Genomic DNA, 57,129 nt, shown 5'->3' with positions numbered 1-57,129 from the left:
CGCTGCTGGTCGTGGATTGCAGCCAGGCGCCGGTCTTCGAAGGGCGGCCACCGGCGGTCTACGACTCGTCCGAGTGGGCCCAGCGTGGTTTTTGCAGCGGTTGCGGCACGCACCTGTATTACCGCCTCAAGGACAAGGACCATTATGCGGTCCCGGTAGGCCTGCTCGATGGCGACGAGGCCTGGGATTTCGACTTGCAGATTTTCGTCGAGCAGAAGCCCGCCTGGTATTGCTTCGCCAACCAGACCAAGGAGCTGACCGGCGAGCAAGCGTTCGAGCAGCTTGGCTGAGCCATTGCTCATGCGAACTTGCCAAACACGTGCATTCCTGAGAAAAGGGCGCCCTTGAATTTCAGCGTTGGAGCATGCCCATGAGCAGTGAACTGCAGATCATCGACCTCGTCGAAGGCGACGGCAAGGCCGCCGTCAAAGGCGCCCTGATCACCACCCAGTACACCGGCTGGCTGGCCGACGGCAGCGAGTTCGACTCGTCGTGGTCGCGCGGCAAACCCTTCCAGTGCGTGATTGGTACCGGGCGTGTCATCAAAGGCTGGGACCAGGGCCTGATGGGCATGCGCGTGGGTGGCAAGCGCAAGCTTCAGGTGCCAGCGCATCTAGGGTATGGCGAGCGCAGCGTGGGGGCGATACCGCCGAATTCGGATCTGACCTTCGAGATCGAGTTGCTGGAAGTGCTGACGCGGGATGATTGATTGCGGTGGGGCTGGGAGGTGCAAAACCCAAGGTGTACATATTTCCGCAACACGCCTGCTCTAACGTAATCCTTGCCTAGGGAACGGCATCCACACTCAGGGAGGAACCAAACGGGTTGAGGACACTCTGAGTCCTGCTCGTTGCCAGGGATGGCAATCACCAACACGGATGCCCTGCGGCATGGGCCGCGGGGCAATGTGGCGGGTACCCAGATACCTTTTGCCACAAGAGCCTGCCCTCATGAAGTTGCCATCTTTCATTCGACGTCGCCGCCGCCTGATGCTCAGCCTGGCCCTCGTCGCCGCGGCTGTGCCGCTGGCACTGGAAGTGGTCGAAAGCCGCGCGCAACCGGTCGATGGCACCCAGACGCTGGTATTCCTGCGCCATGCCGAGAAGCCAGGTGAAGGCCTGGGGCAATTGAACTGCCAGGGGCTCAACCGCGCGCTGGACCTGGCCACCTTGTTGCCAGAGCGTTTCGGCAAGGCGGATTACGTGTTTGCGGCCAACCCCTCGCGGCATGTCGAGGAAGGCAGCCAGGACCAGAGCTACAGCTACATTCGCCCGCTGATGACCATCACCCCGAGCGCCATCCGCCTGGGTTTGCCAGTCAACATCGACTTTGCTGCCAACGACACCGACGAACTTGCCGATGAACTGCTCAGCGACAAGTACCGCAATGCCACGGTTTATACCGCCTGGTCCCACGGCTATCTGCCGGAGTTGATCAACACCGTGGCCGGCAAGGCGTTGGGCGATGAGCGGGTGATCACCGAAGACTGGAATGGCGACGATTTCGACACCCTCTACGTCCTGACTCTGACCTGGCACGACGGCAAGGCCAGCCTGCTCAGCCGTAACGTTCGTCAGGGCCTGGATGGCGGTGCCCATAGCTGCCCGACCTGATCCGCTGTTACTGTCGTGGCAGGGCAGTCAGACAGGGATGAACAATGACCCAGCGGGTGACGGTGATTGGCGGTGGCGTGGTCGGCCTGGCGACGGCTTATGCGCTGGTGCGCGAAGGCTTGTCGGTGGTGCTGGTCGAGGCGCGAGACCAGTTGGCCTCGGCGACCAGCTTCGCCAATGGCGGGCAGCTTTCCTATCGGTATGTAGCGCCGTTGGCCGATGCCGGTGTCCCGTGGCAGGCACTTGGCTGGCTCTTGCGCGGCGACTCGCCGCTGCGCCTGCGCTTGCGCCTGGACCCTGCCCAATGGCGCTGGTTGCTGCAGTTCGTGATGGCTTGCCGCAGCAGTGTCAATCGGCGTAACGCGGCGCAGCTGCTGGACTTGGCCTTGCACAGCCAGGCCACCCTGGAACGCTGGCGTGAAGACGACGGGCTGAGTGACTTCGCCTGGCGGCAGAACGGCAAGCTGGTGGCATTTCGCAGTGAGCGGGCGTTCGCCCATGGCCGGGCCCATCTGCTCGACCCCGATCGTCAACGGGTGCTCGGTGCCAGCGAGGTCAGGGCGCTGGAGCCGGCGTTGGCCGACGCGCCCTTTGTTGGCGCCGTGCTGACTGCGGATGAAGAAGTCGCCGACTGTCATCGCTTCTGCGAGCGGCTGGCAGAGCGTCTGCGCGCATCCGGGCAGTGCCGGTTCCTGCTCGGCAGCCCAGTCACCCGCCTGATCAGCCGTGATGACCAGGTGGTGGCAATGCAACTGGGGCGTAAGCAGGTGGACGTCGAGCGCCTGGTACTGTGCGCCGGCCATCGAAGTGCCGGGTTGGCGCTACCTGGGTTGCGGCTGCCGGTCTACCCGCTCAAGGGCTACAGCCTGACGGCACCGATCGCCACGGTGCACCGGGCGCCGGAGATCAGCATCACGGATTACGAGCGCAAGATCGTCTATGCACGGCTTGATCAGAGGCTGCGGGTGGCGGCGATGGTAGATATCGTTGGCTATGACGAAACAGTGGATGCGCGCCGGCTCGACAGCATGCGGCGCCAGGCGCTGGAGACCTTGCCACAGGCAGCGGACTACACTAAGGCGGTGGAGTGGGCGGGAATGCGGCCGGCGACGCCGACCGGGGTGCCCATCGTCGGGGCTTCAGCCTATCGCAACCTGTGGCTGAACCTCGGGCATGGGGCCTTGGGCTTTACTTTGGCGTGTGGCAGCGGGGAGCGACTGGCTCGGATGCTGTGTTGACTGGTCCGGCCTCTTCGCGGGTAAACCCACAGGTATCGCACAGGTCTTGAGGGCTGTGCAGTCCCTGTGGGAGCGGGCGTGCCCGCGAAGAGGCCGGTACAGTCTAGCGTCCGAACTTCATCGGCCAGCCCACTACTTTCTTCGTCCTTGGTGTGGCATAGGTTCGCACCTTGGACGTGCTGAGCCCCATCCGCACCAGCGACTCGGCAATGGTCACCGCCGCGCTCACCCCATCGACCACTGGCACCCCGGTGCGCTGGCGGATCTGTTCATCCAGCCCGGCCATGCCGCCACAGCCCAGGCAGATCACCTCGGCCTTGTCGTCACGCACGGCACGTTCGGCCTGCTCGACGATCGCCGCAACGGCACGTTGCGGGTCTGCTTCCAGCTCCAGCACGGCCAGGCCACTGGCGCGCACCGAGGCACACCGGTCATACAGCCCGGACAGCTTCAGGCGGTCTTCGATCAGCGGCACGGTGCGGTCCAGGGTGGTCACTACCGAATAGGCGTGGCCCAGGTACATGGCGGTACTGGCGGCGGCATCGGTGATATCGATTACCGGCACGTCGAGCAGCTCCTGCAGGCCTTCGCGGCCATGTTCGCCGTAGCCGGCCTGTATCACCGCATCGTACGGGCCGTCATAGGCCAGCACGCGGTCCATCACGGCGATGGCGGCCAGGTAGCTCTCGAAATTGCCCTCCACCGACTCGGCGCCGAACCAAGGGGTCAGGCCGATGATTTGCGTGCCCGGCGCGGCGACGCTGCGCGCCTGTTCGGCAATGGCCTCGGTGATGGCTTCGGTGGTATTGACGTTGGCAATCAGAATACGCATGGGCAATCCTCCTTGATCAATGGCTGCTGTGGTCGACGGCGATGCACTCGCCGCTGATATCGTGGTATTGGCGGTTACGCGGGGCGATCAGCAGGTATACCGCGGCCGCGATGCCGGCGCCGATCAGCCAGGAAAACGGCGCAATGCCGTGGAAGTTCGGCACCAAGGCCAGGATGATGGCCAGCAGTGCTGCCGGTACGAAGGCGGCCACGGCACGCAGGTTGATGCCTTTGCTGTAGTGGTAGGCGCCGGCCGGGTTCTCGGTGTACAGCTCCGGCACGTTGATCCGGCCTTTGCGCAGCAACCAGTAGTCGGCCATGATCACCCCGTACAGCGGGCCGAGCAGGGCACCCAGGCCAGACAGGAAGTACACGATCACCAGCGGGCTGTTGTAGAGGTTCCACGGCAGGATCAGCACCGCCAGCGTCGCGCTGATCAGGCCGGCGCGGCGGAAGTTGAGGTGGCGTGGCGCCAGGTTGCTGAGCACGAAGGCGGGCGCGACGAAATTGGCCATGATGTTCACTGCCACGGTGACGATCAGGAACGCCAGGCAGCCGAGCACCAGGAATGGCTTGCTGGGGATGCTGGCGACGATCTGGGTCGGGCTGTCGATGATCTGGCCGTTGATCTGGAACTGCGCACCGCACAGCACCACGGTGATCATGGCGAACACCAGGATGTTCACCGGCAGGCCCCAGAAGTTGCCGACGCGGATGGTCTTGCGGCACGGCGAGGAGCGGGCGAAGTCGCAAAAGTTCAGCACCAGGGTGCCGTAGATCGCCAGCCACAGGGCGCCACCGGCGAAGATGTTGCGCCACATCTCATAGCCGGACAGCGGCTCGGTCACCGACCAGGCGATGCGTGCGTCGGCCTGGACGAACATGAACACTGCCAGGCTGGCCACGGTCAGCAGGATCACCGGGCCGGCGAAGGCCTCGTAGCGGCGCACCATCTCCATGCCGTAGGCGAGGATCACCAACTGCACCAGCCAGATCGCCACGAAGCACACCCAGCCCAGGCTCGACAGGCCGAGGATGCTGTCGTGGTCGTAGCCGGCCACTTGCGGCCACACGGCGGTGAGCAGCACGCGCAGTACCACCGATGCCAGGTAGGTCTGGATACCGAACCAGGCGATGGCGATCACCGCGCGGATCAACGCCGGAATCTGTGCACCATGGATGCCGAAGGCGATGCGGCTGATGACCGGGAATGGCACGCCGGTCTTCTGCCCCATGTAGCCGGACAGGTTCATGAAGAAGTACACCAGTGCCGCGCCGATCGCCAGCGACAGCAGGATCTGCCAGCCACCCAGGCCAAGGGCGAACAAGCCCATGGCGAAGGAGTAGTTGGCAATGTTGTGCACATCGTTGGTCCACAGCGCAAAGATGCTGTAGCGGCCCCAGCGGCGGCCTTCGATACGGGTGGGTGCGAGGTCGCGATTGTGCAGGCGTGGGCTGAGGCCCAGTGGCGGCATATCGCCTGCAAGGCTGGAAGACGGGCTGGTGCTGGCGACGGATAGTTCAGGGGCAAGGTCGAGGCTGGTACTCATTCCGGCAGGCTCCTGATGCACGTGGACTGCGATGAGCGGGCATGCGCACGGGCTCGCCATCTCGTCGGTGCAGCTTGGCATCACTGGGTTCTGGGCGCGGTGGCCGGCGTTGGGCCGGCTTCGCGAGTTCTTGTGTATTTATGTTTCGTATAATTTGTATACAAAACACGAACACACAAAAGCGAGTTCCATGCCAGAGAAAAACCAAATTCCGGGAGCCACTAATTTGAATCTAAGCAGTTGAAACTTAAGTTTATGAAATGAAGGGAATATAAGTTGACCAATTGAACAGGTTTAATTTTTTAGTTGAATGATTAGTTGATCATATGGTCAGAATTAGTGGCGCGAGATGTGTAACGTATTGGGGCATTATCTTGAAAAGTGCACACAAAAATGGCACCTAAGGTGACATTCTTGTGTACAAAAAATAGCCAATTAGCCGTGTGAGTGGATACATTCAGTCCATCGGCGGCAACCGCCGCTTCACCGGACTTTTCTTGATGATTGCGGTGTTGGTTTCGGCCAGCACATTGATCCGGTCGAGCAAAGTGTCGAGTTGCTCCATCGAGCGCACATGCAGCCGCGCGATGAAACAGTCCTCGCCCGTGACCTTGTCGCATTCGGTGAACTCAGGGATGGCGATGATCTGTCGCTCCACTTCCTGCAACTGCCCTGGCAGCGGGCGAATGCGCACGATCGCCTGCAGCTGGTAGCCGAAGCTGCGCGGATCGATCTCCACCGTGTAGCCGCGCAACACACCGCGTTCCTCCAGGCGCCGAAGGCGTTCGCTGACGCTGGGGGCTGAAAGGCCGCTGATCTGCGCCAGCGCCTTGAGCGAGCGGCGGGAGTCTTCCATCAAGGCGTTGATCAGCAGCTGGTCGATGGCGTCGGTCATGCGTACCTCGTCAGGCAAATCTTGAAAGTTGCCTTGATAGTAAAGGTGAAAAGGCTGATCCGCCTTGGATATCCGCTGGAAGGTGCACGGTGACCCTCCGCATACTATGGCCATCATCAAAGGGAGGTGTGAGATGGACAGTTCATTACGCCGCGGCTCGCTGGAAATGGTCGCTGCCATGCTGATTTCCGGGACCATCGGCTGGTTCGTGCTGGTGTCAGGGCAGCCGGTGCTGGAAGTGGTGTTCTGGCGCTGCGTGTTCGGGACCGGCACCTTGCTGGCGATCTGCGCGGCATTCGGCTTTCTCAAGCCTGGCGTGATCACCCGGACGGCATTCCTGCTGGCCATCGCCAGTGGCGTGGCCATCGTCGGCAACTGGGTGCTGCTGTTCGCCTCCTACTCGCGGGCTTCGATTGCCATCGGCACGGCGGTGTACAACGTCCAGCCGTTCATGCTGGTGGGGCTGGCGGCGCTGTTTCTGGGCGAGAAGATCACTGCCGCCAAGGTCACCTGGCTGAGCGTGGCATTCCTGGGCATGCTGGCGATCGTCAGCGCCCATGGCGCGGGGCAGGCCAGTGGCGAGGACTACCTGTTGGGCATTGCCCTGGCGCTGGGTGCGGCGTTGCTGTACGCGATCGCCGCGCTGATCATCAAACGGCTCAAAGGTACGCCGCCGCACCTAATCGCTTTGATCCAGGTCGCCACCGGGGTGCTGCTGCTGGCGCCTTGGGTGAACCTGGGCGGGCTGCCTGGCCAGCCCTCGGCGCTGGCCAGCCTGGTCACGCTGGGCATGGTCCACACCGGGTTGATGTATGTGCTGCTGTACAGCGCCATCCAGCGCCTGCCGACGGCATTGACCGGTGCGTTGTCGTTCATCTACCCGATTGCCGCGATCCTGGTTGACTGGGTGGCCTTCGGGCACCGCCTGGCGCCGTTGCAGTGGCTGGGGGTAGTGTTGATCCTGCTGGCGGCAGCAGGCATGCAGCAAGGCTGGTGGTTCCGATCTGCACAAGTACCGGCCAAGGGGTAGAATGGCGGCCTTTTCACTTGCTTGCGACCCGCCATGACCTCGCCGATGCACACCCTCGAACAGCACCTGCTCGCTGCCCTTGACCCTGCTCCTGCCGAAACCCGCCGCTTGTTCCACGGCCGCGGCCGCTGCTGGGAGGGCCTGGAGCAGGTCACGGTGGACTGGCTGCAGGGTGTGCTGTCGGTGGCGCTGTTCCGCGAACCGCCAGAGGGTCAGCTGGCGGAACTGGAAGCCATGCTGCGCAACCTGGCCGAACGCCCGCAATGGACTGGCCAGGCGATCCTCATCCAGCACCGTTACCTGCCTGTCAGCAGCGCGAGGTGGTCGAGGATGGCCTGACCTACCTGCTCGACCTGGGTGTACGGCAGAACAACGGCCTGTTCCTCGACATGCGCTACGGTCGTCGCTGGGTGCGCGAGCAGGCGGCGGGCAAGCGGGTACTCAACCTGTTCGCCTACACCTGTGGTTTCTCGGTGGCGGCGATCGCTGGCGGTGCCGAGCAGGTGGTGAACCTCGACATGGCCAAGGCAGCGCTGTCGCGGGGACGCGATAACCATCGCCTGAACGGGCACGATGCGTCGCGGGTCGCCTACCTGGGGCATGAACTGTTCAAGTCCTGGGGCAAGGTGCGCAAGTACGGGCCTTACGACCTGATCATCATCGACCCACCGACCTTCCAGCGTGGCAGCTTCGTGCTGACCCAGGATTACGCCAAGATCCTGCGGCGCTTGCCGGAACTGCTGAGTGAGGGTGGAACGGTGCTGGCCTGCGTCAACGACCCGGGCATCGGGCCGGAGTTTCTGATCGAGGGGATGGCGGAGCAGGCGCCTTCGCTGGCCTTCGTCGAGCGGCTGGAGAATCCGCCGGAGTTTCCGGACGTAGACCCGGCGGGGGGGCTGAAGGCCCTGGTATTCCGCCAGGTTTGATGTTGCCCGTACCGGCCTCTTCGCGGCTAAAGCCGCTCCCACAGGTACAGTGCAGGACCCTGTGGGAGCGGCTTTAGCCGCGAAGAGGCCGGTCCTGCCTACATCAATTACTGCTGATTGGTATAGATCTGGTCAAACACGCCACCGTCATTGAAGTGGGTCTTCTGCACGGTGCGCCAGTCACCAAAGGTCTTCTCCACCGACAGGAAGTCGACTTTCGGGAAGCGGTCGTTGTATTTGGCCAGTACCGTCGCATCACGCGGGCGCAGGTAGTTTTGCGCCGCGATTTCCTGGGCCGCTGGCGACCACAGGTACTTCAGGTATTCCTCGGCCACGGCCTGGGTGCCTTTCTTGGCCACCACCTTGTCGACCACGCTCACCGGCGGCTCGGCCTCGGCCGACACGCTCGGGTAGACCACTTCGAACTGATCGCGGCCAAACTCGCGGGCGATCATCTCGGCTTCGTTCTCGAAGGTGACCAGTACGTCGCCGATCTGGTTGGTCATGAAGGTGGTGGTGGCGGCACGGCCACCGGTGTCGAGCACTGGAGCCTGCTTGAACAGCTTGCCGACGAATTCGCGGGCCTTGGTTTCATCGCCACCTTGCTTGAGCACATAGCCCCAGGCCGACAGGTAGGTGTAGCGGCCGTTACCGGAAGTCTTGGGGTTGGGCACGATCACCTGCACGCCGTCCTTGAGCAGGTCGGGCCAGTCCTTCAAGGCCTTCGGGTTGCCCTTGCGCACGATGAACACCGTGGCCGAAGTGAACGGCGCGCTGTTGTTCGGCAGGCGGGTCACCCAGTTGTCTGGCACCAGCTTGCCGTTGTCGGCCAGGGCGTTGATGTCGGTGGCCATGTTCATGGTGATGACATCGGCCGGCAGGCCATCGATCACCGCACGCGCCTGCTTGCTCGAGCCGCCGAAGGACATCTGCACATTGACCTTCTCGTTGTGCTCGGCTTCCCAGTGCTTCTGGAAGGCCGGGTTGTAGTCCTTGTAGAAATCGCGCATCACGTCGTAGGAAACGTTCAGTAGGGTCGGGGCAGCCTGGGCCAGGTTGCCGAGGGCCAGGCCGGCGGCGAGCAGTGAGGCGGTGAAGAGCTTTTTCACGTTGCGTCCTTGTTATCGATGGCAGATTGCCTGCGACTATAGCGGGTGGGTTAATGCGGGCTAAAGAACAAAAAACACTTTGGTTATGCCTCTGTCTGTACTGGCCTCTTCGCGGGCACGCCCGCTCCCACATAATCACCACAGGCCTGAATTATGCGCGGTCCCTGTGGGAGCGGGCGTGCCCGCGAAGAGGCCGGTTCAGGCAGCATCATTGCTTGGGAAACAGCACGTTACCGCAGCGCGAGCAGAAAGCGGCGCCATGTTCGTGGGTCTTCTTGCTGCAAGTCGGGCAGTCATGCTGCAACTGCTCCCCGCGCATGGCATTGGCCAATTCTGCAGTAAAGATTCCCGTCGGCACGGCAATGATCGAATAACCGGTGATCATCACCAAAGACGACAGCACCTGGCCCAGCGGCGTCTTCGGCACGATATCGCCAAAGCCCACCGTCGTCAGCGTGACGATGGCCCAATAGATGCCTTTCGGGATGCTGGTAAAGCCATGCTCCGGCCCTTCGATCACATACATCAGCGTGCCGAACACCGTCACCAGGGTGGATACCGTCACCAGAAACACGATGATCTTCTGCTTGCTGCCACGCAGCGCCTCCATCAGGTAGTGCGCCTGCTTGAGGTAGGGGCTGAGCTTGAGCACGCGGAAGATCCGCAACATCCGGATCACCCGGATGATCAGCAGGTACTGGGCGTCGCTGTAGTACAGGGCGATGATCCCCGGCACGATCGCCAGCAGGTCGACCAGGCCGTAGAAGCTGAAGGCATAGCGCAAGGGCTTGGGCGAGCAGTACAGGCGGGTGAGGTACTCGGCCAGGAAGATCGCGGTGAAGCCCCACTCGATGGCGGCCAGCAGGCCGGCGTAGCCCTGGTGGACTTCGTCGATGCTGTCGAGGATCACCGTGACCAGGCTGACCAGGATGATCAGCAGGAGGATCTTGTCGAAGCGTCGGCCGGCTACGGTGTCGGTCTGGAAGACCATGATGTAGAGGCGTTCGCGCACGGAAGGTGGAAAAGGCATTGAATTTGATTCCAAAAGCATGAGGACGAGCAGTCTTGCCTTGAAAACTACAGCGAGAGTGAGTAACCGCCCTGATAAAACTACCAGTTTTAACCTGCTCGTGGATTTGTCAATGTAATACTCTATTTGACGGATCTAGGACAGCTGCAATGCTTAACCTTGATGGAGCTCGTAAAAATCACCTGCAGAATGAATTAATGGCTGGAGCCTTTGGTGTACAAGGCCAACGCGGTCATTTCTGCTATGGGCCTTATGGTTACCAGACGGCAAATCAGGCGCAGACCCTGCTGACATTCAATGGCCAGTACCATGAACCGATGAGTCAGGGATATCTTTTAGGCAACGGGCATCGACTCTACCGACCTCGACTATTTCGTTTCCATAGTCCAGATGCCCTCAGCCCGTTCGGAGACGGCGGGTTCAATTGCTATGCGTATTGCTCGGGCGACCCGATAAACAAAATTGACCCTTCAGGACGCAAAGGTACTGGGCTGTCGGCATTGATTGCTAAGCACGGTCTAAACAAAAAATACGCCAAGAAAGCGCTGAAACCCATGGCAATCCCTGACAGCGAAACGCACGTTCAGACGCAAAGCTTCATCAATTCGGATCACAGAGTTTTTATGGTATTTAGGGACAATAAGGGGCGGTTCTCTGCCATTGCACAACCCGATCCACAGAATGTGAAAATGAAGTTGCTGATTGAACAGCAATTGAAGAGCTTGAACATCACAACTGAGATGTATCGTTTCAAAGCGGTTCACCCTCTCGTACACCGCAATCTTCTTTCAGGCGGTGAGGTCATGGGGGGTGACATGTTTTCGCTAGCTCCGGATTTTGGTCCTCCACCTCCGCTTCCACCAAGAACTGATCGTGTGGTACGTATTCAAACTAACGTACGGCAGCCGCCGGTGTACGCATCGAACAGTCAGCTCCGGAATTGATGGGAGCTGATTTTCTGTTTCCTGCGGCCTAAATGACTCGCCACATGAATCAGCCAGCAGGCAGCGACGAAAGGTGCTGTCAGGCCGGGCACTGGCAGCTGCTTGAACAGCGATTGCAACAGTAGCGCAAGGGTGATGGCCAGCAATGTCACCCAAGGTTTTTCGCCTTGCCTACTGAAGGCCAGCGCTGCCAGCGCGGCATTGAAGCCGAACAAGCCCAGCCACGCAGCTTGCGCCTGGTCGGCGAGCAACGCCACGCCGCCGCCAATGGCCGAACCGAGCACGGCCCACATGGCCGCATAGGGGTTGGCAATGAACATCCCGACGATGATCAGCAACCCGGCCAGCGGCTGGTCGAGCAGAAAGATCTGCCCCACGCCACGCGCCAGGGCATACGCCGGTTCTGCCTCGACGAAACCGCTGGGTGCGGGGCTTGCGAACAGCAAGGCGACCCAGCCCAGGAGCACGAACGGCGCGGTGTAGGCGACCAGCAGCTTGCCGCCGCGCTTGCGCCACTGGTGGGTGATGATGCTGGACAGGCCGCCGGCGGCAATGATCAGCGGCGGCAGGATCGCCGACCAGGGCAGCACGGCGCTGGTCAGGATGCCGATCAGCACGCCGTTGTAGCAGTACAGCCCGGCCTGGCGGTCGGCGCGGTCGTAGCCGCGGCGTTGGGCGGTGAGCAGGCCGGCGAGGGCGCCCAGCAGGGCGCCGCCGACCAGGTCGGGGGCGGTCAGCAGGATGGCCAGCAGGCAGCACAGGCCGCACAGGGGGTTGCGCAGCAGCAGCACCTGGCTGAAGCCGTTGAGCAGCGCCGTGGCCCAGTCGGGGCACGGGTTGACGAAATTCTTGGTGTACATGGGCAGTCAGCAAGGTTGATGGGGAAGCGGTGGGCCTCTTTGGGCCTCGGTTTTCCGCAGGTCTGGTGTCTCGGTGTTCGGGGAGGGCTTTGCCCTCCAATCGCGACGCAAGGCCGCTCCCACAGGGACCGCGCCGAGGCATGGATACATGGTCCCTGTGGGAGCTGCCTTGTGTCGCGAAAGGGGCGCAAAGCGTCCCCGGCGATCTCAGACCAGAGTCTCGATCCGCAAGGTATTAGTCGAACCCGGCTTGCCGAAAGGCACGCCGGCGGTGATCAGCAGCGTGTCGCCACGGCTGGCCATGCCTTGCGCCTGGGCGATCTCCAGGGCGGTGGAGACCACCTCGTCGACCTGGCGCAGGCGGTCGTTGACCACCGAGTGCACGCCCCAGGCCACGCTCAGGCGGCGGGCAGTGGCCAGGTTCGGCGTCAGGTTGAGGATCGGCGCCCGTGGCCGCTCGCGGGCGGCACGCAGGGTCGAAGCACCCGACTCGCTGTAGTTGACCAGCACCGCCACCGGCAGGATGCCGCTGATACGGCGGATCGCGCAGCTGATGGCGTCCGACACGGTGGCCTCGGCCTTTGGCCGGCCGACGTCGAGTTGGGCCTGGTAATCCGGGCCGTTCTCCACCTGGCGGATGATCTTGCTCATCATCTGCACGGCTTCCAGCGGGTAGTCACCGGAGGCGGTCTCGGCCGACAGCATCACCGCGTCGGCGCCTTCGGCCACGGCGTTGGCTACGTCAGTCACTTCGGCACGGGTCGGTGCTGGCGAGAAACGCATCGATTCGAGCATCTGGGTGGCCACCACCACGGGTTTGCCCAACTGGCGGCAGGTGCCGATGATGCGCTTCTGGATCTGCGGCACGCTTTCGGCCGGCACTTCCACGCCCAGGTCGCCACGGGCCACCATGATCGCATCGGCCAGTTCCGCAATGGCTTGCAGTTGTTCGACTGCCGATGGTTTTTCGATCTTGGCCATCAGGTAGGCGCGGTCACCGATCAGCTGGCGCGCTTCGACGATGTCTTCCGGGCGCTGCACGAACGACAGGGCTACCCAGTCAACACCCAGCTCCAGGCCGAAAGCCAGGTCGCGGCGGTCTTTCTCGGTGAGCGGGGAGAGGTCGAGCACCGCTTGCGGCACGTTGACGCCCTTGCGGTCGGACAGCTCGCCACCGTTCAGCACTTCGGTGTCGATGGCGTCATTGTGCTTGGCGGTCACCCGCAGGCGCAGCTTGCCGTCGTCGAGCAGCAGGTCCATGCCTGGCTCCAGTGCCGCGATGATCTCGGGGTGCGGCAGGTTGACCCGACGGCTGTCGCCCGGGGTCTTGTCCAGGTCCAGGCGCAGGGCCTGGCCGCGTTGCAGCTGGACCTTGCCCTCGGCGAAGCGGCCGACGCGCAGCTTTGGCCCTTGCAGGTCCATGAGGATGCCCAGCGGGTAGTTCAGCTGCTGCTCGACTTCGCGGATCCACTGGTAGCGCAGGGCGTGGTCGGCGTGCTCACCGTGGCTGAAGTTGAGGCGGAAGATGTTCACCCCGGCTTCGACCAGCTGGCGGATGTCGTCGATGCCTTTGATCGCAGGGCCGAGGGTGGCGAGGATCTTTACTTTTTTATCAGGCGTCATGATTGGGCAGTCTCGAGGATCAGGATGGCGCGGAAGTCGTTGACGTTGGTACGGGTCGGCTCGGTGACGATCAGGGCATCGAGCGCGGCGAAGTAGCCATAGCCGTTGTTGTTGTCCAGCTCGTCGCTGGCCGACAGGCCCAGGGCTTCGGCGCGGGCGTAGCTGCTCGGGGTCATGAAGGCGCCGGCATTTTCTTCCGAACCGTCGATGCCGTCGGTGTCACCGGCCAGGGCATACACTCCGGGCAGGCCTTTGAGGCTTTCGGTGAGGCTGAGCAGGAACTCGGCATTACGCCCGCCACGGCCATTGCCGCGCACGGTGACGGTGGTTTCACCGCCCGAGAGGATCACGCAGGGCGCCTTCAGCGGCTGGCCGTGCAGCACGATCTGCCGGGCAATGCCGGCGTGCACCTTGGCCACTTCGCGCGATTCACCTTCCAGGTCACCGAGGATCAGCGGGCTGAAGCCGGCCTGGCGGGCTTTGACCGCCGCGGCTTCGAGCGATTGCTGCGGTTTGGCGATCAGCTGGAAGTGGCTGCGGGCCAGGGCCGGGTCATCGGCCTTGACGGTTTCCGAGGCCGGGTTGTTGAGCCAGTCGATGACGGCTTTCGGCGCGTCGATGTTGTAGCGCTTGAGGATTGCCAGGGCATCGGCCGAGGTGCTCGGGTCGGCCACGGTCGGGCCCGAGGCGATGACGGTGGCCAGGTCGCCAGGCACGTCGGAAATGGCATAGGTGTAGACGGTGGCTGGCCAGCAGGCCTTGGCCAGGCGGCCGCCCTTGATCGCCGAGAGGTGCTTGCGCACGCAGTTCATCTCGCCGATGGTGGCGCCGGATTTGAGCAGCGCCTTGTTGATCTGTTGCTTGTCCGCCAGGGTCAGGCCTGCGGCTGGCAGCGCCAGCAGGGCGGACCCACCGCCGGACAGCAGGAAGATGACGCGGTCTTCTTCGTTGAGGTTGCTGACCAGCTCCAGCACGCGTTTGGCCACGGCCAGGCCGGCGGCGTCGGGGACCGGGTGAGCGGCTTCGACCACCTCGATCTTCTGGCAGTTGGCGCCGTGACCGTAGCGGGTCACGACCAGCCCGGAGACGTCGCCCTGCCAGCTTTTTTCGACCACTTCGGCCATGGCGGCTGCGGCCTTGCCGGCGCCGATGACGATGACCCGGCCGCTACGGTCGGCGGGCAGGTAGGGTTCGAGCACCTGGCGTGGGTGGGCGGCGGCGATGGCTGTGTCGAACAGGTCGCGGAGAAGTTTTTGCGGATCGACCGACATGGCAGGCTCCCATTTATTGTTGTTCTGCAGAATCGAAAACGCCCCTGGAACTGCCTCCGTGCAGGCCGAACCAGGGGCGGGTGTTGCTCGGGGTCACCTATGGACCTGTGGTCGCAGGTTCATAGGTGTTGGCTTCTTCGCGGGCTTGCCCGCTCCCACAGGAATATCGTGGCCCTCAGGCTTGCGCAGTACCTGTGGGAGCGGGCGAGCCCGCGAAGAGGCCAGAAAGGTCTTATTTATCGTCGCGGATCGAGAAGTTGGCCATGTGCTCCAGGCCTTTGATCAGCGCCGAGTGGTCCCAGTTGCCGCCGCCCAGGGCCTGGCAGGTGTTGAACACTTGCTGGGCATTGGAGGTGTTGGGCAGGTTGATGCCCAGTTCCTTGGCACCTTGCAGGGCCAGGTTAAGGTCCTTCTGGTGCAGGTTGATGCGGAAGCCTGGGTCGAAGGTGCCTTTGATCATGCGCTCGGCGTGCACTTCAAGGATCTTCGACGACGCGAAGCCGCCCATCAGCGCTTCACGCACCTTGGCTGGGTCAGCGCCGTTCTTGGCGGCGAACAGCAGGGCTTCGGCAACGGCCTGGATGTTCAGGGCGACGATGATCTGGTTGGCAACCTTGGCGGTCTGGCCGTCACCGTTGCCACCGACGCGGGTGATGTTCTTGCCCATGGCTTCAAACAGCGGCTGGGCGCGCTCGAAGGCTTTCGGGCAGCCACCGACCATGATGCTCAGGGTCGCGGCCTTGGCCCCGACTTCACCGCCGGACACCGGGGCGTCCAGGTAGGCAGCGCCAGTGGCCTTGATCTTCTCGGCGAAGGCTTTGGTGGCGGTAGGGGAGATCGAGCTCATGTCGATCACCACCTTGTTCGGGCCCACGCCTTCGGCGACGCCGTTTTCACCGAACAGGACGCTTTCGACCTGTGGGGTATCCGGCACCATGATGATGATGAACTCGGCTTCCTGGGCCACTTCCTTCGGGTTGGCCAGAGCCACGGCGCCAGCGGCGATCAGGTCGGCCGGTGCCGCATCGTGGTGGGTGGAAACGAAGATGCTGTGGCCTGCTTTCTGCAGGTTCTGCGCCATGGGCTTGCCCATGATGCCAGTGCCGAGGAAACCGATTTTAGCCATGAGAAATTACCTCTTTGTAATTGTGATATCTCAAGCAAGCATTGGCCCCCTGTGGGAGCGGGCTTGCCCGCGAAGCAGAAACCCGGTGGATGGCACCGGCTTCGCCGGTGTTCGCGGGCAAGCCCGCTCCCACAGAGATCTGTGTTCAGCCGTTAAATGACGTTGTGCGTTTTCAGCCAGCCCAGGCCCGCTTCGGTGGTGGTCAGCGGCTTGTATTCCGCGCCCACCCAGCCCTGGTAGCCGATGCGGTCCAGGTGTTCGAACAGGAAGCGATAGTTGATCTCGCCAGTGCCTGGTTCGTTGCGGCCCGGGTTGTCGGCCAGCTGGATGTGGTTGATCAGTTTCAGGTTGGCTTCCATGGTGCGAGCCAGGTCACCTTCCATGATCTGCATGTGGTAGATGTCGTACTGCAGGAACAGGTTGTCACTGCCGACTTCGGCCTGGATTTCCAGCGCCTGTTTGGTGGTATTCAGGTAGAAGCCAGGGATGTCGCGGGTGTTGATCATTTCCATGACCAGACGGATCCCCGCAGCCTTGAGCTTGTCGGCAGCGTAGCGCAGGTTTTCCACGAAGGTCTTGCGCACGTCGGCGCACTGCAGGCCTTGTGGACGGATGCCGGCCAGGGCGTTGACCTGGGTGTTGCCCAGGACCTTGGCGTATTCGATGGCCTTGTCTACGCCGGCGCGGAACTCTTCGACGCGGTCTGGGTGGCAGGTGATACCGCGCTCACCTTTCGACCAATCGCCGGCAGGAAGGTTGAACAGCACCTGAGTCAGGCCATTGGCGTCCAGTTGCTGCTTGATTTCGGCAGCACTGAAATCGTATGGGAAGAGGTATTCGACACCGCTGAAACCAGCGTCGGCGGCAGCCTTGAAGCGGGCCAGGAAGTCCTGTTCGGTGAACAGCATGGACAGGTTGGCAGCGAAGCGAGGCATGGGTTGTCTCCTTGCGATGAAGGCCCCCAGGGCAAGCCTGGGGGCGTCAGGCGATCAGTCCAGCAGCGAGATGGCGGTTGGCGCGTCGTTACCGACCAGGGCCAGGTCTTCGAACTCGTTGACCGCGTTGATCTCGGTGCCCATGGAAATGTTGGTCACACGCTCGAGGATCACTTCGACCACGACCGGCACGCGGAACTCTTCGGCCATCTTCTGTGCCTTGAGCAGGGCAGGGGCGATCTCGGCCGGCTCGAACACGCGGATGGCCTTGCAGCCCAGGCCTTCGACCACAGCAACGTGGTCGACACCGTAGGTGGCAGCGTCGGTCGAGTTGATGTTCTCGAACGCCAGTTGTACACAGTAATCCATGTCGAAGCCACGCTGTGCCTGACGGATCAGGCCCAGGTAGGCGTTGTTCACCAGCACGTGGACGTACGGCAGGTTGAACTGCGCACCGACGGCCAGTTCTTCGATCATGAACTGGAAGTCGTAGTCACCCGACAGCGCGACGACCTTGCGCTTCGGATCGGCTTTGACCACGCCCAGCGCGGCTGGGATGGTCCAGCCCAGCGGGCCGGCCTGGCCGCAGTTGATCCAGTGGCGTGGCTTGTACACGTGCAGGAACTGCGCACCGGCGATCTGCGACAGGCCGATGGTGCTGACATAGCAGGTGTCCTTGCCGAATACCTGGTTCATCTCTTCGTATACGCGCTGCGGCTTGACCGGCACGTTGTCGAAGTGGGTCTTGCGCTGCAGGCTCGCCTTGCGCTGCTGGCAATCTTCCAGCCAGGCCTTGCGGCACTTCAGCTTGCCTGCGGCTTTCCACTCGCGGGCCACTTCGAGGAACACGTCCAGCGCCTTGCCAGCGTCGGAAACGATACCCAGGTCCGGGGTGAATACGCGGCCGATCTGGGTCGGTTCGATGTCCACGTGCACGAACTTGCGGCCTTCGGTGTAGACGTCGACGGAACCGGTGTGGCGGTTGGCCCAGCGGTTACCGATACCGAACACCAGGTCGGATTTCAGCAGGGTGGCGTTGCCGTAGCGGTGCGAGGTCTGCAGGCCGACCATGCCGACCATCTGTGCGTGGTCGTCCGGGATGGTGCCCCAGCCCATCAGGGTCGGGATTACCGGTACGCCGGTCAGTTCGGCGAACTCGACCAGCTTGTCGCTGGCGTCGGCGTTGATGATGCCGCCACCGGCTACCAGCAGCGGGCGCTCGGCGTCATTGAGCAGGGCCAGGGCTTTTTCGGCCTGTACGCGGGTGGCGGACGGCTTGTTGATTGCCAGTGGCTCGTAGGCGTCGATGTCGAATTCGATTTCGGCCATCTGCACGTCGAACGGCAGGTCGATCAGCACCGGGCCTGGGCGGCCGGTGCGCATTTCATAGAAGGCCTTCTGGAAAGCGTAGGGCACTTGGCCCGGCTCCAGAACGGTGGTGGCCCATTTGGTGACTGGCTTGACGATATTGGTGATATCGACAGCCTGGAAGTCTTCCTTGTGCAGGCGGGCACGGGGTGCCTGGCCGGTGATGCAGAGGATCGGGATGGAGTCGGCCGAGGCGCTGTACAGGCCGGTGACCATGTCGGTGCCGGCTGGGCCGGAGGTACCGATGCACACGCCGATGTTGCCTGGGTTGGCCCGGGTGTAGCCCTCGGCCATGTGCGAGGCGCCTTCGACGTGACGAGCGAGGACGTGATCGATGCCACCGACTTTCTTCAGGGCCGAATACAGCGGGTTGATGGCAGCCCCCGGGATGCCGAACGCGGTATCTACACCTTCACGGCGCATGACCAGAACGGCTGCATCGATTGCTCTCATTTTGCTCATGGTTTGTGCCTCATTGATTTTGTAATTGTATACAACTTGCTTTGTGCCAGAGTGTATTCATGGCTGGCCGCTCAGGTCAACGGGTTTTCGTCGGACACGATCCCTTTCGTTCGAGCGCCCGTGAAAACGGTGGTTTGCGGTATCGCATACGATCGTTTCAATTTATTGTATACAAAAACTAATTCAGTTGTGTTCTATTGGTTCATCGGTTTTTCACCTGCCCTCAGGGCTTCTCACAACAAGAAGAGGACCTTTCCATGAACGCTTTGAACCTGAAAGTCGCCGTCAGCCTGGTGAACGCCGCGCTGGCGGCGGGCCGCAAGATCAATGCAGCGCCACTGACCGTGGCCGTGCTGGATGCCGGCGGGCACTTGCTGGCCTTGCAGCGCGAGGACGGCGCCAGCTTGATTCGCCCGGAAGTGGCCACCGGCAAGGCCTGGGGTGCGATTGCCCTGGGCAAGGGCTCGCGCCTGCTGGCGCTGGATGCGCAGCAACGGCCGGCGTTTTTCGCGGCGTTGAACGGCCTGGGCGAGCGGCCGGTGGTGCCGGCGCCGGGTGGTGTGCTGATTCGTGATCAGGATGGCAAGGTGCTGGGCGCTGTGGGGATCAGCGGCGATACGTCGGATATCGACGAGCAGTGCGCGATCAGTGCGATCGAAGAGGTGGGGTTGAAGGCTGATGCGGGTGTAGCGGCTTAATTCTCTACTGCCTGTTCTGGCCTATTCGCGGGCACGCCCGCTCCCACAGGTACAGCGCTATCCCTGTGAGAGCGGGCGTGCCCGCGAATGGCTTACATAGGTGGCTCAGGCCGCCTCGGGCTCACAGCCCTTGAGCACCATGCGAATGATGGTGTCGGCCGCAGCATCGTAATCGCTGTCGGCCAGCCTGGCCTTGCCGGTCACCGCCGAAATCTGCCAATCGAAATCGGCATAGGTCTGGGTCGCCGCCCAGATGCTGAACATCAGGTGGTGGGCATCGACATGGGCGATCTGCCCGCGGTCGATCCAGCGCTGGATGCACTCGATGTTGTGCCGGGCTTGCTCGTTCAGCTGTTCCACCTGGCTTGGCGAGAGGTGCGGTGCGCCATGCATGATTTCGCTGGCGAACACCTTCGAGGCATGGGGCAGGTCACGCGAAATGCGGATCTTCGAGCGGATGTAAGCACTCAATACTTCTTTCGGATCACCGTCGGCATTGAACGGCGTCGATGCCTGCATGATCGGCGCGATGATGCTCTCCAGGACCTCGCGGTAGAGGTTGTCCTTGGATTTGAAGTAGTAATACACGTTCGGCTTGGGCAGGCCGGCCTTGGCGGCGATGTCACTGGTCTTGGTGGCGGCGAAGCCCTTGTCGGCGAATTCTTCACTGGCTGCGCGCAGGATCAGCTCCTTGTTGCGCTCGCGAATGGTGCTCATGGTCAGGGATCTTCCTCGTGTCTGGCCACCTCTAAGAGGGATCGGGCATGGTAGCACCGCGCCCGACGGGCGCTCAAGGCAGGGGCTTTGGGCTAGAATCCGGCAAATCGACTCATTCGGATACAAACAGACATGGCAGGAAGCAGTTTACTGGTACTGATCGACGATATCGCCACGGTGCTCGACGATGTGTCGGTGATGACCAAGGTTGCGGCGAAAAAGACCGCAGGTGTGCTGGGCGACGACCTGGCGCTCAATGCCCAGCAGGTTACCGGTGTGCGCGCCGATCGCGAGCTTCCGGTGGTTTGGGCGGTGGCCAAGGGCTCGTTGGTGAACAAGGCGATTCTGGTGCCGGCGGCGCTGTTGATCAGCGCGTTCATCCCTTGGGCGGTGACGCCGCTGCTGATGCTTGGCGGCGCCTACCTGTGCTTCGAAGGCTTCGAGAAGCTGGCGCACAAGTTTCTGCACAGCAAGGAAGAGGACGAGCTGCATCACGAGGCACGCAAGGAGGCTGTGGCCGATGCCGCTGTCGACCTCGTAGCGTTCGAGAAAGCCAAGGTCAAGGGCGCGGTGCGTACCGACTTCATCCTCTCCGCCGAAATCATCGCCATTACCCTGGGCATCGTCGCCGACACGCCGCTGACACAGCAAATCATCGTGCTCTCGGGCATCGCGGTGGTCATGACCATCGGTGTGTATGGCCTGGTGGGGGGGATCGTCAAGCTTGACGACCTGGGGCTGTGGATGACCCAGAAATCTTCAGCGCTGTCCCGTTCGATCGGCAATGGCATCCTGCGAGCCGCGCCCTACATGATGAAGAGCCTCTCGGTGATCGGTACTGCGGCGATGTTCCTGGTCGGTGGCGGCATTCTGGTACACGGCGTGGCGCCGCTGCATCACGCAATAGAGGCGTTCAGCGAAGGGCGCGGAGGGGCGCTGACCAGCGGCCTGCTCAATGGCGTGGCCGGTGTGCTGGCCGGGGCCGTGGTACTGGCAGTGGTGGCGGTTGCGGGGAAACTGTGGCGTATGGTTCGCCCGGTCCGCTAAGGCTGTATGGCCGGGGCTTCGCCCCGGTTCGCGGGCTCGCCCGCTCCCACAGGAATCGCGCATGCCCTGAAGCTGGCGCTCAACCTGTGGGAGCGGGCAAGCCCGCGAACACCGGCGGAGCCGGTGCCATGCATCGCGATCAGTTTTCGGTCGTGGCGCCCTGCAGCTCGGGCTTCCAGGCCAGCAGGCCCTGGCTGAAGCCGTAGGCCGCGCTCTGGTAGTAGGCGATCGCCCGGCGGATCAGCGGGTTGTCGCTGGCGACCGTGGTTTCGTGGCTCTTGCCCAGCGCGTCTTCATGCACACGCATGCCGCCACGCGGGCTGAGAATGGCCAGGTCGTTGCCATCGAACAACCCCAGGTGCTGATAGTTGCCGATCAGCACCCGTGGTGGCAGGTCGTCTTGCTTGAGCAGGTCGCGGCCGAAGAAGGTCGAGGTGTAGTCGAAGTTGAGCAGGCCCAGCAGGGTCGGGGCCAGGTCGATCTGGCTGGCCAGCTTGCTGTCTTCGCGGGGCTCGATCATTTTTGGCGCGTAGATCCACAGCGGAATCTGGTAGTTGTTCACCGGCAGGTCCTCGACCCCGGCACTGCCGGCCGTGTGGTCGGCGACAAACACGAACAAGGTGTTGTCGAACCATGGCTTGCCCTTGGCTTCCTTGAGGAACTGAGCGATGGCATGGTCGGTGTACTTCACCGCGCCTTCGCGGCCGTCGCCTGACGGAATGTCGATGCGGCCGTCCGGGTAGGTGTAGGGGCGGTGGTTCGAAGTGGTCATCAGCTGCAGGAAGAACGGCTTCTGCCGGGCGTAATCGGCATCGGCCAGCTTGAGGGTCTGCCGGTACAGGTCCTCGTCGGCCATGCCCCAGGCATTCTTGAAACTGATTTCGCTTTCATCGACGCTGCTCTGGTCGACGATGCGGTAGCCGTTGCCGCTGAAAAACGCATTCATGTTGTCGAAGTAGCCGCGCCCGCCGTAGACGAATACCGCGTCATAGCCTTTGGCGGTCAGTTGCTGGCCGAGACTGGCGTAGTCGCTTTCGCGGCCGATGCGCTTGACGATCGAGCGGCCCGGGGTAGGCGGGATCGACAGGGTGATGGCTTCCAGGCCGCGGTCGGTACGGGTGCCGGTGGCATAGAAATTGTTGAAGTACAGGCTCTCGCGGCGCAGGGCATCGAGGTTCGGCGTGAGGTTGCGCGCATCGCCGTTACTGCCCATGTACTTGGCGCTGAAGCTTTCGATGGTCACCAGGATGATGTTGGGCGTGCGCTGCTCACCGTTTGCACTGATGTGGCGGCGGATGTCCTGGGGTTCCTGGCCCTGGAACTGTGCATTGGGTTCGGCCAGCTCCTGATGCATCTGCGCGCCGACTTCGCCGGCGCCGAGGCTGGCGTAGAACTGGGTGTAGTCCAGTTCGTTGTTACGGAAGGCGGCGAAGAACTGGTACGGGCCGTTGCTGGCCAGCTCGCGCTGATAGGCATTGCCGCCCTGGCCGCGTGGGAACTGCTGGTCGATCACTACGCTGTTCAGGCCGACCAGTACGGCCAGCACAGCCAGCCCGGACACGCGCTGACGCGAGGTGGCGGCAGGGCCGGCGAGGGCCTGGGCCAATGGCTTGCGCAACACCAGGGCAAGCAGGACCGCAGCCACCGCGATGCCGCTGAGCAATGCGGGCAGTGGGTAGGACTCGCGGATGTTGTCCAGCACTTCCTTGGAATAGACCAGGTAGTCGACGGCGATGAAGTTGAAGCGTACGCCGAATTCGTCCCAGAACAGCCACTCGGCCACGGCAACGAACAGCATCACGAACAGGCTGACCACCAGCAAGCCGCCAAGCAGCCAATGGTGGGCGCGCGAGCGCCACAATCTGGTTGGGCACAGCGCCAGGTACAGGCCCAGCGGCAAGGCCGTGTAGATGAGGAAGCTCAGGTCGTAGATCGCCCCGTCAAAGAAGATCGAAAAATAGTTGCCGCTGAACTCATTCATATGAGTGAACAGCAATAACAATCGTGTCAGCAGGAAGATGCCGAACCAGGTTGAGCAAAGCAACAGCAGATAGCGCCAGGGCGCAGGTAGGGGAGTACGCATCTAGTTGGCCTGTTTTCTTTCTTGGGTGTGCGAGGCCGACAGTCTAGTAGAAAAGTTGCAAAAATATTGTCAAAAATTCGCCGTTCGTGCGAAGGCGATGGCTTTATAGGCGTAACTTGCGATTTCAGAGTTGATCGGAAGGAAAACACATGTTTGGTGTGCTGACTCACGACGCCTGTCACTTGGCCCTGTACCTGCTCACGGCGCTTGCCTGGTGGGCTCTGGGGCTTGGCCTCGTGCTGCGCGGTGCGCACTTTCAGGCGCTTTGGAAGTGTTGCGCGATGCTCGGCTTGGTCTTGGCGATCAAGTCGGTAGTGCTGGTGCTGGATATCTTAAGGGTCATACCGCACCACCAAGTGGAGTTGGTATTGCTGGTATTTGGAATCGTGCTGCCGGCGGGCATTTTTCTGACCTGTAAGGCAACTTCTATTTGTAAGTAAGACAGCGCTGAAAATGTTGTAAGTTAAAGCTTACAAGTGAGAACTATGACGGCGCCGCCAGGTAACGGCGCTGTCACGTTTCAGCCGATCAGAAGTGCACTTTCACCAGGAAACTCATGGTGTTCTGGTCGGTGGTGAAACCATCACTGTCCTTGATGCCGTACTTGTCTTTCCAGTAATCGTACTCGACACCGACATACAGCTGCTTCTCGCCCAGGTGCAGGGCCTTGCCCAGGTCGTACTTGATTTGCGGGTTGAAGTGCAGGTTGGCGTGGTAAGTACCGTGACGGTTCTCGTCGTTGTCAACGACCCAGTCCATGAAGCCGTCGATCAGCACATCGGAGTCACCGACCGGAATGGTGTAGGACCAGACCGGAGTGATCTGCCAGACATTGTTACCCGCGCGGCTGCCTTCAGGCATGCGGTTGTAGAAGTTGAGCTGGAAGTAGTCGAAGCCAGGAATGTTCAGGTCGAAGCCCGGGCCGATCAGGTACGACTCGACGTCACCCTCGCCAAACTCGTAGGTCGCGGCCAGCAGCACGTCCTTGACCGGGCCAAACTCAAGCTTCTGGTCGAAAATCTTGCCAAACGACAGGCGCGGGCTGAATTCGCCGTAGTAGCTGTTGGGGCCGTTGTTGGCGTCCTTCTTGCCCTGGTAGAAAATCTTGTCGACGAAGAAGAAATTGTCGCCGTACTTCCAGCCATCGGCATGTTCGAAGGTGAAGGTTTGCTGGATCTCTGGGTTGACCTTGAAGTTCTTGCCCCACAGGTAGGTCAGGCTGTTGTTCTGCCACTGCAGCAGGTCGCCGGCGAAGGTGGTGCCGCAGGCCAGCAGGCCGCCCGCGAGAATCAGGCTGTTGATAGTACGCATTGCGAGTGTCGCTCCCTTGATTGATCTGTTGTCAGCGCTCGTTGGCGCTTTTTTGTCTTTTGAGTCAGCTTTTTTCGATTGGCCACAACTGTTTGGCAAGAGCTGCGCCAACTTTTCGGGGTTAGCTGCTACCTTCCTGCTCGACTCGTTCTGAACGGATGAAAATGGGTATTTCAGGCTGGCAACACGTCGGCCAACCGCCCGAATTCATTGACTGAGCGGTCAGTAAACGCCGGCAGAATCCATTGTGCCGTGATCGAGGGGGCGCGCAGATTACTGGCTTGCGCGCCGCGCCTCAAGTGCTCCGTCCTGGAGCACGGTGATTCAAACTTGGGCGTTTGGTCAGATTTTCAGAAGTGTACTTTGATCAGCGCGCTGGCGACACTTTGATTACTGTCCAGATTGCCGCGGCTGTCGATGCCGTACTTGTCTTTCCAGTAGCTGTATTCGAAGCCGACGTAGAGCTGTTTGGCACCGATATTCAGGGCCTTGCCCAGGTCATACTTGACCTGCGGGTTGAAGTGCAGGTTGGCATGGTAGGTGCCACGTTTGTTCTGGTCGTTGTCGGTGACCCAGTCCATGTAACCGTCGATCAGAATGTCGGATTTGCCCACAGGGATGGTGTAGGACCAGCCGGGGGTAATCTGCCAGACGTTGTCACCGGGGCGGCTGCCCTCGGTGTTGCGCACATAGAAGTTCAGGGTGAAGTAGTTGAAGCCGGGAATGTCCAGGTCGAAGCCGGGGCCGATCAGGTAGGCCTCGTTGTCGCCTTCGCCGCGTTCGTAGGTCATGGCCAGCAGCACGTCCTTGACCGGGCCAAAGGCGAGCTTCTGGTCGAAGATCTTGCCGAACGATAGGCGCGGGCTGAACTCACCGTAGTAGGTGGTCACGCCTTTGCCGGGATCGGGTTTGCCGTTGTAGAAGATCTTGTCGACGAACATGAACGTGTCGCCGTACTTCCATTTGTTGGCATGCTCGAAGGTGACGGTCTGCTGGATGCTCGGGTTGACCTTGAAATCCTTGCCATACAGGTAGGTCAGGCTTTCGCCGTGCCACAGCAGCCAATCGCCTGCATGGGCGGGGAGGGTGGCCAGCAGGCTGCTGCCCAGCAGCAGGCTTGATGCGATGCGCTTCATGTTGTGATTCCCGGACTTATTGTTTTTGTTGGCGGTTTTTTCGGCGCGCAGGCGCCCCGAGCGGCCCATTCCGGCGGGCCGACGGTGAAACGGTTACTACGGAATGTGAGCAGGGGCGGCACGCTGCGCCGCCCCGCTCAGGGCTCAATGCTGGTGGCAGGCGTCGTTATGCACGGCGCGCTCGGCACCACCCAGGATGTTGAACAGCACGTTGAGCACCAGGGCACTGACCGTGGCCATGGCGATCCCGCTGTGGGTGATGGGTTCCATCCACTGCGGCATTTGCGCGAAGAACTCCGGCTTGACCACGGGGATCAGGCCAAAGCCGACGCTCACCGCCACCAGCAACTGGTTGCGGCGGTCGCCGATGTCGGCTTCCTGGAGGATCTTGATCCCGGTGGCGGTGACCATGCCGAACATGGCGATGGACGCGCCGCCCAGCACCGCAGGCGGGATCGAGGCGATCAGGAAGGCCGCCTTGGGCAGCAGGCTGAGCATGATCAGCAGGGCACCGGCCATTACTGTGACGTAACGGCAACGCACGCCAGTCATCTGCACCAGGCCGATGTTCTGGGCGAACGATGAGTGGGTGAAGGTGTTGAAGAAGCCGGCGACGAACGACGCACCGGCATCGCACAACAGGCCGCGACGCAACATCCCAGGTGTCACTTCGCGGTCTGTCACCTTGCCCAGGGCGAGGAACATGCCCGTCGACTCGACGAAGATGATCACCACCACCAGGCACATCGACAGGATCGGCGCCAGGCTGAAGGTCGGCATGCCGAAGTGCAGTGGCGTGACCACTTGCAGCCACGGCGTGTCGCCCAGGCCCGACAGGTCGACCATGCCGATGGAGCCGGCCAGGATGTAGCCAAGGCCCATGCCCACCAGCACCGACACGTTGACCCAGAAGCCGCGCATGAAGCGGTTGATCAACAGGATGACTGCCAGCACCAGGCCAGCCACCAGCAGGTAGATCGGCGAACCGAAGGTGGTGGCGTCCTGGCCGCCACCCGCCCAGTTGACCGCTACGGGGAACAGCGACAGGCCAATCGAGGTGATCACCGTACCGGTGACCAGGGGCGGGAAGAAGCGTACGACCTTGGACATGAACGGCGCGATCAGCATGCCGAAGAACCCGGCAGCGATGGTCGCGCCGAAGATCCCCTGCAGGCCTACGCCCGGCATGCCGGCCATGGCCACCATGCTGCCGACGGCAGCAAAACTGGCACCCATCATCACCGGCATGCGGATCCCGACCGGGCCGATACCGAACGACTGGATGATGGTAGCGACACCGGCCACCAACAGGTCGGCGTTGATCAGGAAAGCGACTTCTTCACGGGACAAACCCGCGGCCTGGCCGATGATCAGAGGGACGGCGATCGCCCCCCCGTACATCAGCAACACATGTTGCAGGCCAACCAGGATCAGTTGGAACAGGGGCAGAGGCTGTCGCGGCGGCGCAACTGGGATGTACGCCTTGCGTGACTCGGACATGCAGCACCTCGAGTTTTGTTTTTATTCTCGGATCCAAGCGCCGGTCGCAAGCGGCGGGCCAAGGCAGCCCGGTTTTCCCGCCAGCAGTCGAACGCTCGATGCTTGCTTGTTGCGTATGTCTTGAAGCGGAGGCCGGATTTACCGGCCTCTTCGCGGGCAAGCCACTCCCACAACGAGAGCGGGGTGCCCGATGGATCAGTTGACCTGAGCGCCTTTGGCGATCCAGTCACCGACGAGCTTGCGCTCTTCGGCGGTCATCTGGGTGATGTTGCCCAGCGGCATGATCTGGCTGGCGACCGCTTGCGCCTGAATGCGCGCGGCCTGGGCCTGGATCTGCTGCGGGGTGTCGAACATCACGCCGGCCGGTGCTGCGCTGAACAGTGGGCTGGTCGGTTTCGACGAGTGGCACACGCTGCAGCGTTCCTGGATGACTTTATGGATCTTCTCGAAGTCGCCACCGGCGGCTTGAGCCGTTGCCTGGGCCGGGGCCTCGGCGGGTGCGGCTGGTGCTTCGGCGGCCTTGGCGGCTTCTTCAGCGCGCAGTTCGGCTGCGGTCTTGCCCCCGACGGCGGTGGCTGGCAGTGGCTGGTACTCGACCTTCGCTGCGGCCTGCTCAGGGCTGACAGCCATCGGCTTGGGACCGGTGACGTAGGCCAGGCAGATCATCGCCAGGGCACCGACCGGCAGGGTCCAGGCGTACTTGTTGCTGTCGTGGCGGGTGTTGAAGTAGTGGCGGATCAGAACCGCGGCTACTGCGATACCGGCCAGGATCAGCCAGTTGTACTGGCTACCGTAGGTGCTCGGGAAGTGGTTGCTGATCATGATGAACAGCACCGGCAGGGTGAAGTAGTTGTTGTGACGCGAGCGCAGCAGGCCCTTGGCCGGCAGTACCGGGTCCGGTGTCTGGTTGTTCTCGATCGCCGCCACCAGCTGGCGCTGTGCCGGCATGATGATGCGGAACACGTTGCCGACCATGATGGTGCCGATGATCGCGCCGGTGTGCAGGTACGCACCACGGCCGCTGAACACCAGGCTGAAGCCGAAGCAGGCAGCAATGATCAGGACGAACAGCACGGCGCCGAGCAGGGCAGGGTGCTTGCCCAGCGGCGAGTCGCACAGGAAGTCGTAGATGAACCAGCCGGCGACCAGCGAACCGATACCGATGGCCACGCCTTCGGCACCGCTCAGGGTGCTGCCGGGTGCCAGCAGGTACAGGCTCGGGTTCCAGTAGAACACCACGCACAGCAAGGCGATACCGGACATCCAGGTGAAGTAGGCTTCCCATTTGAACCAGTGCAGGTTCTCGGGCATTTTCGGGGGGGCGAGCTTGTATTTCTCCAGGTGGTAGATACCACCGCCGTGAATCGCCCAGAGATCACCCGACAACCCATCGCGCGGGTTGCTTCGGTTCAGGTGGTTCTCCAGCCAGACGAAGTAGAACGATGCACCGATCCAGGCCACGCCGGTGATCATGTGAACCCAGCGAATGCTCAGGTTCAGCCATTCGTGAAGGTGTGCTTCCACAGTATGTACCTCTGCCGATCACCGTGAACGATGACCGACCTTTTCTTATTGGTGGGGATTGAGGATCAGCATCTGTTCCTCGGTGAAGTAATGCTCATCGCAGTTGTTGCCAGAACCGCTGCGATCAACCACCAGGAAGTCATCCCGCTTTTCGATCGTCAGCACCGGGTGGTGCCAGACGCCGCGATGGTAATTAACGCCCTGCCTGCCGTTACTACGGAAGGCACGGACCAAGCCTGATACAGGTGCATCGCCAACGGGCGCGACCACGATCAGAAAGGGGTTGCCGAGCAGCGGGATGAAAGCCTGGCTGCCCAGCGGATGGCGTTCCAGCATGCGCACGGTCAGCGGCATGTCCTGCGCGTCGGCGCGGAAGATGCTGATGATCGCCTTGTCTTCGGGCTCTGCGGTCTCGACCGTGGCGAGCTTGTGGAAGCGCATGGTCGAGCCGTTGTTGATCATGAAGTGATCGCTGCCATCGGTTTCGATCACGTCTCCGAATTCGGCGAAGGCTTCTTTGGTCAGGGGCTCGATCATCAGGGTGCGCATGCGGATATCTCTTCTATTGTTCGATGTGCTGAATAAGGTTCGGCTGTTGCTTACAGCTGCAACAGGCGGAACAGGGCGATCAGGTTGATCTGCGCCAGGGCTTCCTTGAATTCGGTATCGGCATCGTTATGGATGCGGTTTTCGAAGGAGGCGAGGATCTGGTGCCGGTTGCTCCCTTTTACCGCCATGATGAACGGGAACTGGAACTTGGCTTTGTAGGCGTCATTCAGCTCGGTGAAACGGGCGAACTCTTCGGCGGTGCACTGGTGGATGCCGGCGCCGGCCTGCTCATTGGTGCTCGATTCGGTCAGCTCGCCCTGGATGGCGGCCTTGCCGGCCAGGTCCGGGTGAGCGTTGATCAGCGCCAGCTGGTCGGCATGGTTGGCGCTGAGCAGGATGTCGCTCATGCGCTGGTGCAGCGCCTCGATCTCGTCCAGTTCGCCCAGCTGGCCCAGGTCGTAGGCTTTTTCGGCGACCCACGGCGAGTGCTCGTAGATGTCGGCGAACATCTTGACGAAGGCGTCACGGTCCAGGGCGGATGGCTTGAGGGTCTTGAAGGCGGTCATCAGGCGTTCTCTTTCTTGTACGGGTGGGTGGCGTGCCAGTGGCGGGCGATGTCCACGCGGCGGGCGAACCAGACCTGGTCGTGGCTCTTGGCGTAGTCGACGAAGCGCTTGAGCGCAGCCAGGCGCGCCGGGCGGCCGACCAGGCGGCAGTGCAGGCCGATGGACAGCATCTTCGGGGCTTCGGCGCCTTCGGCGTAGAGCACGTCGAACGCGTCTTTGAGGTACTGGAAGAACTGCTCGCCGCAGTTGAAGCCCTGCACCTGGGTGAAGCGCATGTCATTGGTGTCGAGGGTGTACGGGATCACCAGGTGCGGCTTGCCGGTCGGGTTGTTCGGTTCCCAGTACGGCAGGTCGTCGTCATAGGTGTCGCTGTCATAGAGGAAGCCACCTTCCTCCATCACCAGGCGGCGGGTGTTCGGGCCGGTGCGGCCGGTGTACCAGCCCAGGGGGCGCTCGCCGGTGATTTCGGTGAGGATGCGGATGGCTTCGAGCATATGCTCGCGCTCCTGGGCCTCGTCCATGTTCTGGTAGTCGATCCAGCGGTAGCCGTGGCTGCAGATCTCGTGGCCGGCTTCGGCCATGGCGCGGATCACATCGGGATGGCGCTGGGCGGCCATGGCCACGGCGAAGATGGTCAGCGGTACACCGCTGTCCTTGAACAGCTTGAGCAGGCGCCAGACGCCGGCGCGGCTGCCGTACTCGTACAGCGACTCCATGCTCATGTTGCGCTGGCCCTGCAGTGGCTGGGCAGCGACCATCTCGGAGAGGAAGGCTTCGGACTCTTTGTCACCGTGCAGGATGTTGCGTTCGCCACCTTCCTCGTAGTTGAGGACGAAAGACAGCGCGATGCGAGCGTTGCCCGGCCATTGCGGGTGAGGAGGGTTGTTGCCGTAACCGATCAGGTCGCGAGGATAGTCAGCGCTCACTGCAGTCTTCCTTCTTGTGTGTTAGTGCGGGGTGGGCGGGCCGCGTCGGGATGTCGCACCACCGGATGGGCTGATTGTATACAACTTCTGAAATCTTTTGTAAGCCTGTTTTTCCGCATTTCTTCCCTTTTGTCGCTTGAGAATCCGTTGCAAGAAACCTGCCTGTTTGGTCAGTTAATTCTGTTGGGCTCTGCACGGTGCCTGTAGTTGCGACTGATGGCCGGTTTACCGGGGCTGAGGCGGAATGGATCAAAAAATTGTGTACAATCTGGCGCTGAAATGTCTTAATGGCCTTCATTCCCCGCACAGTGCGGGCCCCATCCCGGGGCAGCTGTGTATTTTTTGCCCATAGAGTGAACAAGAGGCGACAAGCAGATGGGACGTTTGACCACACACGTACTGGATGCCGCGCATGGCTGCCCAGGCAGCTCGATCAAGGTCGAGCTGTACCGCGTCGAAGGCCAGCAGCTGGAGCTGGTGAACACTGCCTTGACCAACAGCGATGGCCGCGTCGACGCGCCGCTGCTGCAAGGGGACGATTACCGTACCGGCGTCTACCAGCTGCAGTTCAGCGCTGGCGCCTACTACCGTGCCCGCGGCGTACAACTGCCGGATACGGCGTTTTTGGATGTTGTCGTGCTGCGCTTCGGCATCGATGAAAAGCAGGAGCATTACCACGTGCCGCTGCTGATCTCGCCGTACAGCTATTCGACCTATCGCGGAAGCTAGTTGGTCGCTAGAAGAATCTTCGTAGGTCCTTTGGCCCGCTCTCACACTGGCGGGCTTTTTTTCGTCTGCAGGAAGGTGACAGGCGCGGATTCTGCGGTATTCATGAGATCGAGCGCCGCGCGGGCGAGGCTCGATCTCGGGACTGCTGAAAATCTGAAGCCAGGCTCCCTCGGTCAGAGGAACACGAACTTGGCAATGAAGATCGCGCACAGCACCCAAAGGCTGGCGGAGATTTCCTTGTACTTGCCGGTACCTGCCTTCAACGCCACATAGCTGATGAAGCCCAGGGCAATACCATCGGCGACCGAGAAGGTCAGCGGCATCATGATCACCGTGACGATCGCCGGAATGCTGTCGGTGGCTTCGTCCCAGTGGATGTGCGCCATGCTGCCCATCATCAGCATCGCCACATAGATCAGCGCACCGGCAGTTGCGTAAGCCGGGATCATGCCGGCCAGTGGCGCGAAGAACATCGCCGCCACGAACAGAACGCCCACCACCACAGCCGTCAAGCCGGTTCGGCCACCCGCAGCCACACCAGCAGCGCTTTCTACATAGCTCGTTACCGGTGGTACGCCGACCACCGCGCCAAACACGCTCGAAGCACTGTCCGCCTTCAATGCCCGCGACAGGTTCTCGATGCGCCCGTCCGGCGCCACCAGGTTGGCCCGCTGGGCCACACCCATCAACGTGCCGGCGGTGTCGAACATGTGCACGAACAGGAAAGCCAGCACCACGCTGATCATGCTGACGTTGAACACGCCGGCCACGTCCATGGCCATCCAGGTCGGTGCCAGGCTCGGCGGCATCGACATCACCCCGCCGAACTTGACCAGGCCCAGGCCCCAGCCCGCCAGGGTGACGCCGATGATGCTGATCAGGATCGCACCGAATACCCGCTTGTAGCTGAGGATGGCAATCAGCAGGAAGCACAGCGCGGCCAGCAGCGGCCCTGGTTCATGCAGCGAGCCCAGCTTGATCAGGGTGGCCGGGCTATCAACGATGATGCCGGCCGTCTTCAGGCCGATCAGCCCGAGAAACAACCCGACGCCGGCCCCCATGGCATGGCGCAGGCTCACCGGGATGCTGTTGAGCAGCCACTCGCGCACGCGGGACAAGGTCAGGAACATGAACAGCACACCGGAGACGAACACAGCCCCCAGCGCGGTTTCCCAGTTGTAGCCCATGGTGCCGACCACGGTGTAGGTAAAGAAGGCGTTGAGCCCCATGCCTGGTGCCAGGCCCACCGGCCAGTTGGCGTACAGGCCCATCAGCAGGCAGCCCAGTGCGGCGGCGATGCAGGTGGCGACGAAGGCGGCACCGTGGTCGATGCCGGCGTCGGCCATGATGTTGGGGTTGACGAAGATGATGTAGGCCATGGTGATGAAGGTGGTCACCCCGGCGATCAGTTCGGTTTTGACGGTGCTGCCGTGTTGCTCGAGTTTGAAAATCCGCTCCAGCCAACTCGTTTCGAGCGGTGGCGCGAGATCCAGCGTAGGGGCTTCGGATTTGCGGCTTTCCACAGCGAGTACTCCTCAAGTCTTTCTTGTTGTTGTGGGAGCCAGGGTCCTGAGCAATGCACTTGGTGGCTCCTCGAGGGAAGGCAGACGTCTGACGCGTTTTGTTGACTTACGGGTCAAGAAGTTGCTCGGTGGATTATGCTTTTGTGTACAAAGAATGCAAATAATGTTTTATGTTTCGTGCGCGCAATGCGTCGTACAACGGCTATATAGGCAAAACGCCCCCTGCGGAATCGCCTCAGCCTGTGTACAATGGCGCCATACTTTCTCTTCGTGCCTCGAGAGCCCATGAACGAACAGCTGCAACCTCTGAAAAAACCTGCGCGCACTGGCAAGGCCGGCCGCAGTGGTACCCAGGACGACATCGTCTACGCGCATATCTTCGAGGCGATCCTCGAGCAGCGATTGGCGCCGGGCACCAAGTTGAGCGAGGAAGCGCTGGGCGAGATCTTTGGCGTCAGCCGCACCATCATCCGCCGCGCCCTGTCGCGCCTGGCCCACGAAAGCGTGGTGCTGCTGCGGCCGAACCGCGGTGCCGTGGTGGCCAGCCCGACGGTGGAAGAGGCCCGCCAGGTGTTCTTCTCGCGGCGCATGGTCGAACGCGCCATCACCGAGCTGGCGGTGCAGCATGCCACCCTGGAGCAGCTCAACGAACTGCGCCAGATGGTGCGCGAGGAGCGTGACAGCTTCTCCCGTGGCGACCGCGGTGCCGGTATCAGGCTTTCCGGCGAGTTCCACCTGAAGCTGGCCGAGGCCGCAGGCAACGCCCCGCTGGTCAGCTTCCAGCGCAGCCTGGTGTCGCAGACTTCGCTGATCATTGCCCAGTATGAGACCGGCACGCGCTCACACTGCTCATACGACGAGCACATGCAGCTGATCGATGCGATCGAGGCGCGTGATGCCGAACAAGCGGTGAGCCTGATGATGCACCACATGGACCATATCGACAGCAAGCTGAACCTAGACGAGGAAAGCGCTTCGGACGATCTGCATGCGGTGTTCTCGCACCTGCTGAAAAAGCCCAAGGCGTCCGTTAAGGGTTGATCGTTTGCAAAGCCTTGCGTCATTCCCTTGTGGGAGCGGCTTCAGCCGCGAACACCAGCAACGCCGGTGCCATCCACCGCGGTGCCTGTTTCGCGGGTAAACCCGCTCCCACAAGGATTGCGAATGACAGTCGTTAGTGGCCATAAACCAAACGTCTGCTAAATTCTTGTGAGCAAACCTTCATCAAGCAGTTGGGCTTGCGCATCCATTGCGTTCCACTTCTTGAGGATAGGTCGATGACCATGTCTCTGGGTACACGGATGGGGGCCGAACTGGTCGGCACCTTCTGGTTGGTTCTGGGTGGTTGTGGCAGTGCCGTACTCGCAGCGAGTTCTCCGGTCGGCATCGGTGTGCTCGGTGTCGCCTTCGCCTTCGGTCTCACCGTACTGACCATGGCCTTCGCCATCGGTCATATCTCCGGTTGTCATCTCAACCCCGCCGTCTCGTTCGGGCTGGTGGTCGGCGGCCGCTTCCCGGCCAAAGAGCTGTTGCCCTACGTGATTGCCCAAGTGATCGGTGCCATCCTTGCTGCGGGTGTCATCTATCTGATCGCCAGCGGCAAGGCCGGCTTCGAGCTGTCCTCGGGCCTTGCCTCCAACGGTTACGCCGACCATTCGCCCGGCGGCTACACACTGGGCGCGGGCTTCATCAGTGAAGTGGTGATGACCGCCATGTTCCTGGTGGTGATCATGGGCGCCACCGATGCGCGCGCCCCGGCAGGCTTCGCGCCGATTGCCATCGGCCTGGCCCTGACCCTGATCCACCTGATCTCGATCCCGGTGACCAATACCTCGGTCAACCCCGCGCGCAGCACGGGGCCGGCCTTGTTCGTCGGTGGTTGGGCCCTGCAGCAGCTGTGGCTGTTCTGGGTGGCGCCGCTGATCGGGGCTGCGATCGGCGGCGCGCTGTACCGGGGCCTGGCGAAAGAGCCTTAGCGCTGATGCACGCAACGCCCGGCGGCGTAGGTTTCGCGTACGGTGCGGTCGTCGCCCAGGGTGGTCAGCACGAACAGGGTTTCCTCGATACTGCTGGACTGCTGAATGCGGTAGTCCAGCAGCGGCGTGGCCTTGTAGTCGAGCACCACGAAGTCGGCATCGTTGCCTGGGCGCAGGCTGCCGATACGGTCGTCCAGGCGCAAGGCGCGAGCGCCACCGAGGGTGGCCAGGTACAGCGATTTGTACGGGTGCAGGCGCGCGCCTTGCAGCTGCATCACTTTGTAGGCCTCGTTCAAGGTGTTTAGCAGCGAGAAGCTGGTGCCGGCGCCAACATCGGTGCCCAGGCCCACGTTGACCTTGAAACGCTCAGCCTGGGGCAGGTTGAACAGGCCGCTGCCGAGGAACAGGTTGGAGGTCGGGCAGAAAGCCACGGCCGAACCGGTTTCGGCCAGGCGCTGGCATTCGCTGTCGCACAGGTGCACGCCATGGGCGAACACCGAGCGCTCGCTGAGCAGCTCGAAGTGGTCGTAGACGTCCAGATAGCCGTTCTGCTCGGGGAATAGCGCTTTCACCCAGTCGATTTCCTTGAGGTTCTCGGACAGGTGGGTGTGCATGTACAGGCCCGGGTACTCCTTGAGCAACTGGCCGGCCAGGGTCAGCTGCTCCGGCGTGCTGGTCGGGGCGAAGCGTGGGGTCACGGCATAGTGCAGGCGGCCCTTGCCGTGCCAGCGCTCGATCAGCTGCTTGCTCTCGATGTAGCCGGACTCGGCGGTGTCGGTCAGGTAGTCCGGGGCGTTGCGGTCCATCATCACCTTGCCGGCAATCATCCGCAGGTCCAGGCGTTCGGCTTCTTCGAACAGGGCATTGACCGACTGCGGATGCACGCTGCCAAACACCAGGGCAGTGGTGGTGCCGTTGCGCAGCAGCTCCTTGAGGAAGATCTTCGCCACCTTGTCGGCGTGATCCTTGTCGGCGAACTGTTTTTCGCAAGGGAAGGTGTAGGTATTGAGCCAGTCCAGCAGTTGCTCGCCGTAGGAGCCGATCATGCCGGTCTGGGGGAAGTGGATATGGGTATCGATGAAACCCGGGGTGATCAGAGCATCCTGGTAATGCACCACTTCAATGTCGGCCGCCAGGCTCGGCAGCAGCTCGCTGGCTGGGCCGACGGCGCTGATGCGGCCATCGTCGATCACCAGCAGGCCGTCCTCGAAATACTCATGGGAAGCGTCCAGGCCTACCTCGGCCGGGTCGGCGATGCTGTGCAGGATGGCGGCACGGTAGGCTTTGCGGGTAACGGTCATAACACACTCGTCAAATGGCTTGGCTGCGCCGGGAGGGCGGCAGCAACTGGGCAATGGGGCCGGCATTGGCGGCAGCGTCGTGCTGGCCGAAGCAGGCGTTGTAGTTGGCAATGATTTCGCCAGCGATGGACACGGCAATCTCGATCGGCAGCTTGCCCTTGACCTCGGGCAGGCCCATCGGGCAGCGCATGCGTGCCAGCTGCCCATCGTCGTAGCCGCGCTCGCGCAGGCGGTGCTCGAACTTGACCCGCTTGGTTTTCGAGCCGATCAGGCCGAACCAGGTGAAGTCGTTGCGCTTGAGAATGGCGGCGGTCAGTTCCAGGTCGAGCTGGTGGTTGTGGGTCATGACGATGCAGTAGCTGCCCGGCGGCAGGTCCGCGACTTCGTCGACCGGTTCTTCACTGACGACCTTGCTCACCCCGTTGGGGATGAATTCGGGGAATTCCTGTTCACGCGAGTCGATCCAGCGCACCCGGCAGGGCAGCGCGGCGAGCAAGGGTACCAGAGCACGGCCGACATGGCCCGCACCGAACACGGCGATGTGCGCCTGCACCGCAGCCATCGGCTCGAACAGCAGCACGGTGGCACCGCCACAGCACTGGCCGAGGCTGGCGCCGAGGCTGAAGCGCTCCAGGTGCGGGGTGTAGCGGTGTTCCTCGAGCATCTGCCGGGCGATGTGCAGGGCCTTGTATTCCAGGTGGCCGCCGCCGATGGTGTCGAACAGGCCGGTGGCGCTGACGACCATCTTCGAACCGGCGTTGCGCGGGGTCGAGCCGCGCTCCTCGATAATGGTCACCAGCACGCAGGCTTCGCCGCGAGACTGGTGGTCGGCGAGGGCGTTGATCCATTGGTGCATGATTCAACCTCTCTCAAGAGCGACGCGGTCCCTGTAGGAGCGGCCTTGTGTCGCGAAAGGGCTGCGAAGCAGCCCCAGCTATCTTCATTGCTGCACAGATCCTGGGGCCGCTTCGCGACCCTTTCGCGACACAAGGCCGCTCCTACAGGGCCTTGCGTTGTCAGTGGGTGACGGTTTCCAGTTCCTGTACAGTCGGTTGCTGCTGGGCCACCGCCTTGCGCATCTGTTCACAACCCCACAACACCCGCTCCGGCGTCGCCGGCGCATCCACCTGGGGCTGCACACGGTAGTCGGCAATGCTGGCCACGGCGTCCTTGAGCGCGCACCAGGCGGCAATGCCGAGCATGAACGGCGGCTCGCCCACGGCCTTGGAATGGAACACGGTGTCTTCCGGGTTCTTGCGGTTTTCGACCAGTTTCACCCGCAGGTCCAGCGGCATGTCGGCTACTGCCGGGATCTTGTAGCTGGCAGGGCCGTTGGTCATCAGCTTGCCCTTGGCGTTCCACACCAGCTCTTCGGTGGTCAGCCAGCCCATGCCCTGGATGAAGCCGCCTTCGACCTGGCCGATGTCGATGGCTGGGTTCAGCGAGTCGCCCACGTCATGCAGGATGTCGGCGCGCAGCATCTTGTACTCGCCGGTCAGGGTGTCGACGATCACTTCCACGCAGGCAGCGCCGAAGGCGAAGTAGTAGAACGGCCGGCCGCGTGCCTGGCTGCGGTCGTAGTAGATCTTCGGCGTGCGGTAGAAGCCTGTGGACGACAGCGATACCTGGGCGAAGTACGCCTGCTGCACCAGTTGCTCGAAGCTGACGATCTGGTCGCGCACGCGGACGTGGCCGTTGCGGAACTCGACATCTTCCTCGGTCACCTGGTAGTGCCGTGCGGCAAACTCGGTGAGGCGCTTCTTGAGGATTTCGGCGGCGTTCTGGGCGGCCTTGCCATTCAGGTCGGCGCCACTCGAAGCTGCGGTTGGCGAGGTATTGGGTACCTTGTCGGTATTGGTGGCGGTGATCTGGATGCGGCTGAAGTCGACCTGGAACACTTGCGCCACCACCTGTGCCACCTTGGTGTTAAGGCCCTGGCCCATCTCGGTGCCACCGTGGTTCAGGTGAATGCTGCCGTCGGTATAGATGTGGATCAGCGCACCGGCCTGGTTGAGGAACGTGGCGGTGAACGAAATACCGAACTTGACCGGGGTCAGCGCCAGGCCCTTCTTCAGGACCGGACTGTTGGCATTGAAGCGGCGGATCGACTCGCGGCGCTCGGCGTAGTCGCTGCTGGCTTCGAGTTCGGCAGTCATCTCTTCGAGCATGTTGTGCTCGACGGTCTGGTAGTAGTGGGTGACGTTGCGCTCGGTCTTGCCGTAATAGTTGGCCTTGCGCACGGCCAGCGGGTCGCGGCCGAGGTGGCGGGCGATGTGGTCCATCACCTGCTCGATGGCGACCATCCCCTGCGGGCCACCGAAGCCCCGGTAGGCGGTGTTGGAGGCGGTGTTGGTCTTGCAGCGGTGGCCGTGCACGGTGGCATCGCCCAGGTAGTAGGCGTTGTCGGAGTGGAACATGGCGCGGTCGACGATCGAACCGGACAGGTCGGGCGAGTAGCCGCAATTGCCGGCCAGATCGAGGTTGATGCCGTGCAGGCGGCCGTCGTCGTCGAAGCCGACGTCGTATTCCACGTAGAACGGGTGGCGCTTGCCGGTCATGGTCATGTCTTCGACCCGGGGCAGGCGCATCTTGGTCGGTTGACCAGTCAGGCGGGCGATCACCGCGCACAGGCAGGCCGGGCTGGCAGCCTGGGTTTCCTTGCCGCCGAAGCCGCCGCCCATGCGGCGCATGTCCAGTACTACCTTGTTCATCGGCACGTCGAGCACTTCGGCGACCAGCTTCTGCACTTCGGTGGGGTTCTGCGTAGAGCAGTAGACGATCATGCCGCCGTCCTCGGTGGGCATCACCGAGGAAATCTGGGTTTCCAGGTAGAAGTGCTCCTGGCCGCCGATGTGCAGGGTGCCTTGCAGGCGGTGCGGGGCGCTGGCCAGGGCCGCGGCCGAGTCGCCGCGCTGGTGGGTATGGCTATCGAGCACGAAGTGTTTCTTGCGCAAGGCATCGACCACGTCCAGTACCGGCTCCAGGTCTTCGTATTCGACGATGGCGGCCATGGCCGCTCGGCGGGCGGTGTCGAGATCGCGGGCCGCCACGGCGAGTACCGGCTGGCCGAAGAACTCGACCTTGTCGATGGCCAGCAGCGGGTCGCCGGCCACCACCGGGCCGATGTCCTTCAGCCCTGGAATGTCTTCGTGGGTGATGGCGATGCGCACGCCTTCGAAGGCGTAGCACGGCGAGGTGTCGATGCGCAGGATGCGCGCATGGGCACGGTCTGCGGTGCGCGCATAGACGTGCAATTGATTGGGGAATTCCAGGCGGTCGTCGATGTACAGCGCTTCGCCCGACACATGCTTGTCGGCACTGTCGTGCTTGACGCTGCGGCCGACCCCGGTGGTCAGGTCCTGGCTGAACAGTTCGGCCATCTCGGCCTGGCTCTTGGCTGCGTGATGGTTAGACATAGTCGGTCACCCGGGTCTCGATGTAGGGCGTTTGCTGTTCGATGAAGTACTTGCGCAACAGGTTCTGCGCGGTCAGCAGGCGGTATTCCTTGCTGGCGCGGAAGTCGCTTAGCGGGGTGAAGTCTTCAGCCAGGGCCTGGCAGGCACGCTCGATGCTGGCCTGGTTCCACGGCTTGCCGCGCAGGGCGGCTTCGCAGGCGCGGGCGCGCTTGGGGGTGGCCGCCATGCCGCCGAAGGCGATACGCACGCCGCTGACCACACCGTCTTCGATGCTCAGGTTGAAGGCGCCGCATACGGCGGAAATATCGTCGTCCAGGCGTTTGGACACTTTATAGGCACGGAAGGCCCAGTCGTTGCTGGCGCGAGGCACGATGATCTTCTCGATGAATTCACTGTCCTGGCGGGCCGTGATGCGGTAGTCGATGAAGTAGTCTTCCAGCGGCATGACCCGCTGGCGCTCGCCCTGGCGCAGCACCACCTGCGCATCCAGGGCGATCAGCAGGGGCGGCGAGTCGCCGATCGGCGAGGCATTGCCGATGTTGCCGCCGAGGGTGCCCTGGTTGCGAATCTGCAGCGAGGCGAAGCGGTGCAGCAGGTCGCCGAAGTCCGGGTATTCCTCGTTGAGTGCGCCGTAGCAGTCGGTGAGCGGGGTCGCGGCACCGATTTCCAGGTGGCTGGCGGTCTTGTCGATGCGCTTGAGTTCGGCGACGTGGCCGACATAGATCATCACCGGCAAGGTCTTGTGGAACTGGGTGACTTCCAGCGCCAGGTCAGTACCGCCGGCCAGCAGGCGGGCTTCAGGGTGCGAGCTGTACAACTCGGCCAGGTCGGCCACGGTCAGCGGCACCAGGCAGCGCTTGTCGCCGCTGTTGAGCTCGCCGGTCTGGGTCGGGGCGATGGCCTTGAGGCGGGCGATGGTCTGCTCTTGCTGGGCGTCGAACTGGTCGCGGCAGGGCTGGCGGCAGCTTTGCTCGGCGGCGTCGAGGATCGGCCGATAGCCGGTGCAGCGACACAGGTTGCCGGCCAGGGCTTCCTGGGCCTGATGCCGGTTGGCGCCCTGGCTGTTCTTCTGCAGGGCGAACAACGACATGACGAAACCGGGGGTGCAGAAGCCGCATTGCGAGCCATGGCAATCGGCCATGGCCTGCTGCACGCTGTGCAGTTGGCCCTCGTGCTTGAGGCCTTCGACGCTGATCAGTTGCTTGCCGTTCAGGGAGGAAACGAACGTCAGGCAGGAGTTCAGGCTGCGGTAGCGCAGGCTGTCCTCGCCCTGTTCATCCTGGACAAGCTCGCCGACCACCACGGTGCAGGCGCCGCAGTCGCCACTGGCGCAGCCCTCCTTGGTGCCGGGTTTGCCCAGGTGCTCACGCAGGTACTGCAGCACCGTCATGTTCGGGTCCAGGGCATGCTCACTACGCAGCTCCTGGTTGACGAGAAACTGGATCACGGGGATGGCCTCGCAATGGTTTTATTGTTGTTGAGCGGACAATAAGCAGACCTGTCGCAGTGGTCAATATTTTTCTGACTCAAAGGTCAGGAAATTGCGTATGTCAACGCCCAGCCGAACGCAGCGCCCATATCACAAGCATAGATCGCGCCGTGTGGCTGACGGTTTGGCAGGGTAAATAAAGCGCCGCGCCCCTCTGCGCGTGCGCTGGGCAAGTGCGCTACAATCGCTCCCTTGTGCCCAGTTCAATGATTTTGAAGGAAAACCATGACGTTCAAGGCGCCGGACAGCCTCTCCGAGCAGATTGCCGACTACCTGGCCGAACGCATCATCCGCGGCGAACTTGCGCCGGGTGAGCGTATCCAGGAGCAGAAGGTCACCCAGGCCCTGAGCGTCAGCCGCGGTTCGGTGCGCGAAGCGTTGTTGATCCTCGAACGTCGCCATCTGGTGGCGATCCTGCCGCGACGTGGTGCTCATGTCACTGAGCTGGACGAGCGCAGCGTGCGCAGCCTGTGCACCTTGATGGGCGAGTTCTACATCTTGCTGGGCAACGCTGTTGCCCAGCAATGGCGCCTGGAAGCCGACCTGCGCCCGTTTCTGGACATCCAGCAACGCCTGCAACAGGCTCGCGAGCGCCAGGACATCAAGGTGTTCGTCGCCGAGAGCTTCGCGGTGATGCGCGCTGCCTATCCTTTTGCTGACAACCCCTATCTGCAGGAAACCGTAGAAAACCTTCAGCCGGCCATGAGCCGTGCCTACTACCTGGCCCTTGATCAGCGCCAGGCCAGCATGGACGACTACCTCGACCTGTTCGCCCGCCTGCTCGAAGCCGTGGTGGCGCGTGACCTGCCGCGCATCCGCGAGGTGCTCACCGCCTATGGCCAGCGCAGCTGCGAACTGGTGCTGGCGGCGTTGGCCCGAGGCTGACCGATGCGCCTGAAGTGCATTCGCCTGGCCGGGTTCAAGTCGTTCGTCGACCCGACCACGGTCAACTTCCCCAGCAACATGGCGGCCGTGGTCGGCCCCAACGGCTGCGGCAAGTCCAACATCATCGATGCAGTGCGTTGGGTGATGGGCGAAAGTTCGGCGAAGAACCTGCGTGGCGAGTCGATGACCGACGTCATCTTCAACGGCTCCACCAGCCGCAAACCGGTGAGCCAGGCCAGTATCGAGCTGGTGTTCGACAACAGCGAAACCACCTTGCTGGGTGAATACGCCGCTTATGCCGAAATATCCATCCGCCGCAAGGTCACCCGCGACGGGCAGAACAGCTATTACCTGAACGGCACCAAATGCCGCCGTCGGGACATCACCGACATTTTCCTCGGCACCGGCCTGGGCCCGCGCAGCTACTCGATCATCGAGCAGGGCATGATCTCCAAGCTGATCGAGGCCAAGCCCGAAGAGCTGCGCAACTTCATCGAAGAGGCGGCCGGCATCTCCAAGTACAAAGAGCGCCGCCGCGAGACCGAAAGCCGCATCCGCCGCACCCAGGAGAACCTGGCGCGTCTGACCGACCTGCGCGAAGAGCTGGAGCGCCAGCTCGAGCGCCTGCACCGCCAGGCCCAGGCCGCCGAGAAGTATCGCGAATACAAGGCCCAGGAACGCCAGCTCAAGGCGCGCCTGTCGGCCTTGCGCTGGCGTGACCTGGACGAGCGTGTGCGCCAGCGCGAGACCGTGATCGGCGATCAGGATATCGCTCATGAGGCGCTGGTTGCCGAGCAGCGCAATGCCGATGCCAGCATCGAGCGGCTGCGCGACGGCCATCATGAATTGTCCGAGCGCTTCAACCAGGTGCAGGGCCGCTTCTATTCGGTGGCGGGTGACATCGCTCGGGTAGAGCAGAGTATCCAGCACGGTCAGCAGCGCCTGCGCCAGTTGCAGGACGACCTCATGGAAGCCGAGCGCACGCGCCAGGAAACCGAGTCGCACCTGGGTCATGACCGCACGCTGCTGGCCACCCTGGGTGAAGAGCTGGCCATGCTCGAACCGGAGCAGGCGTTGACCCTGGCCGCCGCTGAAGAGGCTGCCGCCACCCTCGAAGAGGCCGAGCTGGGCATGCACGGCTGGCAAGAGCAATGGGACAGTTTCAATACCCGCTCTGCCGAGCCGCGGCGCCAGGCCGAGGTGCAGCAGGCGCGCCTGCTGCAGCTGGAGGCCAGCCTGGCACGCGTTGCCGAGCGCCAGCGCAAGCTGGTCGAGGAGGGCGAGCAGTTGGAGGCGCAACCACAGGATGCCTCCCTGCTCGAACTCTCCGAGCAACTGGCCAGCAGCGAGATGCTGATGGAAGAGTTGCAGTCATCGGAGGGGCAGGTGGTCGAGCGCCTGGAAAGCGTGCGTGAGCAACTGCAGCAGGCGACCAGTGCCCAGCAACAGCAGCAGGGCGACCTGCAGCGCCTCGGCGGTCGCCTGGCCTCGTTGGAGGCGCTGCAGCAGGCCGCGCTGGAGCCGGGGGGCGGTGCCGCCGACTGGTTGCGCGAGCAAGGCCTGCAGCAACGCCCGCGCCTGGCTGAGGGACTGCGCGTGGAGCCGGGTTGGGAGCTGGCAGTGGAAACCGTGCTGGGTGCCGACTTGCAGGCTGTGCTGCTGGACGATTTTGCCGGGCTGGACTTCGCCGGCCTGGAGCAGGGCGAGCTACGCCTGTTGCTGGCGGCTGATGGTCGTGAGCGTCACCCCGGCAGCTTGCTCGACAAGGTCGAGGGGAGTACCGATCTGAGTCCGTGGCTGGGCCGGGTGCAGCCGGTCGAAGACCTCGCCGAGGCCTTGGTGCGGCGCGCCGCACTGGGCGAAGGGCAGAGCCTGGTCAGCCGCGATGGCTACTGGGTTGGCCGCCATTTCCTGCGCGTCAGCCGCGGTGGCGAGGCGCAGGGAGGGGTGCTGGCCCGTGGCCAGGAAATCGAACGCCTTGGGCAGCAGCAACTGGAGCTTGAGGCCGCGCTGGAGCAGCTGGAGCAGCAGCTTGAGGCCGCCCGCGAGCAGCAGCTGGGCCTGGAAGAACAGCGGGAGCAGCTGCGCCGGCGCAGCCAGGAAGAAAGCCGCCAGCACGGTGAGCTCAAGGCCAGCCTTTCTGCCGGCCGTGCGCGCGCCGAGCAGGTAGAGCTGCGCCGTCGCCGCCTGCAGGAAGAGCTGATTGAGCTTCAGGAGCAGCGTGCCCTGGAACAAGAACAGTTGGGCGAGGCGCGCCTGGTGCTGCAGGAAGCACTGGACCTGATGGCTCAGGACACCGAGCAGCGCGAACAGCTGATGGCGCGCCGTGACACCCTGCGCGAAGGCCTTGATCGTATCCGCCAGGAAGCTCGTCAACACAAGGACCACGCCCATCAGCTGGCCGTGCGCCTGGGCTCGCTGCGCGCTCAGCACGACTCCACCCGCCAGGCCCTGGAGCGCCTGGAGCAACAAGCTGCGCGCCTGAGCGAGCGCCAGGAGCAGCTGAGCCTGAACCTCGAAGAAGGTGAGGCGCCGCTCGAAGAACTGCGCCTGAAGCTCGAGGAGCTGCTGGAACGGCGCATGAGCGTCGATGAGGAAATGCGCCTGGCGCGCCTGCACATGGATGAAGCCGACCGCGCACTGCGCGATGCCGAAAAGCGCCGCACCCAGGCCGAGCAGCAAGCCCAGTTGCTGCGCGGCCAACTGGAGCAGATGCGCCTGGAAAACCAGGGCCTGGACATTCGCCGCAAGACCTTGCAGGAACAATTGCTGGCCGACGGCTACGATTTGCAGGGTGTGCTCGCCACTGTCGAGGCCGATGCCAGCGAGCAGGGCACCGAGCAGGAACTGGAGCAGATGGAAAGCCGCATCCAGCGCCTGGGTGCAATCAACCTGGCGGCCATCGAGGAGTACGAGCAGCAGTCCGAGCGCAAGCGTTACCTCGACGCCCAGGACGCCGATCTGGTCGAGGCCCTGGACACCCTGGAAAACGTCATCCGCAAGATCGACAAGGAAACCCGCAACCGCTTCAAGGATACCTTTGATCAGATAAATGCCGGATTACAGGCACTTTTTCCAAAAGTTTTCGGTGGTGGCAGCGCTTATCTGGAACTGACGGGCGAAGATCTACTCGATACAGGGGTGACGATCATGGCGCGCCCGCCGGGCAAGAAGAACAGCACCATCCATCTGCTGTCCGGCGGCGAGAAGGCACTGACCGCATTGGCGCTGGTGTTTGCCATCTTCAAGTTGAACCCCGCACCGTTCTGCATGCTCGACGAGGTCGATGCGCCGCTGGACGATGCCAACGTCGGGCGGTACGCCCGCCTGGTCAAGGAAATGAGTGAAAGCGTGCAGTTCATCTACATCACCCATAACAAGATTGCCATGGAGATGGCGGATCAATTGATGGGGGTGACCATGCACGAGCCCGGTTGCTCACGTCTTGTTGCAGTTGATGTGGAGGAGGCCCTGGCCATGGTGGACGCCTGATGAGCGAAGATAGGGCGAAATCTGTAGGCAAATGCCCCTGTCATGTGCGACAGACGGTGTAAAGTTGCCTTTGGTCGTGCTAGCTTAATGTCACTCGTTTTTTGCGTGGGTAAAACGCCTGTCAGAACATAGAGTTGGCGCCACGTGTTAAAGGGCTTTGAACCCTTTGTTTTCAAGCATATTTTTATAGAGGCACGGGATTACATGGAAATCGGTCTGCGCGAGTGGCTGATCGTCATCGGCGTCATTGTCATCGCCGGTATTCTTTTCGACGGCTGGCGCCGCATGCGCGGCGGAAAAGGCAAGCTGAAATTCCGTCTGGATCGCAGTTATTCCAACCTGCCGGACGAAGAAGGCAGCGCCGAAGTGCTCGGCCCGTCGCGGGTGCTGGAGACCCAGAAGGAGCCTGAACTGGACGAAACCGACCTGCCTTCGGTCAGTGCGCCAGCACGCGAGCGTGAGCGTGAGCCCAAGCCGGCCAAGGCCAGCAAGCGCGGCAAACGTGTGGCAGAAGCGCAGCAGCAGGGTGACTTGAACCTGGCCGCCGAACCTCGCGAGCCTGACCTGTTCGCCGATGCCGACGAAGATCTCGCCGCCGACACCACCCGCAACAACGGTTTCGCTGCCACCGGCAACGCAGCCAAGGAGCTGCCACCGGTCGAGGAAGTGCTGGTGATCAGCGTGATTTCCCGCGACGAAGGTGGTTTCAAAGGCCCGGCCCTGCTGCAGAACATCCTTGAAAGCGGCCTGCGTTTTGGCGAAATGGATATCTTCCATCGTCACGAAAGCATGGCCGGTCATGGTGAAGTCCTGTTCTCCATGGCCAACGCGGTCAAGCCGGGCATCTTCGACCTGGACGACATCGACCATTTCAGCACCCGTGCGGTGAGCTTCTTCCTCGGCCTGCCAGGCCCGCGTCATCCGAAGCAAGCCTTCGACGTGATGGTGGCGGCAGCGCGCAAGCTGGCCCACGAGCTCAACGGCGAACTGAAGGACGACCAGCGCAGCGTGCTGACCGCCCAGACCATCGAGCACTACCGCCAGCGCATCGTCGAATTCGAGCGCCGTGCGCTGACCCAGAAGCGCTGATATGCCCAAGTGGGCAGGCCTGGCCTCGGTCTCGCCCACCCTGTTTCAAGTGCAAGAGCAGCCCTGGGCTGCTCTTTTGCTTTGCAAGAGAACCTGAAAATGACCGCCGAAACCCGAATCCACGAACTGCGCGCCGAGCTGGACCAGCACAACTATCGCTACTACGTGCTCGACGAGCCGAGCGTGCCCGATGCCGAGTACGACCGCCTGTTCAATGAGCTCAAGGCGCTCGAGGCCGAGCACCCGCATCTGGTAACCCCTGACTCGCCTACCCAACGTGTCGGTGGCGCCGCCCTGGCTGCCTTCAGCCAGGTTCGTCACGAAGTGCCGATGCTCAGCCTCGGTAATGCTTTCGAAGAGGCCGACCTGCGCGAGTTCGGTCGCCGCGTGGTGGACGGGCTCGACCAGCCCGGCACGGTGGACTTCAGTTGCGAGCCGAAGCTCGATGGCCTGGCGGTGAGCCTGCTCTACCGTGACGGCCAGTTGGTGCAGGGTGCCACCCGTGGTGACGGCACCACCGGCGAGGACATCAGCGCCAACGTGCGCACCGTGCGCAACATTCCGCTCAGGCTGCATGGCAAGGGCTGGCCTTCCGTGCTCGAAGTGCGTGGCGAGGTATACATGAGCAAGGCTGGCTTCGACCGCCTCAATGCTGCCCAGGCGCAAGCTGGCGGCAAGACCTTCGCCAACCCGCGCAACGCCGCTGCCGGCAGCCTGCGCCAGCTCGATTCGAAAATCACTGCCGGGCGCCCGCTGGAGTTCTGCTGCTACGGCGTCGGGCAGGTTTCTGCGAGCATCGGCGAGAGCCACATCGCCATCCTTGAACAGCTCAAGCAGTGGGGCCTGCCGATCAGCCGCGAGCTCAGGCATGCGGCCGGTATCGAAGAATGCCTGGCCTACTACCGCGACATCGGCGAGCGCCGCAACAGCCTGCCGTACGAAATCGACGGCGTGGTATTCAAGGTCAACAGCCTGGCTGCCCAGCGCGAGCTGGGCTTCCGCGCGCGTGAGCCACGCTGGGCCATCGCCCACAAGTTCCCGGCCATGGAAGAGCTCACCGAAGTGCTCGACGTCGAGTTCCAGGTCGGCCGTACCGGCGCGGTCACGCCCGTGGCGCGCCTGAAACCGGTCAAGGTAGCCGGTGTGACGGTGTCCAACGCCACCCTGCACAACATGGACGAAATTGCCCGCCTGGGGCTGCGCATCGGTGACACGGTGATCATCCGCCGTGCCGGTGACGTGATCCCGCAGGTCATGCAGGTGGTGCTCGACCGCCGTCCGGAAGATGCGCGCCCGGTACAGGTGCCGAGCGAATGCCCGGTCTGTGGCTCGCAGGTCGAGCGCACTCAGCTGGTCAAGCGCAGCAAGGGCAAGGAAACCACCAGTGAAGGTGCGGTGTATCGCTGCGTCGGCCGCCTGGCCTGCGCCGCCCAGCTCAAGCAGGCGATCATTCATTACGTTTCGCGCCGCGCCATGGACATCGATGGCCTGGGCGAGAAAAGCGTCGAGCAGCTGGTGGATGAAGGCCTGATCAGCTCGCCGGCAGACTTGTACAGGCTGGAATTCGATCAGATCGTCGGCCTCGAGGGCTTTGCCGAGGTCTCCAGCAAGAAGCTGCTGGACGCCATCGAAGCCAGCAAGCGCCCGAGCCTGGCGCGCTTCATCTACGCCTTGGGCATTCCGGATGTCGGCGAGGAGACTGCCAAGGTCCTGGCCCGCTCGCTGGGCAGCCTGGCCCGCGTGCAGCAGGCGCTGCCGCAGGTGCTGACCTATTTGCCGGACATCGGCCTGGAAGTCGCCTACGAGATCCACAACTTCTTCGAGGACGAGCACAACCGCAAGGTCATCGAGCAGTTGCTGGCCTACGGCATGCAGCTGCAGGATGAAGGCGAGCTGGCTGCCGAGTTCGCCGCCAGCACGACCCTTGCGGGCATGATCGCCAAGCTGGACATCGCCTCGGTTGGCCCCACGGGCGCCGAGAAGTTGGTCGCCAAGCTCGATAGCCTGGACAAGATCATCGCCGCTGACGGCATCGACCTGCGCCAGGCCCTGGCGGCGAAGCAGGCCGAAGCGGTGCGCGAGTTCTTCAAGGACGAGGCTAATCAGAAGCTGGCCCGTGATATCGAGGCCCAGCTGTTGGCGTTCGGCATGCACTGGAGCAGCGAGAAGAAAGTGGCCGAAGGCCTGCCGCTTGCTGGCCAGACGTGGGTGCTGACGGGTTCTCTAGAGCGCTTCAGTCGCGACATCGCCAAGGAGAAGCTGGAAGGGCTGGGGGCCAAGGTGGCCGGCTCGGTGTCGGGCAAGACCCACTGCGTGGTGGCTGGCCCTGGTGCGGGTTCCAAACTGGCCAAGGCCAGTGAGCTTGGGGTGAAGGTGCTGGATGAAGAGGCCTTTGTAACCTTCCTGGCAGAGCACGGCATCACTGTCTGACGTTCTGCGGTCCCTGTAGGAGCGGCCTTGTGTCGCGAACGGGCTGCAAAGCAGCCCCAATTGGTGCCATGACGCTATATTGCCGGGGCTGCTTCGCAGCCCTTTCGCGACACAAGGCCGCTCCTACACGAGTCGCGTGCCAAGTCCTGGTCGGTCAAGTCATTGAGAAATGATGACTTTTTCTTCCACAGAGGTTGTATCTTCGCCCCAGACCGGTACAATGGCGCGGCTCGCTGTTTGGCGAGTCGCGTAGTGGTGGCCCCATCGGTCCCCCCGCATTGATTACCCGTTAACCTGGTCAGGCCCGGAAGGGAGCAGCCATAGCGGGAACATCGAGTGCCGGGGTGTGGCTGGTGGGGCCGCCTCCATTTCCGGGGTCGGAGAATTGCATTCGGCCCGGCATCCAGATTCATCCCCCTCGGTATCACTGGGCTACAGGTGTCGCATGATCGATGTGCCGGCAACTATCAAGGTCAAAGTGAATCCCGCGCCCAGGCCCTTGACCTGAAGCCAGGCAATCGTTCCGATGGAATATGGGCTGATGAATGTTTCCCATTATTTGATGTTCGCCGACAGCGATAGCCGCCGGGCGCTTGAACGGATCGAGGGTGAGGAGGCGCGACAGTTGCTCCAGCAGGGGCTGCGAGCGATGCAGATTGCCTGTGGGCAGGCGGATGCGCTGGTGGCGGCTTTGGAGCGGAAGTGATCGTGTGAGGGCTGGCAAGTGCTTGGCGGGCTTTCGCGTCAGGGCCGCCATGTGCCCGCCACAAAAGCTTCAGTGCCTGTGAGATCGAGCGCCGCCCGCGCGGCGCATCGCGGGCAAGCCCGCTCCCACATCTGTTTCGGGCCAGTTATTCCTGTGCCGCCAACAGGATCCGCCTTGGTTCATAACTGGAGACCGATGATAAGCAGTTATGCGCATGACTGGAAATAGGTGAAGCGGCATCAGCGTCAACCGAGATGCATCGCCATGCCAACAAGGCGGTCCCTGTTGGCGGCACAGGAGAGACTGGCCCGAAACAGATGTGGGAGCGGGCTTGCCCGCGATGCGCCGCGCGGGCGGCGCTCGATCTCACAGGCACTGAAGCTTTTGTGGCGGGCACCTAGAGGCCCAGATGCTCTATCCAGGCAGGCGCCCAGCGGTCCGGGCTAAACTCAAGGCTGGACCGCCGAAATTTCCCCTGAATACCCTGTCGCCCCATACCGCCGCACAATCCGCTCAATCTCCCCGGACTCCTTCATCCGTACCAGTGCCCGTAAAACCCCCTGGGTCGGTATCGCCGGATCATCCCTCACCATGCACCCCAGCGCCTGTTCCTCTAGCACTGCCTGCACCTGCAGCCGCTGCCCGGGCGGTAAGCCCTGGTTGAACCATGCCACCGACAGCTCATTGCTCACCGCATGCTGATACCGGCCAGCCTGTAGCTTCTGCAGCGCCAGTTGCTGGCTGCGGCTGTCCTCCCGCTGCAGGCGCCCCTGGGCAAACAATGGCTCCAGCGTGCCGTAGGCATAGCCCAGCACCGTGCCGATCGCCTGGGGCGGCAGTTGTTCGGGGCGGGCAGGGGCGGCGTCGCCCGGGCGCCCGACCAGCACATCGCGTTGATGAATCAGCGGAATGCTCCAGACGAAATTGCCCGGTCGATCATTGAACCACTGGCTGCTTACATAGCAGCGCACATCGATGTCGCCCGCGTCCATCGCCTGTTGCATGCGCAAGCGGGCCAGCACGTGGTACTCGGGGCGCACGCCGGCCTCCCGGGCCAATGCCTGGATCAGGTCGAATACCAGGCCCTCCACCGGCTTGTCGCCTTCGATCCGCACCAACGGCATACTCCAGCTCTCGGCCACGGAAAAACGCAGCACCGGCAAGTCCGCCAGGCTGTGCGTGGTCCAGAGCATGAGCAGAGCCAGCAGTCGTCGCAATGCATATCCTCCTTGAACAGTGCGCCAGGTGCTTAGCTTAGACGAGCCGCGCAGGGTGCAATTTTGCCCCCGCTCCGCTAGCATTAGCGATCTTCCGCTCGATCAGGCTACGATGGTTTTTCGATGAGTTATCAGGTTCTTGCACGTAAATGGCGTCCGCGCTCGTTCCGCGAAATGGTCGGCCAGGCCCATGTGCTCAAGGCCTTGATCAATGCCTTGGACAACCAGCGTCTGCACCACGCCTATCTGTTCACCGGCACGCGGGGCGTGGGCAAGACCACCATTGCACGAATCATAGCCAAATGCCTCAACTGCGAGACCGGTATCACGTCCACGCCCTGCGGCACGTGTTCGGTATGCCGGGAGATCGACGAGGGCCGCTTCGTCGACCTGATCGAGATCGACGCCGCGAGCCGCACCAAGGTCGAAGATACCCGCGAACTGCTCGATAACGTGCAGTACGCGCCAAGCCGTGGTCGCTTCAAGGTCTACCTGATCGACGAAGTGCACATGCTCTCCACCCACTCGTTCAACGCCTTGCTCAAGACGCTGGAAGAGCCGCCGCCCTACGTCAAGTTCATCCTTGCCACCACCGACCCGCAGAAGTTGCCTGCGACCATTCTGTCGCGCTGCCTGCAGTTCTCGTTGAAGAACATGAGCCCGGAGCGGGTGGTCGAGCACCTGAGCCATGTGCTGCAGGCCGAGAACGTGCCGTTCGAGCCAGATGCCCTGTGGTTGCTCGGCCGTGCTGCCGACGGCTCGATGCGTGATGCCATGAGCTTGACTGACCAGGCCATTGCCTTTGGCGAAGGCAAGGTGCTGGCGGCCGATGTGCGTGCCATGCTCGGCAGCCTCGATCACGGCCAGGTCTATGGTGTGCTGCAGGCGCTGCTCGAAGGTGATGCGCGTGCGCTGCTCGAAGCCGTACGCAACCTTGCCGAACAGGGGCCGGACTGGGGCGGCGTACTCGCCGAAATGCTCAATGTGCTGCACCGCGTTGCCATCGCCCAGGCGCTGCCCGAGGCGGTGGATAACGGCCAGGGCGATCGCGAGCGGGTGCTGGCACTGGCCTCGGCGTTGCCGGCCGAAGATGTGCAGTTCTACTATCAGATGGGCCTGATCGGCCGTCGCGACCTGCCGTTGGCGCCGGACCCGCGGGGCGGTTTCGAAATGGTCCTGCTACGCATGCTGGCGTTCCGCCCGGCAGATAGCGACGACGCGCCGAAGCCGGTGCTAAAGCCAGTGGGGATCAGCCAGGCCACAGCTGATCCGGCAACCACGGTGGCAGCGCCAGCCGTTGCTGTCGCGGCGCCTGCCGTAGCGCCGGCGCAACCTGCGCCGGTGGCGTCGGCCCCGCAGGCCGAAGTCGCGCCGGTCGTGGAGCCGGCTCCTGAACCTGAGCCTGAGGTTGTAGCGCCTGAGCCGCCGGCGGTCGAGGAGGTCATCGATCTACCCTGGGAAGAGCCCGCTGCGCCGCCCGCGCCCGTCGCCGCACCGGCCCCAGCCCCGGTAGTTGCCGCGCAAAACGCCCAGCCCTCGTACGACGAGCCACCGTTCGACCCATCCGCCTACGCTTCGGCGGGTATGGAGCGTGACGACGAGCCGCCGATGGATGAAGACTATTACGGTGGCGAAAGTGACCCGGTAGGCTTCAGCTACCTGGACGAGCTGGCGGAACACGTTCAGGAAGATACCCCGGCAGTCGCACCCGAGCCGCTGCCAGCTGCCCGGCCGGCGACCGGCCTGGCCCTGCAATGGCTGGAATTGTTCCCACAGTTGCCTGTGTCCGGGATGACAGGCAACATCGCTGCAAACTGTACGCTCATGGCTGTCGACGGTGACGACTGGCTGCTGCACCTGGACCCTGGCCAGGGTGCGCTGTTCAATGCCACCCAGCAACGCCGGTTGAACGAGGCGCTCAACCAGCATCTGGGGCGCACCTTGAACCTGCGGATCGAACTGATCCGCCCCGAGCAGGAAACCCCGGCCCAGGCGGCCTCGCGCAAGCGTGCCGAGCGCCAGCAGGACGCCGTGCTGTCGATTGAGCAGGATCCGTTGATCCAGCAGATGATCAAGCAGTTCGGTGCCACGGTGCGACAGGATACTATTGAGCCTGTAGAAGCCCTGGTCAGCCAGGGCCAGTAATCGATAACCATGCGGCCGGCCCCTCGCCGGGCCGCATCACATGACCCAATCGAGGTATACCCCATGATGAAAGGTGGCATGGCCGGCCTGATGAAGCAGGCCCAGCAGATGCAGGAAAAGATGCAGAAGATGCAGGAAGAGCTGGCCAACGCCGAAGTCACCGGTCAGTCCGGTGGTGGCCTGGTGAGCGTGGTGATGACCGGCCGTCATGACGTCAAGCGTGTCAGCATCGACCAGAGCCTGATGTCGACCGACGAGGACGACAAGGAAGTCCTGGAAGACCTGATCGCCGCAGCGCTGAACGACGCCGTGCGCAAGATCGAGCAGAACAGCCAGGACAAGATGGGCAGCATGACCGCTGGCATGCAATTGCCACCGGGCTTCAAGATGCCGTTCTAACGCTTCGGCAATTCAAGAGAGCCGCCATTGGGTTTCCAGTGGCGGCTTTTTTATTTGAATGATTGAACAATTACACGTTGTTCAATCAGTCGCCTTTCGACATTTCCACCGAGCGGTGATGCGCAGCGGAAGTTGCCTGTTCCACCAGTTGCCGAAGTTTGTGCTGGCTTTCAAATACTTCAATGGCCGCAGCGGTAGTGCCATTGGGGGAAGTTACCGCGACGCGCAGTTCGGTGAAATTGGCATGAGCCTGATGTTGCAAAGTTGCAGCGCCGAACGCAGTCTGCGCTGCCAGTTTTCGTGCCAGTTCAGCGTCCAGTCCCAACTTCACGCCCGCCTCGGCAAGAGCCTCGCTGAACAGATGGTAATACGCCGGGCCGCTGCCGCTGATGGCCGTCACCGCATCCAGTAGCTGTTCCTCATCCACCCAGTAAGCCGCACCTACCGCCTCGAACAGGCGGCCTATCACGGCCTTGCGTTTGCTATCGAGCTGCGCACCTGCATACAGCCCTGTGCAACCGGCCCCCAGCAGTACCGGAGTATTAGGCATGGCTCGCACCACCGGGCAACGCTGGCCGATGGCGTCGCTCAGGCTGGCCTCGGTAACGCCCGCAGCTACCGAGACCACAGTGGCCCGACTGCACTGTCGATCATTCAGCCCGGCGAGCGCGCTGCTGGCGTAAGCCGGCTTGACCGCCAGCACGATCAGTTCGAATGCCTGATCGGCGGGTACATCCTGCAGTCGGGTGTAGCGGCCTGCTGCGGCGTTCGCACTCAACCCTGGGTCGACGATGGTCAGGCGTTCGACCAGGCCGCCCTTGAGCCAGGCATCGCCCAGCGCGCCGCCCATTCGCCCGTAACCGATGAAAAGCACGTTCATTGAATGCCTCGCGTTGTGTTTGTTGTTTTCGTTTTTTAGCTTAAGGGCTTTTTTGACAAAGGTGCAACCGGGTGCAACTCAAAAACATGTGTATTGGCAGGCTATCGTGACTCATGAGTCAGCCGCGCACTCTTTTGGCGTTAGTGGGTGTTTCTGCTGTTTGATTGAACCAAAACGGGGCATTTCGTTATTAATTCCAAAATAATAAATGATTAATCGTTTAATCAAGGTTGCACCTTTTTAAAAGGTTTGAATAAGATTCGCTCGCAATGGTGCAACCCGGTTGCTCTTTTGTGCTGTGCTCGCCGACATAACATCAAAAATACGGAGACTCGAATGACGCCTTCCAGTGCAACCCCCTCAGCTACCCAGGGGCGTGGCCGAGCCTTGGTCGCCAGCCTTACCGGCAGCTCCATCGAATGGTTCGACTATTTCCTCTACGGCACCGCCGCCGCCCTGGTCTTCAACAAGCTGTTCTTCCCCACATTCGACCCGGTAGTCGGGCTGCTGCTGGCCTATCTGTCGTTTTCCCTGACCTTTTTTGTGCGGCCCATCGGTGGCGTGCTGTTTGCCCACATCGGCGACCGCATCGGGCGCAAGAAGACCCTGGTCATCACCTTGTCACTGATGGGCGGCGCAACCGTGCTGATCGGTTGCCTGCCAACCTATGAGCACATCGGCGTGTGGGCGCCGGTGCTGCTGATCACCCTGCGCGTGATACAGGGCCTGGGCATTGGCGGCGAGTGGGGTGGTGCGCTGCTGCTGGCCTATGAATACGCCCCCGCCAATCGCAAAGGCCTGTTCGGAAGCGTGCCGCAGGTGGGCGTGACAGTGGGTATGCTGCTGGCGACCATGGCCGTAAGCCTGATGGCCATGCTGCCGGAGGAGCAGTTCATGAGCTGGGGCTGGCGTGTGCCGTTCGTACTCAGCGCCGGGCTGGTGTTCCTCGGCCTGTGGATTCGCCACGGTCTGGACGAAACGCCGGACTTCAAGAAAGCCAAGGCTTCCGGCAACGTGGCGAAAATGCCGCTGGTCGAAACCTTGCGCAATCACTGGCGCGAAGTGCTGATTGCCGCTGGCCTGAAAGTGGTGGAAACGGCGCCGTTCTATATTTTCTCGACCTTCGTTGTCAGCTACGCGGTCACCACGCTGGGTTACGACAAGGTCAGTACCCTCAATGCAGTGATGGTCGGCGCGGCGGTCGCGTCGCTGATGATCCCGGCCATGGGCTGGCTGTCGGACAAGGTCGGGCGCAAGGCGGTGTACATCGCCGGCATTCTGCTGATCGCTGCGTTCATCGTGCCGTACTTCAAGCTGCTTGACACCCGTACCACCTGGGGCCTGATGCTGGCGACCGTGATTGCCTTCGGCGTGCTGTGGGCACCGGTGACCGCCGTGCTTGGAACCATGAGTTCGGAAATCTTCTCCACTCGGGTGCGTTACACCGGCATCACCCTGGGTTATCAGCTGGGCGCTGCCCTGGCTGGCGGTACCGCGCCGTTGATCGCCACTTTCCTGCTCAGCCGCTACAACGGCAGCTGGCAACCGGTGGCGCTGTACCTGCTGGCGACGGTGGCCATCTCGCTGGTGGCGGTGCTGGCCGTGCGTTCGGGCAAGGGTGACAAGCCTGGCGATCCAGCGTTGATTTGACGCAACAGGCACTGGTGGGTATAAACCGGCTCTTATTGATTTGTCAGGCCTTACCCATGAGCTTCAGCCCCCTGATCCGCCAACTGATCGACGCCCTGCGCACCCTCCCGGGCGTCGGCCAGAAAACCGCCCAGCGCATGGCCCTGCAGCTGCTCGAACGTGACCGCAGCGGCGGCCTGCGCCTGGCCCAGGCGTTGAGCCAGGCCATGGAAGGGGTAGGGCATTGCCGCCAGTGCCGCACCCTGACCGAGCAGGAGCTGTGCCCGCAGTGCAGTGACCCGCGCCGTGACGACACGCAGCTGTGCGTGGTGGAGGGGCCGATGGATGTCTATGCGGTGGAGCAGACCGGCTATCGCGGGCGTTACTTCGTGCTCAAGGGGCATTTGTCGCCGCTCGATGGCCTGGGGCCTGAGGCGATCGGAGTGCCGCAGCTGATGGCGCGGATCGAAGAGCAGGGCAGCTTTACCGAGGTGATCCTGGCGACCAACCCGACCGTGGAAGGTGAGGCGACGGCGCATTACATTGCCCAGTTGCTGAACGAGAAGGGGCTGGTGGCGTCACGGATTGCTCATGGTGTGCCGCTGGGCGGGGAGCTGGAGCTGGTAGACGGTGGCACCCTGGCCCATGCCTTTGCCGGGCGCAAGCCGATTTCGCTGTAATTTCGCGGGGCTGCGTCGCAGCCCATTCGCGGGCACGCCCGCTCCCACAGGTGCAGTGTTGCCCTCAGGCCTGCGGTAATCCTGTGGGAGCGGGCGAGCCCGCGAATGGGGCGCAAAGCGCCCCCAAATCAGAACCTCAGTATTCGCTCAGGGAAAACTCGGTCAGGCAGAAGGTCGGCACCCCGGCCGCCTGCAGCCGGCGCGAGCCCTCCAGCTCTGGCAGGTCGATGATCGCCGCCGCCTCGAACACCTGCGCCCCGGTGCGGCGCACCAGG

The 57,129-nt window shown here is 62.5% G+C and carries 49 protein-coding genes, 1 other RNA gene and 1 pseudogene (2 of these 51 cut by a window edge); 23 read left to right on the top strand and 28 right to left on the bottom strand.

The window, feature by feature from the left end; all coding sequences use genetic code 11:
- The 4 genes from CQW31_RS07350 to CQW31_RS07335 form a co-directional block, all read left to right on the top strand.
- Window positions 1-290: the 3' portion of a GFA family protein gene (locus tag CQW31_RS07350; protein ID WP_099814189.1), read on the top strand. The gene continues 118 nt to the left of window position 1, outside the view; 290 of the gene's 408 nt are visible here — the last part of the coding sequence; its start codon lies off the left edge, out of view; the stop codon is at window positions 288-290.
- An 80-nt stretch (window positions 291-370) separates the two neighbouring features.
- On the top strand, window positions 371-709 hold the full coding sequence (locus CQW31_RS07345) for an FKBP-type peptidyl-prolyl cis-trans isomerase (RefSeq protein ID WP_054884158.1): 339 nt from the start codon (window positions 371-373) through the stop codon (window positions 707-709).
- A gap of 241 nt (window positions 710-950) precedes the next feature.
- A complete protein-coding gene (locus tag CQW31_RS07340; protein ID WP_099814188.1) occupies window positions 951-1,613 on the top strand; it encodes a histidine phosphatase family protein in 663 nt (220 codons plus the stop codon).
- A gap of 44 nt (window positions 1,614-1,657) precedes the next feature.
- Window positions 1,658-2,851, top strand: a complete 1,194-nt coding sequence (locus CQW31_RS07335; RefSeq protein ID WP_099814187.1) for a D-amino acid dehydrogenase — start codon at window positions 1,658-1,660, stop codon at window positions 2,849-2,851.
- 103 nt (window positions 2,852-2,954) lie between these two features.
- Here CQW31_RS07335 and CQW31_RS07325 read toward each other — a convergent pair whose 3' ends face one another.
- The 3 genes from CQW31_RS07325 to CQW31_RS07315 form a co-directional block, all read right to left on the bottom strand.
- Entirely contained in the window at window positions 2,955-3,683 is a 729-nt protein-coding gene (locus CQW31_RS07325) for an aspartate/glutamate racemase family protein (RefSeq protein ID WP_054884155.1), read from the bottom strand.
- A 16-nt stretch (window positions 3,684-3,699) separates the two neighbouring features.
- Entirely contained in the window at window positions 3,700-5,232 is a 1,533-nt protein-coding gene (locus CQW31_RS07320; RefSeq protein ID WP_099814186.1) for an NCS1 family nucleobase:cation symporter-1, read from the bottom strand.
- A gap of 457 nt (window positions 5,233-5,689) precedes the next feature.
- Window positions 5,690-6,127 (bottom strand): Lrp/AsnC family transcriptional regulator, encoded by a 438-nt coding sequence (locus tag CQW31_RS07315; protein WP_054884153.1) that lies wholly within the window; start codon window positions 6,125-6,127, stop codon window positions 5,690-5,692.
- Window positions 6,128-6,260: 133 nt separating this feature from the next.
- On the opposite strand from CQW31_RS07315, the gene CQW31_RS07310 reads away from it, so the two are divergent.
- Both CQW31_RS07310 and CQW31_RS07305 read left to right on the top strand, forming a co-directional pair.
- A complete protein-coding gene (locus CQW31_RS07310; RefSeq protein WP_099814185.1) occupies window positions 6,261-7,157 on the top strand; it encodes a DMT family transporter in 897 nt (298 codons plus the stop codon).
- A 33-nt stretch (window positions 7,158-7,190) separates the two neighbouring features.
- Window positions 7,191-8,083: pseudogene (locus tag CQW31_RS07305) on the top strand (class I SAM-dependent methyltransferase).
- 107 nt (window positions 8,084-8,190) lie between these two features.
- On the opposite strand, the gene CQW31_RS07300 reads toward CQW31_RS07305, so the two are convergent.
- Both CQW31_RS07300 and CQW31_RS07295 read right to left on the bottom strand, forming a co-directional pair.
- Window positions 8,191-9,192 carry a sulfate ABC transporter substrate-binding protein gene (locus tag CQW31_RS07300; RefSeq protein WP_054884150.1) on the bottom strand — a complete coding sequence of 334 codons (1,002 nt, stop codon included), beginning with the start codon at window positions 9,190-9,192 and terminating at the stop codon, window positions 8,191-8,193.
- Window positions 9,193-9,400: 208 nt separating this feature from the next.
- On the bottom strand, window positions 9,401-10,222 hold the full coding sequence (locus CQW31_RS07295; protein ID WP_099814184.1) for an ion transporter: 822 nt from the start codon (window positions 10,220-10,222) through the stop codon (window positions 9,401-9,403).
- A gap of 149 nt (window positions 10,223-10,371) precedes the next feature.
- Here CQW31_RS07295 and CQW31_RS32060 point away from each other — a divergent pair, with 149 nt between their 5' ends.
- The gene (locus CQW31_RS32060) at window positions 10,372-11,166 is read left to right on the top strand and encodes an RHS repeat-associated core domain-containing protein (RefSeq protein WP_099814183.1); all 795 of its coding nucleotides are present in this window, start codon (window positions 10,372-10,374) and stop codon (window positions 11,164-11,166) included.
- Here the strand turns inward: CQW31_RS32060 and CQW31_RS07285 are convergent.
- From CQW31_RS07285 to gcl, 6 genes are all read right to left on the bottom strand, one after another.
- Window positions 11,151-12,026 (bottom strand): urea transporter, encoded by an 876-nt coding sequence (locus CQW31_RS07285; protein WP_099814182.1) that lies wholly within the window; start codon window positions 12,024-12,026, stop codon window positions 11,151-11,153. The genes CQW31_RS32060 and CQW31_RS07285 overlap by 16 nt on opposite strands.
- A 207-nt stretch (window positions 12,027-12,233) precedes the next feature.
- The gene (pyk, locus tag CQW31_RS07280; RefSeq protein ID WP_054884146.1) at window positions 12,234-13,649 is read right to left on the bottom strand and encodes a pyruvate kinase; all 1,416 of its coding nucleotides are present in this window, start codon (window positions 13,647-13,649) and stop codon (window positions 12,234-12,236) included.
- Complete coding sequence (locus CQW31_RS07275) at window positions 13,646-14,920, bottom strand: glycerate kinase (protein WP_054884145.1); 1,275 nt, start codon at window positions 14,918-14,920, stop codon at window positions 13,646-13,648. Before CQW31_RS07275 ends, pyk begins: the two co-directional genes overlap by 4 nt.
- 232 nt (window positions 14,921-15,152) lie before the next feature.
- Entirely contained in the window at window positions 15,153-16,046 is an 894-nt protein-coding gene (locus tag CQW31_RS07270) for a 2-hydroxy-3-oxopropionate reductase (RefSeq protein ID WP_099814181.1), read from the bottom strand.
- Window positions 16,047-16,198: 152 nt separating this feature from the next.
- On the bottom strand, window positions 16,199-16,981 hold the full coding sequence (gene hyi, locus CQW31_RS07265; RefSeq protein WP_054884143.1) for a hydroxypyruvate isomerase: 783 nt from the start codon (window positions 16,979-16,981) through the stop codon (window positions 16,199-16,201).
- 54 nt (window positions 16,982-17,035) lie between these two features.
- Entirely contained in the window at window positions 17,036-18,811 is a 1,776-nt protein-coding gene (gene gcl / locus CQW31_RS07260) for a glyoxylate carboligase (protein WP_054884142.1), read from the bottom strand.
- A 257-nt stretch (window positions 18,812-19,068) separates the two neighbouring features.
- Between gcl and CQW31_RS07255 the strand changes: the two genes are divergently transcribed.
- Window positions 19,069-19,509 carry a heme-binding protein gene (locus tag CQW31_RS07255; RefSeq protein ID WP_008091653.1) on the top strand — a complete coding sequence of 147 codons (441 nt, stop codon included), beginning with the start codon at window positions 19,069-19,071 and terminating at the stop codon, window positions 19,507-19,509.
- Between the two features lie 105 nt (window positions 19,510-19,614).
- Here the strand turns inward: CQW31_RS07255 and CQW31_RS07250 are convergent, their stop codons facing one another.
- A complete protein-coding gene (locus CQW31_RS07250; RefSeq protein ID WP_054884140.1) occupies window positions 19,615-20,226 on the bottom strand; it encodes a TetR/AcrR family transcriptional regulator in 612 nt (203 codons plus the stop codon).
- Between the two features lie 132 nt (window positions 20,227-20,358).
- On the opposite strand from CQW31_RS07250, the gene CQW31_RS07245 reads away from it, so the two are divergent.
- On the top strand, window positions 20,359-21,273 hold the full coding sequence (locus tag CQW31_RS07245) for a DUF808 domain-containing protein (RefSeq protein ID WP_099814180.1): 915 nt from the start codon (window positions 20,359-20,361) through the stop codon (window positions 21,271-21,273).
- A 139-nt stretch (window positions 21,274-21,412) separates the two neighbouring features.
- Here CQW31_RS07245 and CQW31_RS07240 read toward each other — a convergent pair whose 3' ends face one another.
- On the bottom strand, window positions 21,413-23,356 hold the full coding sequence (locus CQW31_RS07240) for an LTA synthase family protein (protein WP_099814179.1): 1,944 nt from the start codon (window positions 23,354-23,356) through the stop codon (window positions 21,413-21,415).
- Between the two features lie 149 nt (window positions 23,357-23,505).
- Here CQW31_RS07240 and CQW31_RS07235 point away from each other — a divergent pair, with 149 nt between their 5' ends.
- Window positions 23,506-23,796 (top strand): hypothetical protein, encoded by a 291-nt coding sequence (locus CQW31_RS07235; RefSeq protein ID WP_054884137.1) that lies wholly within the window; start codon window positions 23,506-23,508, stop codon window positions 23,794-23,796.
- Between the two features lie 88 nt (window positions 23,797-23,884).
- On the opposite strand, the gene CQW31_RS07230 is transcribed toward CQW31_RS07235, so the two are convergent.
- The 7 genes from CQW31_RS07230 to puuE all read right to left on the bottom strand — a co-directional run bounded on the left by CQW31_RS07230 (window position 23,885) and on the right by puuE (window position 30,868).
- A complete protein-coding gene (locus CQW31_RS07230) occupies window positions 23,885-24,667 on the bottom strand; it encodes an outer membrane protein OmpK (protein WP_054884136.1) in 783 nt (260 codons plus the stop codon).
- A 350-nt stretch (window positions 24,668-25,017) separates the two neighbouring features.
- Window positions 25,018-25,803, bottom strand: a complete 786-nt coding sequence (locus tag CQW31_RS07225) for an outer membrane protein OmpK (RefSeq protein WP_054884195.1) — start codon at window positions 25,801-25,803, stop codon at window positions 25,018-25,020.
- 144 nt (window positions 25,804-25,947) lie between these two features.
- Window positions 25,948-27,303 carry a nucleobase:cation symporter-2 family protein gene (locus CQW31_RS07220; protein ID WP_054884135.1) on the bottom strand — a complete coding sequence of 452 codons (1,356 nt, stop codon included), beginning with the start codon at window positions 27,301-27,303 and terminating at the stop codon, window positions 25,948-25,950.
- A gap of 195 nt (window positions 27,304-27,498) precedes the next feature.
- Entirely contained in the window at window positions 27,499-28,827 is a 1,329-nt protein-coding gene (locus tag CQW31_RS07215; RefSeq protein WP_054884134.1) for a urate hydroxylase PuuD, read from the bottom strand.
- A 45-nt stretch (window positions 28,828-28,872) separates the two neighbouring features.
- Complete coding sequence (locus tag CQW31_RS07210) at window positions 28,873-29,376, bottom strand: ureidoglycolate lyase (RefSeq protein WP_054884133.1); 504 nt, start codon at window positions 29,374-29,376, stop codon at window positions 28,873-28,875.
- Window positions 29,377-29,426: 50 nt separating this feature from the next.
- The gene (gene uraD / locus CQW31_RS07205) at window positions 29,427-29,942 is read right to left on the bottom strand and encodes a 2-oxo-4-hydroxy-4-carboxy-5-ureidoimidazoline decarboxylase (RefSeq protein WP_099814178.1); all 516 of its coding nucleotides are present in this window, start codon (window positions 29,940-29,942) and stop codon (window positions 29,427-29,429) included.
- Window positions 29,942-30,868: an allantoinase PuuE gene (gene puuE, locus CQW31_RS07200; protein WP_054884131.1), complete on the bottom strand. Its 927-nt coding sequence runs from the start codon at window positions 30,866-30,868 to the stop codon at window positions 29,942-29,944. Before puuE ends, uraD begins: the two co-directional genes overlap by 1 nt.
- A gap of 375 nt (window positions 30,869-31,243) precedes the next feature.
- Here puuE and uraH point away from each other — a divergent pair, with 375 nt between their 5' ends.
- A complete protein-coding gene (gene uraH / locus CQW31_RS07195) occupies window positions 31,244-31,597 on the top strand; it encodes a hydroxyisourate hydrolase (RefSeq protein ID WP_054884130.1) in 354 nt (117 codons plus the stop codon).
- Window positions 31,598-31,770: 173 nt separating this feature from the next.
- Here the strand turns inward: uraH and CQW31_RS07190 are convergent, their stop codons facing one another.
- On the bottom strand, window positions 31,771-33,120 hold the full coding sequence (locus CQW31_RS07190) for an NCS2 family permease (protein ID WP_099814177.1): 1,350 nt from the start codon (window positions 33,118-33,120) through the stop codon (window positions 31,771-31,773).
- A 285-nt stretch (window positions 33,121-33,405) separates the two neighbouring features.
- Between CQW31_RS07190 and CQW31_RS07185 the strand changes: the two genes are divergently transcribed.
- Complete coding sequence (locus CQW31_RS07185; protein WP_054884128.1) at window positions 33,406-34,161, top strand: GntR family transcriptional regulator; 756 nt, start codon at window positions 33,406-33,408, stop codon at window positions 34,159-34,161.
- 236 nt (window positions 34,162-34,397) lie between these two features.
- Window positions 34,398-35,096, top strand: coding sequence for an aquaporin Z (gene aqpZ / locus CQW31_RS07175; protein ID WP_054884127.1), 699 nt, complete (start codon window positions 34,398-34,400; stop codon window positions 35,094-35,096).
- Here aqpZ and guaD read toward each other — a convergent pair.
- The 4 genes from guaD to xdhA form a co-directional block, all read right to left on the bottom strand.
- Window positions 35,093-36,397 (bottom strand): guanine deaminase, encoded by a 1,305-nt coding sequence (guaD, locus tag CQW31_RS07170; RefSeq protein ID WP_054884126.1) that lies wholly within the window; start codon window positions 36,395-36,397, stop codon window positions 35,093-35,095. The two genes, aqpZ and guaD, sit on opposite strands and share 4 nt — an antisense overlap.
- A gap of 10 nt (window positions 36,398-36,407) precedes the next feature.
- On the bottom strand, window positions 36,408-37,253 hold the full coding sequence (gene xdhC / locus CQW31_RS07165) for a xanthine dehydrogenase accessory protein XdhC (protein ID WP_099814176.1): 846 nt from the start codon (window positions 37,251-37,253) through the stop codon (window positions 36,408-36,410).
- A gap of 160 nt (window positions 37,254-37,413) precedes the next feature.
- Window positions 37,414-39,813 (bottom strand): xanthine dehydrogenase molybdopterin binding subunit, encoded by a 2,400-nt coding sequence (gene xdhB / locus CQW31_RS07160; RefSeq protein WP_099814175.1) that lies wholly within the window; start codon window positions 39,811-39,813, stop codon window positions 37,414-37,416.
- Complete coding sequence (gene xdhA, locus CQW31_RS07155; protein WP_099814174.1) at window positions 39,806-41,260, bottom strand: xanthine dehydrogenase small subunit; 1,455 nt, start codon at window positions 41,258-41,260, stop codon at window positions 39,806-39,808. Before xdhA ends, xdhB begins: the two co-directional genes overlap by 8 nt.
- Window positions 41,261-41,527: 267 nt before the next feature.
- Between xdhA and CQW31_RS07150 the strand changes: the two genes are divergently transcribed.
- From CQW31_RS07150 to CQW31_RS07125, 6 genes are all read left to right on the top strand, one after another.
- Window positions 41,528-42,187, top strand: coding sequence for a GntR family transcriptional regulator (locus tag CQW31_RS07150; protein WP_054884122.1), 660 nt, complete (start codon window positions 41,528-41,530; stop codon window positions 42,185-42,187).
- Between the two features lie 3 nt (window positions 42,188-42,190).
- Window positions 42,191-45,679 (top strand): chromosome segregation protein SMC, encoded by a 3,489-nt coding sequence (smc, locus tag CQW31_RS07145; protein WP_099814173.1) that lies wholly within the window; start codon window positions 42,191-42,193, stop codon window positions 45,677-45,679.
- A gap of 204 nt (window positions 45,680-45,883) precedes the next feature.
- The gene (gene zipA / locus CQW31_RS07140; protein ID WP_099814172.1) at window positions 45,884-46,768 is read left to right on the top strand and encodes a cell division protein ZipA; all 885 of its coding nucleotides are present in this window, start codon (window positions 45,884-45,886) and stop codon (window positions 46,766-46,768) included.
- A gap of 99 nt (window positions 46,769-46,867) precedes the next feature.
- Window positions 46,868-49,198, top strand: a complete 2,331-nt coding sequence (gene ligA / locus CQW31_RS07135; protein WP_099814171.1) for an NAD-dependent DNA ligase LigA — start codon at window positions 46,868-46,870, stop codon at window positions 49,196-49,198.
- A 262-nt stretch (window positions 49,199-49,460) separates the two neighbouring features.
- An RNA gene (ffs, locus tag CQW31_RS07130) (signal recognition particle sRNA small type) lies at window positions 49,461-49,557 on the top strand.
- Window positions 49,558-49,739: 182 nt separating this feature from the next.
- Entirely contained in the window at window positions 49,740-49,904 is a 165-nt protein-coding gene (locus CQW31_RS07125; protein WP_249341948.1) for a hypothetical protein, read from the top strand.
- Between the two features lie 449 nt (window positions 49,905-50,353).
- On the opposite strand, the gene CQW31_RS07110 is transcribed toward CQW31_RS07125, so the two are convergent.
- Window positions 50,354-51,121, bottom strand: a complete 768-nt coding sequence (locus CQW31_RS07110) for an ABC transporter substrate-binding protein (protein ID WP_099814169.1) — start codon at window positions 51,119-51,121, stop codon at window positions 50,354-50,356.
- A 123-nt stretch (window positions 51,122-51,244) separates the two neighbouring features.
- On the opposite strand from CQW31_RS07110, the gene dnaX reads away from it, so the two are divergent.
- Window positions 51,245-53,266, top strand: a complete 2,022-nt coding sequence (dnaX, locus tag CQW31_RS07105; RefSeq protein ID WP_099814168.1) for a DNA polymerase III subunit gamma/tau — start codon at window positions 51,245-51,247, stop codon at window positions 53,264-53,266.
- A 63-nt stretch (window positions 53,267-53,329) separates the two neighbouring features.
- The gene (locus CQW31_RS07100) at window positions 53,330-53,665 is read left to right on the top strand and encodes a YbaB/EbfC family nucleoid-associated protein (protein WP_028692865.1); all 336 of its coding nucleotides are present in this window, start codon (window positions 53,330-53,332) and stop codon (window positions 53,663-53,665) included.
- An 85-nt stretch (window positions 53,666-53,750) separates the two neighbouring features.
- On the opposite strand, the gene proC is transcribed toward CQW31_RS07100, so the two are convergent.
- Complete coding sequence (proC, locus tag CQW31_RS07095; protein ID WP_099814167.1) at window positions 53,751-54,545, bottom strand: pyrroline-5-carboxylate reductase; 795 nt, start codon at window positions 54,543-54,545, stop codon at window positions 53,751-53,753.
- A gap of 336 nt (window positions 54,546-54,881) precedes the next feature.
- Here proC and CQW31_RS07090 point away from each other — a divergent pair, with 336 nt between their 5' ends.
- Complete coding sequence (locus CQW31_RS07090; RefSeq protein ID WP_099814166.1) at window positions 54,882-56,195, top strand: MFS transporter; 1,314 nt, start codon at window positions 54,882-54,884, stop codon at window positions 56,193-56,195.
- A gap of 56 nt (window positions 56,196-56,251) precedes the next feature.
- Window positions 56,252-56,854 (top strand): recombination mediator RecR, encoded by a 603-nt coding sequence (gene recR / locus CQW31_RS07085; protein ID WP_054884114.1) that lies wholly within the window; start codon window positions 56,252-56,254, stop codon window positions 56,852-56,854.
- 136 nt (window positions 56,855-56,990) lie between these two features.
- Here the strand turns inward: recR and CQW31_RS07080 are convergent, their stop codons facing one another.
- Window positions 56,991-57,129, bottom strand: partial view of an adenine phosphoribosyltransferase gene (locus tag CQW31_RS07080; RefSeq protein WP_054573138.1) — the 3' end only. The gene runs 410 nt beyond the window's last position; 139 of the gene's 549 nt are visible here — the last part of the coding sequence; its start codon lies off the right edge, out of view; it ends in the stop codon at window positions 56,991-56,993.

Origin of the sequence: Pseudomonas sp. 382 (assembly GCF_002759075.1) — a bacterium.
Taxonomy (GTDB): domain Bacteria; phylum Pseudomonadota; class Gammaproteobacteria; order Pseudomonadales; family Pseudomonadaceae; genus Aquipseudomonas; species Aquipseudomonas vlassakiae.
This window is presented reverse-complemented; position numbering and strand designations above follow the sequence as displayed.

Coding starts and splice junctions, on each gene's coding strand:
- CQW31_RS07345 (WP_054884158.1), top strand. CDS start 371: ATGAGCAGTGAACTGCAGATCATCGACCTCGTCGAAGGCGACGGCAAG.
- CQW31_RS07340 (WP_099814188.1), top strand. CDS start 951: ATGAAGTTGCCATCTTTCATTCGACGTCGCCGCCGCCTGATGCTCAGC.
- CQW31_RS07335 (WP_099814187.1), top strand. CDS start 1,658: ATGACCCAGCGGGTGACGGTGATTGGCGGTGGCGTGGTCGGCCTGGCG.
- CQW31_RS07325 (WP_054884155.1), bottom strand. CDS start 3,683: ATGCGTATTCTGATTGCCAACGTCAATACCACCGAAGCCATCACCGAG.
- CQW31_RS07320 (WP_099814186.1), bottom strand. CDS start 5,232: ATGAGTACCAGCCTCGACCTTGCCCCTGAACTATCCGTCGCCAGCACC.
- CQW31_RS07315 (WP_054884153.1), bottom strand. CDS start 6,127: ATGACCGACGCCATCGACCAGCTGCTGATCAACGCCTTGATGGAAGAC.
- CQW31_RS07310 (WP_099814185.1), top strand. CDS start 6,261: ATGGACAGTTCATTACGCCGCGGCTCGCTGGAAATGGTCGCTGCCATG.
- CQW31_RS07295 (WP_099814184.1), bottom strand. CDS start 10,222: ATGCCTTTTCCACCTTCCGTGCGCGAACGCCTCTACATCATGGTCTTC.
- CQW31_RS32060 (WP_099814183.1), top strand. CDS start 10,372: ATGCTTAACCTTGATGGAGCTCGTAAAAATCACCTGCAGAATGAATTA.
- CQW31_RS07285 (WP_099814182.1), bottom strand. CDS start 12,026: ATGTACACCAAGAATTTCGTCAACCCGTGCCCCGACTGGGCCACGGCG.
- pyk (WP_054884146.1), bottom strand. CDS start 13,649: ATGACGCCTGATAAAAAAGTAAAGATCCTCGCCACCCTCGGCCCTGCG.
- CQW31_RS07275 (WP_054884145.1), bottom strand. CDS start 14,920: ATGTCGGTCGATCCGCAAAAACTTCTCCGCGACCTGTTCGACACAGCC.
- CQW31_RS07270 (WP_099814181.1), bottom strand. CDS start 16,046: ATGGCTAAAATCGGTTTCCTCGGCACTGGCATCATGGGCAAGCCCATG.
- hyi (WP_054884143.1), bottom strand. CDS start 16,981: ATGCCTCGCTTCGCTGCCAACCTGTCCATGCTGTTCACCGAACAGGAC.
- gcl (WP_054884142.1), bottom strand. CDS start 18,811: ATGAGCAAAATGAGAGCAATCGATGCAGCCGTTCTGGTCATGCGCCGT.
- CQW31_RS07255 (WP_008091653.1), top strand. CDS start 19,069: ATGAACGCTTTGAACCTGAAAGTCGCCGTCAGCCTGGTGAACGCCGCG.
- CQW31_RS07250 (WP_054884140.1), bottom strand. CDS start 20,226: ATGAGCACCATTCGCGAGCGCAACAAGGAGCTGATCCTGCGCGCAGCC.
- CQW31_RS07245 (WP_099814180.1), top strand. CDS start 20,359: ATGGCAGGAAGCAGTTTACTGGTACTGATCGACGATATCGCCACGGTG.
- CQW31_RS07240 (WP_099814179.1), bottom strand. CDS start 23,356: ATGCGTACTCCCCTACCTGCGCCCTGGCGCTATCTGCTGTTGCTTTGC.
- CQW31_RS07235 (WP_054884137.1), top strand. CDS start 23,506: ATGTTTGGTGTGCTGACTCACGACGCCTGTCACTTGGCCCTGTACCTG.
- CQW31_RS07230 (WP_054884136.1), bottom strand. CDS start 24,667: ATGCGTACTATCAACAGCCTGATTCTCGCGGGCGGCCTGCTGGCCTGC.
- CQW31_RS07225 (WP_054884195.1), bottom strand. CDS start 25,803: ATGAAGCGCATCGCATCAAGCCTGCTGCTGGGCAGCAGCCTGCTGGCC.
- CQW31_RS07220 (WP_054884135.1), bottom strand. CDS start 27,303: ATGTCCGAGTCACGCAAGGCGTACATCCCAGTTGCGCCGCCGCGACAG.
- CQW31_RS07210 (WP_054884133.1), bottom strand. CDS start 29,376: ATGCGCACCCTGATGATCGAGCCCCTGACCAAAGAAGCCTTCGCCGAA.
- uraD (WP_099814178.1), bottom strand. CDS start 29,942: ATGACCGCCTTCAAGACCCTCAAGCCATCCGCCCTGGACCGTGACGCC.
- uraH (WP_054884130.1), top strand. CDS start 31,244: ATGGGACGTTTGACCACACACGTACTGGATGCCGCGCATGGCTGCCCA.
- CQW31_RS07185 (WP_054884128.1), top strand. CDS start 33,406: ATGAACGAACAGCTGCAACCTCTGAAAAAACCTGCGCGCACTGGCAAG.
- aqpZ (WP_054884127.1), top strand. CDS start 34,398: ATGACCATGTCTCTGGGTACACGGATGGGGGCCGAACTGGTCGGCACC.
- guaD (WP_054884126.1), bottom strand. CDS start 36,397: ATGACCGTTACCCGCAAAGCCTACCGTGCCGCCATCCTGCACAGCATC.
- xdhC (WP_099814176.1), bottom strand. CDS start 37,253: ATGCACCAATGGATCAACGCCCTCGCCGACCACCAGTCTCGCGGCGAA.
- xdhB (WP_099814175.1), bottom strand. CDS start 39,813: ATGTCTAACCATCACGCAGCCAAGAGCCAGGCCGAGATGGCCGAACTG.
- CQW31_RS07150 (WP_054884122.1), top strand. CDS start 41,528: ATGACGTTCAAGGCGCCGGACAGCCTCTCCGAGCAGATTGCCGACTAC.
- smc (WP_099814173.1), top strand. CDS start 42,191: ATGCGCCTGAAGTGCATTCGCCTGGCCGGGTTCAAGTCGTTCGTCGAC.
- zipA (WP_099814172.1), top strand. CDS start 45,884: ATGGAAATCGGTCTGCGCGAGTGGCTGATCGTCATCGGCGTCATTGTC.
- ligA (WP_099814171.1), top strand. CDS start 46,868: ATGACCGCCGAAACCCGAATCCACGAACTGCGCGCCGAGCTGGACCAG.
- CQW31_RS07125 (WP_249341948.1), top strand. CDS start 49,740: ATGAATGTTTCCCATTATTTGATGTTCGCCGACAGCGATAGCCGCCGG.
- dnaX (WP_099814168.1), top strand. CDS start 51,245: ATGAGTTATCAGGTTCTTGCACGTAAATGGCGTCCGCGCTCGTTCCGC.
- CQW31_RS07100 (WP_028692865.1), top strand. CDS start 53,330: ATGATGAAAGGTGGCATGGCCGGCCTGATGAAGCAGGCCCAGCAGATG.
- proC (WP_099814167.1), bottom strand. CDS start 54,545: ATGAACGTGCTTTTCATCGGTTACGGGCGAATGGGCGGCGCGCTGGGC.
- CQW31_RS07090 (WP_099814166.1), top strand. CDS start 54,882: ATGACGCCTTCCAGTGCAACCCCCTCAGCTACCCAGGGGCGTGGCCGA.
- recR (WP_054884114.1), top strand. CDS start 56,252: ATGAGCTTCAGCCCCCTGATCCGCCAACTGATCGACGCCCTGCGCACC.